Here is a 44983-nt window from a genome sequence, read left to right on the forward strand (position 1 = left end):
GATCAACACCGCTTCTCGGTTGCCGACCGGGATGCCTACACCGGCGTGACCGCCTACTGGCAAGACAACAAGGAGGCGGAAAAGAAGCGAGTCGAAGTGAAGCGCAAGAAGAAGAGCAAGCCATCGCCGGAACGGCCATTGCCTCCGGGTGTCATGGTCAACAAGCAAGAGAACGAACTGCTGGTCGGTAGCAGCGAGAACGTCAAAGAGCTGCGGCATGTCTATGCCAGCCAGGCTAATGCCATGCGGGCAGCCCGGGCTGAATGGGAGAAGTTGCAACGCGGCGTGGCCGACTTCCAGATCACCCTGGCGATGGGGCGCCCTGAACTCTACCCGGAGCAACCCACCACCGTCAGAGGGTTCAAGCCCCAGATTGACGAGGCCGACTGGTTGCTTACCCAGGTAGTGCACGACCTAACCAACCAGGGCTACACCAACCGTCTGCAGCTCGAGGTGAAACTCGACGAGCTGCCAGAGTAACTGGCCAGATGCGAGAAGGGCCCCAATTGTGGGGCCCTTCTCATTCTGCCTGACGACGCGCTGAAACATGGCCAGGGAATGGCGCCGCATGAGGTGCGCCATCAGGCAGACGCGGCATCATACAAGAAGGTGCTATCAGCACCAAAAACAAGAGTGTGGCCTATGCCGCCAAAAATTCTGCCGCCACTTTGCCGCCACCAAACGCCAGAAAGACTTAAGGCCATCCGCTTGGATGGCCTTAAGTCATTGAATTCTAAATGGTGCCCGGGGTCGGACTCGAACCGACACGTATTGCTACGGCGGATTTTGAATCCGCTGCGTCTACCGATTTCGCCACCCGGGCAGCTGCGAGGGATTATACGAATGGCGCTTGGCCATGCAAGGTGTTTTTCTTGCCCCCACCGTTGTTTGCTCATTTATTCAACGCCTTGCCGATGCCAGGCCAGTTACATAGAATGCCCGCATCATATTAATGGAATAATCATCATGGCCAAGCGCAAGACCCCCTCCCCTCTCCAGCCTGCTCCCCGGCATCCGTCCGCCGGTCTGCTGCGCCGTCTCGGCGCCCTGCTCTATGACTATCTGGTGGTGATTGCCCTGCTGATCATCGCCGGCTTCATCGGCATGGGGGTGGCCCACCTGCTGCTGGCCACCGGCATGGCGCACGTTCCCGAGGGCAAGGATGCCGCCTGGCTGCTCACCAGCCCCCTCTACAGCGCCTGGCTGGCCTTCGTCATCTGCGGTTTCTACACCTGGTTCTGGGTCCGCGCCGGCCAGACCATCGGCATGCGGGCCTGGCGCCTGCGCATCCAGAACCTGGACGGCAGCAACATTCGCGTCACCCAGGCCCTGATCCGGCTCGCTACCTCGGCCTTTGGCCTGGGCAACCTGCTGTGTGTGTTCAATCGCGCCCGCCCCCGCGCCTTCCAGGACATCTGGGCCGAGTGCGAGGTGGTGGTGCTCGGCAAGACGGAAAACCTGGAGCAGCTCAATCGCTGATCCCAAGACGGCAACGAAAAAGGGCACCCCGAGGTGCCCTTTTTGTTGACCAGAACTGACGGCTTGCAGCCCAGAACCTTGACGGAAACGGTGCATCGAGAGCAATGGCCGCCTTTTGTCAGCAACCCGCCGTCCTTCAGGTCGCTACTGCTTGCGGCTCAGGATATAGAAGGAGATGCCGCCAAACAGCAGGCTGGGTGCGATGGCCGCGAGGATGGGCGGGACCGCATAGACCAGGCTGACCGGGCCGAACACCCTGTCGCTCACATAGACCGCGAAGCCGGTCATGATCCCCATCAGCATCCGCGCCCCCATGCTCACCGAACGCAGCGGGCCGAAGATGAAGGAGGAGGCGAGCAGTATCATGGCCACCACGGAGAGCGGTGAGAGCAGCTTGCGCCACATCTCCAGCTTGTAGCGTCCGGCATCCTGCTTGTTGGCATCCAGATAACCGATGTAGTCCCGCAGCCCCGAGATGGGCAGGTTCTCGGGATCGATGCTGACCACCCCGAGCTGCTTGGGGGTCAGCTCGGATTGCCAGGCCATCTGGGCATGCTCTTCGTCCTGGATCCGGGTGGGATCGTCAAACCGGGTGATGTGCACCTGTTTCAGCAGCCAGTGGTGATCCTCGAACACCCCCTCCTTCGCCTGCACCACGTCGATCAGGTTGCGGGACGGAGTGAAACGGTAGAGGGTGATACCGGTCAGGGCGCCATCGTTGCGCACCCCGTTGATGTTGACGAAGTTGTTGCCATCTCGTGCCCATACCCCGTAGGCCGAGACCGTAAGCCGCCCTTCCGACATGGCACCCGCCTTGATGTCATCCGCCATCCGCTTGGCGGCCGGTGCGACGTACTCGCCCATCAGCCCCACCAGCAGCATCAGGGGAATGGCGGTCTTGAGCGCCGCCATGACGATGCTGATCTTGGAGCGTCCCGCCGCCTGCATCACCACCAGCTCGGAGCTGGTCGCGAGCTGGCCCAGACCGATGAGGCCACCGAGCAGGGCCGCCAGGGGGAAGAAGAGCACCGCCTCCTTGGGCATGGAGAGCAGCACGTAGTAGAGGGCGTTGAGCATGTCGTAGTTGCCTTCCCCGACCGCCTTCAACTGCTCCACGTACTTGATGAGCGCGGCGAGCCCGACCAGGGTCAGCTCGCACAGCAGGATCGACATGAAGATGACCCTGCCTATGTATCTATCGAGAATGCCGAACATCAGCAGAGACTCCCAGGTTGCAGCATCACGCTGACTTTCTCTTGAACAATTGCCCTTTGACCCCGTTCCACCAGCTGGTGCCCTGCAGGTTGAGAGGCAACCCTATCAGCAGCAGATAGACCAGGGGCACCAGGAACATCCCGGGCCAGTGGGGCAGACGCCCGCTGTCGATGGCCGACCGGGCGGCGCTGAGCAGCAGGAAATAGGAGAGATAGAGCAGGATGGCCGGCAGCAGCTTGGCGTAACGCCCCTGACGGGGATTGACCCGCGCCATCGGCACCACCAGGAAGGTGAGCACCAGGATGGAGAGGGGCAGCGACAGGCGCCACTGCAATTCGGCCATCAGCTGGTTGTCCTGGGTGCCGAGCAATGCCAGGGTCGGCTTGGCCGCCGCCTTGCGGTTGGATCGCTCCATCTCCTGCTGGCGGATCACCAGGCTGTATTCACGAAACTCCGAGACCTGGAACTGCTTGCCGGTGAAATGCCCCTCGTAGCGCGAGCCATCCTTCAGGGTCAACCACTGCAAGCCGTTGCTGTCGGCGGTCACCTGCCCCTCGTTGGCCACCACCACTGACGGGGGTGAGCCCCCCTCGGCCCGTTGCAGCACGAAGATTTTCTGCAACTCCGACCCCTTGTCGTTCAGATCCTGGATGTAGGCCACCAGGCGCCCCTTGTCGAGCTCCATGAAGCGACCGGCCTGCAGGAAAGAGATACCGGGATCGGCCTTGAACTCGTCGATCACCTGGTACTCCCGCTCCTTGGCCTGGGGGGCGACCCAGCCGGTGTTGAACGCCGCGACGGCGGCGGTCAGCAGGGCCAGCACCAGGGCGCTGCCCATGATGAAACGGTGACTGAAACCCACCGCGTGCATCACCGTCATTTCGCTTTCCGCGTACAAACGGCCGTGAGCAAACAGAATGGCTAAAAACAGACTGATAGGCAGCATCAACAACGCCATATTCGGCAGGTTGAGCAGCAGGAGGGTGGATACCAGGCGCGTCGGCACCTCACCATCGGCGGCATCGCCAATGATCTGGATAAATTGCTGGCTGACGAAGATAAGCAGCAGCACGAACAGCACCGCAAGCTGGGTTTTCAGGGTCTCCCTGAACAAATATCGGAAAACGATCACAGTCATTCCCAAGTAAACTTGTGTTTTTAGTCGAATGCCTGAAAAATAGGGCCCTATATTGGATTTTTACCAGTTTGAACTGCGGAGCCTGTGACTGTTCGCTCCGCCTCTGATACCCCAACAAGCACCGCATTATTCAATAAATGGTGCCTTTTGTCTTTAGGATGTAGGAGATTCCATGGAGTTCAGTGTAAAGAGTGGCAGTCCTGAGAAGCAACGCAGTGCCTGCGTCGTGGTCGGCGTTTTTGAGCCCCGCCGCCTCTCTCCGGTTGCCGAACAGCTGGACAAGATCAGCGACGGCTACCTCAGCTCGCTGCTGCGCCGTGGCGACCTGGAAGGGAAACCGGGCCAGATGCTGCTGCTGCATCAAGTACCGGGCGTGCTCAGCGAGCGCGTACTGCTGGTCGGGTGCGGCAAGGAGCGCGAACTCGACGAGCGCCAGTACAAGCAGATCATCAACAAGACCATCACCACCCTGAACGAAACCGGCTCCATGGAAGCGGTCTGCTTCCTGACCGAGCTGCACGTCAAGGGTCGGGATACCTACTGGAAGGTGCGTCAGGCGGTGGAAACCACCAAGGCGGGCCTCTACAGCTTCGATCAGTTCAAGACCAACAAGGCCGAACCGCGCCGTCCGTTGCGCAAGCTGGTCTTCAACGTGCCGACGCGTCGGGAACTGACCATAGGCGAGCGCGCCATCAACCACGGCCTGGCCGTGGCGAAAGGGGTGCGCATCTGCCGCGACGTGGCGAACATGCCGCCCAACGTCTGCAATCCCGCCTACCTCGCCTCCCAGGCCCGCCGTCTGGCGGATGCCTATGACAACATCACCACCAGGGTGGTGGGGGAGCAGGAGATGGCCGAGCTCGGCATGAACTCCTACCTCGCAGTGGCCCGCGGCTCCGAGAACGAAGCCATGATGGCCATCATCGAGTACAAGGGCAACGCCGACGCCAAGCCCATCGTGCTGGTGGGCAAGGGGCTGACCTTCGACTCCGGCGGCATCTCCATCAAGCCGGCAGACGGCATGGACGAGATGAAGTACGACATGGGTGGCGCCGCCTCCGTGCTCGGCACCATGCACGCCCTGGCCCAGTTGCAGCTGCCCATCAACGTCATCGGTGTGCTGGCGGGCTGCGAGAACATGCCGGGGGGCAACGCCTACCGCCCCGGTGACATCCTCACTACCATGTCCGGCCAGACCGTCGAGGTGCTCAACACCGACGCCGAAGGCCGCCTGGTGCTGTGCGATGCCCTCACCTATGTGGACCGCTACGATCCCGAGACCGTGATCGACGTGGCGACCCTGACCGGTGCCTGCATCATCGCCCTTGGCCACCATACCTCTGGCCTCTTGGCGAACCACAACCCCCTGGCCCACGAGCTGCTCAACGCCTCCGAACAGGCCGGCGATCGCGCCTGGCGTCTGCCCCTGTTCGACGAGTATCAGGAGCAGCTGGAAAGCCCGTTCGCGGACATGGCCAACATCGGTGGCCGTCCGGCCGGTACCATCACCGCCGCCGCCTTCCTGTCGCGCTTCACCAAGAAGTACAACTGGGCCCACCTGGATATCGCAGGGACCGCCTGGAAGAGCGGCAAGGAGAAGGGCTCCACCGGCCGTCCTGTGCCCCTGCTGACCCAGTTCCTGCTCAACCGGGCCGGCGTGGCGGACGTCGAAGACAAGGAGTGATCCCCTTCCCCATCGACTCGAAGAGCGATGCGAGAAGGCGTTACCCTGTATCACAAGGAAGAGGCCTGCCTCTTCCTTGTTTCATTGAGAGAATCCGGGAAGTCCGTGCCAGACGCGGCTCCCGAAGACGGCCAATCGCTGTCCGTCACAGCCAAACGGGACCGACCTGATGAGCCAAGTGACCTTTTACCTGATGAGCCAGCCCGATGATGCGGATGCCTCCGCCGTCGAGCGCCTCGCCTGCCAGCTTGCGGCCGATGGCTGGAGCGCAGGCCATCTCTATCTGCTGTGCGAGGACGAGGCCCAGTCCCTGCGTCTGGACGAGCTGTTGTGGCAGTTGCCGCCCGATCGCTTCGTACCGCACCAGTTGCAGGGGGAGAGCGGTCAGGCCCCGGTGGAGATAGGCAATCAGCCGCCACGGCGGCGCTATGCCTGCCTCATCAACCTGGCCCGGCAGACACCTTTGTTTGCAGGACACTTCGCTCAAGTGGTAGATTTTGTCCCCACTGACGAAACGCAAAAGCAGCAAGCCCGCGAGCGCTACAAGCACTATCGCCAGGCGGGCCATACCCTCGAGATGAGGGATCAGCCCGTCCTTGCCGCACCGGATCCGGCGCAGCCCTGACTGTGCCACCCTCGATCCACGACGAATCAACACCAGACTCCATCCATCCAGAATACGGCGAGACCATGGAAAAGACTTTTAATCACAACGCCATCGAACAGGCGCTCTATCAGCACTGGGAAGCCCAGGGTTACTTCAAGCCCCACGGCGACACCAGCAAAGACTCCTTCTGCATCATGATCCCGCCGCCGAACGTCACCGGCAGCCTGCACATGGGTCACGCCTTCCAGCAGACCCTGATGGACACCCTGATCCGCTACAACCGCATGCAGGGCAAGAACACCCTGTGGCAGGCGGGTACCGACCACGCCGGTATCGCCACCCAGATGGTGGTTGAGCGCAAGATCGCCGCCGAAGAGGGCAAGACCCGCCACGATTACGGCCGGGAAGCCTTCATCGACAAGATCTGGCAGTGGAAGGAAGAGTCCGGTGGCACCATCACCCGTCAGATGCGCCGTCTGGGTGACTCCGTGGATTGGGAGCGCGAGCGCTTCACCATGGATGAGGGTCTTTCCGCCGCCGTACAGGAAGTGTTCGTCCGTCTCTACGAAGATGGCTTGATGTACCGCGGCAAGCGTCTGGTGAACTGGGATCCCAAGCTCAACACCGCCATCTCCGATCTGGAAGTGGAAAACCGCGAGATAAAGGGCCACATGTGGCACCTGCGCTACCCGCTGGCCAACGGTGCCAAGACTGCTGAAGGCCAGGATCACCTGATCGTCGCCACCACCCGTCCGGAAACCATGCTGGGTGATACCGCCGTTGCGGTAAACCCGGAAGACCCGCGCTACAAGGCGCTGATCGGTCAGCACATTCTGCTGCCACTGGTGAATCGTCTGATCCCCATCGTCGCCGACGAGCACGCCGACATGGAGAAGGGCACCGGCTGCGTGAAGATCACCCCGGCCCACGACTTCAACGACAACGAAGTGGGCAAGCGCCACAACCTGCCGATGATCAACATCTTCACCCTGGACGCCCACGTGCGTGCCGAGGCCGAAGTGGTCGACAGCAACGGCAACCCCAGCACCGCCTATGACGCCGCCCTGCCGACCGAGTTCGCCGGGATGGAGCGCTTCGCCGCCCGCAAGGCCATCGTCGCCAAGCTGGACGAGCTGGGCCTCTTGGCCGAGATCAAGGATCACGTGCTGCAGCAGCCTTACGGCGATCGCGGTGGCGTCCCCATCGAGCCGATGCTGACCGACCAGTGGTACGTGCGCGTGGCACCGATGGCCAAGACCGCCATCGAGGCGGTGGAAGATGGCCGCATCCAGTTCGTGCCGAAACAGTACGAAAACATGTACTTCTCCTGGATGCGCGACATTCAGGACTGGTGCGTCTCCCGTCAGCTGTGGTGGGGTCACCGCATCCCGGCCTGGTATGACGATGCCGGCAACGTCTACGTAGGCCGCAACGAAGAGGAAGTGCGTGCCAAGCACAGCATCCCGGCCGTGACCGTGCTGCGTCAGGACGAAGACGTGCTCGACACCTGGTTCAGCTCCGCCCTGTGGACCTTCTCCACCCTGGGCTGGCCGAACAACACCGAGGCGCTCAAGACCTTCCACCCGACCGACGTGCTGATGAGCGGCTTCGACATCATCTTCTTCTGGATTGCCCGGATGATCATGATGACCATGCACTTCATCAAGGACGAAAACGGCCAGCCGCAAGTCCCGTTCAAGACCGTCTATATCACCGGCCTCATCCGTGACGAAGAGGGCCAGAAGATGTCCAAGTCCAAGGGCAACGTGCTGGACCCGCTCGACATGATCGACGGCATCTCGCTGGAAGATCTGCTGGAGAAGCGCACCGGCAACATGATGCAGCCGCAGATGGCCGAGAAGATCGGCAAGCGTACCGCCAAGCAGTTCCCGGAAGGGATCGATGCCCACGGTACCGACGCCCTGCGCTTCACCCTGGCGGCGCTGGCCTCTACCGGTCGTGACATCAACTGGGACATGAAGCGCCTGGATGGCTACAACAACTTCTGCAACAAGCTGTGGAACGCCTCCCGCTATGTGCTGATGAACACCGAAGATCAGGATTGCGGTTTTGCCGGTGGCGAAATGCAGTTCAGTCTGGCGGATCGCTGGATCCAGTCCCAGCTGCAAGTGGCCATCCGTGACTTCCGTACCGCCCTCGATACCTACCGCTTCGACATCGCGGCTGGCGTGCTGTACGAATTTATCTGGAACCAGTTCTGTGACTGGTATCTGGAGCTGACCAAGCCGGTGCTGACCAAGGGTTCCGAGGCCGAGCAGCGCGCTGCCCGCCACACCCTGGTGACTGTGCTCGAAACTCTGCTGCGTCTGGCGCACCCGATCATCCCGTTCATCACCGAGACCATCTGGAAATCGGTCGCTCCGCTGGCTGGCGTACACGCCGATACCATCATGATTCAGGCCTTCCCGGAGTTCGACGCCGCCAAGGTGGACGAAGCCGCGATGGCGGATCAGGAGTGGGTGAAGGAGTTCATCGTCAGCATCCGCAACATCCGCGCCGAGATGAACGTGGCCCCGAGCGTGCCCCTCAACGTGCTGCTCCAGTGCGATGCCAAGGATGCCCAGCGCGCCCAGGGCAACGAGGCCTTCCTCAAGTCGCTGGCCCGTCTGGAATCCATTCGCGTGCTTGGCGCAGGTGAAACCGCCCCGCTGTCGGTCAAGAAGCTGATCGGTGCCACCGAGCTGATGATCCCCATGGCCGGTCTCATCGACAAGGAAGCCGAACTAGCCCGTCTGGCCAAAGAGGTGGCCCGTCTGGTGGGCGAGTGCGGCCGCATCGAAGGCAAGCTCGGCAACGAAGCCTTCGTCGCCAAGGCGCCGGAAGCGGTCATCATCAAGGAGCGCGAGAAGCTGGAAGATTACCGTCTCCAGCTGACCAAGCTGGAAGCCCAGCAGGCCGAGATCGCCGCGCTCTAAGCCACAGCGCAACATGACAAGCCCCCGTTTATCGGGGGCTTTTTCATGTCAGGGGTTCAGTTCTCACTCTCCTGCCCCGCGGTTTTATCCCTCCCGCCGGGGCGATATTCAAAAATTCACGAGCCAAATCACCTCCTTTCACAAGCGCAGAGCCCGCAAATTCATTACACTGCCAGCGGTCTTTTCTATCGGGAGTGCTGCTGCAGTATGGAAATATTGATCCTGTTTGGATTGATTTTGCTCAATGGCGTCTTCGCCATGTCGGAAATCGCCATCGTGACGGCACGCAAGGCACGTCTCGCCAAAATGGCGAGCGAAGGGAGCCGCTCCGCCTCCATCGCCCTCAAGCTCGGGGAAGATCCGACCCATTTCCTCTCCGCCGTGCAGATCGGCATCACCAGCATCGGTCTGCTCAACGGTATCTATGGCGAGTCCCTGCTGGCCCAGCCCTTCGCCCTCTGGCTGCAGGAGTGGGGGCTCTCCCCCAAGAGCAGCAGCCTGCTCGCCACCGTCATCGTGGTCGTGCTGGTCACCTATCTCTCCATCGTGGTAGGGGAGCTCGTGCCCAAACGCCTCGGACAGCTCAGCGCCGAGCGCATCGCCTGTCTGGTAGCCCGCCCCATGCTCTGGCTGGCGACCCTGACCCGTCCCTTCGTCTGGTTGCTCTCCGCCTCCACCAACGCCAGCCTGCGGCTGCTGCGGGTCGATCAGCGCAGCAGCAACAACGTCACTCAGGAGGAGATCCACGCCATGCTGGTGGAGGGCTCCGAAGCAGGGGTGATCGAGGACCATGAGCACACTATGTTGCGCAACGTGTTCCGCCTCGACGAACGCAGCCTGGCCTCCCTGATGGTGCCGCGCAGCGACATCCGCTATCTGGACCTGTCACTGCCGCTGGAAGTGAACCTCCAACGTCTGGTGGAGTATCGCCACAGCTTCTTCCCTGTCTGTGACGGCAGCCTGTCGGATCTCGTCGGCATCCTCAACGTCAGCAAGGTGCTGCACGCCTACATCAAGGGAGAGCCCATCGATCTGGCGGCGCTGACCCAGGACGGCAGCCTGCTGCCGGAGACCCTCAACGGCCTGGAGCTGCTCAACCACTTCCGTACCCACTCCGAGCACATGGTGCTGGTGGTGGACGAATATGGCGAGCTGCAGGGGCTGGTCACCCAGCAGGATCTGCTGGAAACCCTTGCCGGCGACTTCCAGCAGGAAGATGGGGAGGACAACTGGGCCTTCCAGCGCGCCGACGGCAGCTGGCTGCTCGACGGCCTCATTCCACTGCCAGAATTGAAGGACTGTCTGGAGCTGGTTCGTCTGCCGGAAGAAGAAAAACATCACTATCACACCCTTGGAGGGCTTATCATGCTGCTCCTTGGCCGCCTTCCCCAGACCGGAGACCTGGTCACCCTGGAACAGTGGCAACTGGAAATCGTGGATATGGACGGCCTGCGCATCGACAAGGTACTTGCCATGCCCTTGACCGACCAACCCAGCTAACCTGCGGAGTTTGCATGTATGGAGCAGTTTTACCACCTGGCTCACGCCTTTATGCATCAGGATCTGGCGACACTCTCTGATCCCAAGATGGTCTTCATGGTCTATGTCGTCCTGCTGACCTTCCTGGTGCTCGAGAATGGCTTTATCCCCACCGCCTTCCTGCCAGGGGATACCCTGCTGATCCTGACCGGCGTGCTGATCTATCAGGGGGTGTTGCCGATGGCGGTGGTCCCGCTGCTGATCATGGCGACCTTCGTCGGTACCTGGCTTGGCTACATGCAGGGGCGTTTCCTCGGCCACACCCGGATGTATCACAGGCTGATGTCCCACCTCGATGACAAGCACAAGGAGAAGGTGCACTACCTGCTCAACAAGTACGGCATCATCACCCTGATCACCGCCCGCTACATCGCCTTTGTGCGTACCGCCTACCCCTATATCGTCGGCGCCAACGAGATCCCCCAGGGGCGCTTCCTGGTGGTCAACCTGATCAGCTCCATCATGTGGATCTGCCCCCTGGTCGGGCTGGGTTACTACCTGAGCCACACCAAGCTGGCCGCGCAGTATGAGTCCCAATTTCTCAGCGTCATTCTCTACCTGCCGGTCGTGCTGCTGGTGGGCGGCCTCATCGCTCTGGTCTGGCGCTGGTGGAGCAGACGCAAGCCCGACGTCTCCAGAGAGTGAGGCAAGCCACAGGGTCGCCCACAGGCGGCCCTTTTTTATGGAAAATAGTGGCGAATTCCCCCTGCTCGCTCTTGTAAAGCAGGGGCAAAAATGAGTGAATCTAGCGCCTTTTTTCGCTGTGGATGGAGTTGGTTGTATGGGGTGTTGGATTCGCGCAATCGCGCTGGTAGGTGGATTGATGGGACTGCTGGGTTCGCAGACAGCCCTGGCGACTCCCGACCCGGCCAAGCTGCAGCTCAAATCGGGCAGTGCCCTGGTGATGGACGTCAACACCGGCAAGACCCTGTATCAGAAAAACCCCACCCGGGTGCGCCCCATCGCCTCCCTCACCAAGCTGATGACGGCGCTGGTGGTGCTGGATGCCCGCCAGAACCTCAATCAGACCCTGACCATCGATCAGAACGACAGGGACAACATCAAGCACACCTATTCACGGGTGCGCATGGGCACCCAGGTCAGCCGCCGCGACGCCCTGCATCTGGCGCTGATGTCCTCCGAGAACCGCATGGCCTCGGCGCTTGCCCGCCACTACCCGGGGGGTCGCCAGGCCTTCATCCGCGCCATGAACAACAAGGCCAGACAGCTCGGCATGCGCAACACCCGCTACTATGACTCCACCGGTCTCTCCACCCGCAACGTCTCCACCGCCCAGGATCTGGCCAAGCTCCTCTCTGCGGCCTATCGACAGCCGCTGATCCGTGAATTCACCCAGGACACCAGCAGGGAGATGCGCTTTCGCAAGCCGGCCTACAGCCTGATGTTCAACAATACCAACCCCCTGGTGAAGAACCCGGACTGGGATGTACGCCTCTCCAAGACAGGCTATACCGACGAAGCGGGCCGCTGCCTGCTGATGCGTGCCAAACCGGATCGTCAGGAGCTCGCCATCGTACTGCTCAACTCGGTGGGCAAACGCACCCCTGTCGGGGATGCCAACCGCATCCGCAAGTGGCTGAAAAGCTGATTATCTCAACGAAGACATAAAAGGATGCCGCGGCATCCTTTTTTATTGCCCGCCAAACGCCACAGCAGACCGCCAGAGGCCGCCAGCCCCGCACAGCATAGATGCGCATGGTTTGGGCACCCAGGTCGCCACAGGCACGGCCACGGGATGCGTCAGCAGCCTGCCAGGCAAGATACGTCGAGAGTGGTGACCCGGGGGCACGTGCAGCAAGGGGGAACCGTCCCCCATGGGAGCGTCAGGGAGAAGGACACGAGAGAGACAACCCCATGATGGGGAGGAGGATATCGCCCATAAAAAAACAGCCCCGACTGACGTCGAGGCTGTCTGTATGGTGCGCCCGAGAGGATTCGAACCTCTGACCACCTGGTTCGTAGCCAGGTACTCTATCCAGCTGAGCTACGGGCGCTCACAACTTGTTGCACTGCTTGAAATATGGTGCGCCCGAGAGGATTCGAACCTCTGACCACCTGGTTCGTAGCCAGGTACTCTATCCAGCTGAGCTACGGGCGCTCATAAATTGTTGCACTGCTTTAAACATGGTGCGCCCGAGAGGATTCGAACCTCTGACCACCTGGTTCGTAGCCAGGTACTCTATCCAGCTGAGCTACGGGCGCTCATAAATCATTGTATTGCTTGAAATGGTGCGCCCGAGAGGATTCGAACCTCTGACCACCTGGTTCGTAGCCAGGTACTCTATCCAGCTGAGCTACGGGCGCCCTTTTTTCAAACGATAAAAAAAGCTTACTCAACAGTAAGCCTTCTTTAGTGCCGACTTGCTGATGGTCAACACATGACTCCAAGAGTCAAATATGGTGCGCCCGAGAGGATTCGAACCTCTGACCACCTGGTTCGTAGCCAGGTACTCTATCCAGCTGAGCTACGGGCGCAAAATGGCGGAGAAGGGGGGATTCGAACCCCCGATGCGGGTATAAGCCGCATACTCCCTTAGCAGGGGAGCGCCTTCAGCCTCTCGGCCACCTCTCCGTTTGCGGGGCTGATAATACTTCACAGGGATTTTTAGTCAAACACTTTTTTGGAGAAAACAGAGCGTTCGCTCAGCATTTGGCCAAAGAGTGGAATATTCAAGCAATATCGACACTTACCCAGTAGTTACGCGCTCTGCAGGCCGATTTGCAGGCCCCTGAAAAACAAAAGGCGACATCCGGGATGTCGCCTTCAGGCAGCCATGAAATGGCTTAGAAATTCGGTTGGCCCGGGACTTTCTCGGCCTGTATCCGCATGTAGATCTCTTCGCGGTGTACGGAAACCTCTTTCGGTGCATTCACACCGATACGAACCTGGTTCCCTTTTACGCCCAGTACGGTAACGGTTACTTCGTCACCAATCATCAGGGTTTCCCCTACACGACGAGTCAAAATAAGCATTCGCTTGCTCCTGTATCCTGTTTTGTATTTATATCGATATGCGCCATTATCTTACAAAGATACCGATATGGTAAATGGTTGAAACTAAATCAATCAGGGATTGTTTCCCAAGGGCTGCTCATGAGGCTCTTGATCCAACCCGAACGCCGAGTGCAACGAACGCACGGCCAGCTCCAGGTACTTCTCGTCAATCACCACGGATATCTTGATTTCAGAGGTGGAGATCAGCTGCATGTTGATCCCTTCCTCACCCAATACCTTGAACATGGTGCGCGCTACACCAGGATGATTCCACATGCCGACCCCGACGATGGAGACCTTGGCGATCTCTCCGTTGCCCTGCACGCAGGCGGCCCCCAGCTCGCTGGCGGTCTCCTCCAGCAAGGCGCGGGCCCGGCGATAATCATCGCGATTCACCGTGAAGGTGAAATCGGCGGTGCCATCCCCCATGGTGTTCTGCACTATCATGTCGACATCTATGTTGGCGTCGCTGATCGGATTCAGGATCTGCGCGGCCACGGTCGGCCTGTCCGGCACACCCAGAATGGTCAGGCTGGCCTCGTTGCGATTGAACGCAATGCCGGATACCAGGGGTGCTTCCATCCTCTCACCTCCATATGTGATTAAGGTTCCCTCTCCGTCGACGAAACTCGACAGCACCCTTAGCGGCACGCGGTACTTGCCCGCGAACTCGACCGAACGGATCTGCAACACCTTGGCTCCGAGACTCGCCATCTCGAGCATCTCCTCGAAGGTGATGGTATCGAGGCGACGCGCCTTGGGCTCGATGCGCGGATCCGTGGTATACACCCCGTCCACATCGGTAAAGATCTGGCACTCATCGGCCTTGATGGCCGCAGCCACGGCCACCGCGGTGGTATCCGAACCCCCTCGACCCAGGGTCGTGATGGCATTGTGCTCATCGCGCCCCTGGAAACCGGCAATCACCACCACCTTGCCGGCACCGAGTGCGGCTTCCACCTGCTCGGTGTCGATACGGGTGATGCGCGCCTTGCCATAGGCGGAGTCGGTGTGGATGCGGACCTGATCACCGGTCATCGAGACTGCGGGGCAACCGCGCTTGTTGAGCGCAATCGCCAGCAGTGCAATGGTGACCTGCTCACCGGTGGAGATCAGCACATCCATCTCGCGCCGGTTGGCATCCTGGTCCAGATGCTGGGCCATGCCCAGCAACCGGTTGGTTTCGCCCGACATGGCGGAGACCACCACCACCACGTCATGTCCCTGGGCACGGGTCAGTTGAACCCGCTCAGCAACTGCCTCGATCCGCTCCAGCGTGCCGACCGAGGTGCCACCGTACTTCTGTACATAGAGTGCCACAGATCACCTCGCCCGCTTACAGGCGCTCTTCCAGCCAGGAGTGAACGGATTGCAGCGCCGCCGGCACCGCCTCAGGCTGGGTACCACCCGCCTGTGCCATGTCGGGACGACCACCGCCCTTGCCACCCACCTGCTGGGCCACCAGATTGACCAGCTCACCAGCTTTGACCTTGCCGGTCAGGTCATTGGTCACGCCCGCGATCAAGTTGACCTTGCCATCACTGCTGGTTGCCAGCAGCACGACACCGGATTTCATCTGATTCTTCAGCTCGTCCAGCATGCCGCGCAGGGATTTGGGGTCGACCCCTTCCAGGGCGGCAACCAGCACCTTCTGGCCATTGATGTCGATGACCTGGCTCAGCAGGTCGTTACCCGCCTGCGCCGCCAGCTTGGCCTTGAGCTGTTCCAGCTCGCGCTCCATCATCTTGGCCTTGTCCAGTACCTGGCGCACCTTGTCGGCGATGGAGAACTGATCGCCCTTCACCAGCGCGGCGGCCTCTTCGATCTGTTCACCCAGTTGGTGCATCAGATCGATGGCGCTCTTGCCGGTGACCGCTTCGATACGACGCACGCCAGCCGCGATGCCGCTCTCGGCAATGATCTTGAAGAAGCCGATGTCACCGGTGCGCTTGGCGTGAGTACCGCCGCACAGCTCGGTGGAGTAGTCACCCATGCGTACCACGCGCACATCGTCTTCATATTTCTCGCCAAACAGCGCCATGGCACCGGCTGACTTGGCCTCTTCCAGCCCCATCAGCTGGGTCGCCACCTCGTGGTTGGCACGGATCTGGGCGTTGACGAGCTCCTCGATCCGGCGAATGGTCGCCATGGTCAGCCCTTCGAAGTGGGAGAAGTCGAAGCGCATGCGCTCGGCGCCCACCAGGGATCCTTTCTGGGTCACGTGCTCACCCAGCGCCTGGCGCAAGGCCGCGTGCAACAGGTGAGTCACGGAGTGGTTAAGGGCGATGGCCTGACGACGGTCGCCATCGACCACGGCCTCGACCTCGGCTCCCTTCTCCAGGGTACCCAGTTCCAGATAGCCCTTGTGGATGATCGCCTTGCCCGCTTTCTGGGTGTCGGTGACGGCGAAGATGCCGTCATCCACCTTGAGGATGCCGCTGTCACCCACCTGACCGCCGGACTCCGCATAGAAGGGGGTCTCCGCCAGCACGATCACTGCCTCTTCACCGGCGATGAGGCCATTGACCTCGACACCATCCTTGTAGATACCGACCACCTGGGTGTTCTGGCTCAGTTGCTTGTAACCGGTAAAGGGGGTCTCGAAATCGAGCTTCAGCACGTCGTTGTAGTTCACACCGAAACTGGAAGCCTCTTTCGCACGGGCGCGCTGCTTCTCCATCTCAGCCTTGAAGCCCTCTTCGTCGATGCCGATCTCGCGCTCGCGCACCACGTCGGCGGTCAGGTCGGCCGGGAAGCCGTATGTGTCATAGAGCTTGAACACCACTTCACCCGGGATCACCTTGGCATCACCGAGGTTGGCCAGGGCGTCTTCCAGCAGCAGCAGACCTCTGTCCAGCGTGCGGACGAACTGCTCCTCCTCGATGCGCAACACTCGCTCGACCAGCGGCAGCTGGGCGATCAGTTCCGCCGCCACATCCTTCATCTGTACGGCCAGCTCGGCAGCCAGCTTATAGAAGAAGACGTCGGTAGCACCCAGCTTGCGGCCGTGACGCACGGCGCGGCGGATGATGCGGCGCAGCACGTAGCCGCGACCTTCATTGGAGGGCATGACACCGTCAGCCACCAGGAAGGCGCAGGAACGGATGTGGTCCGCAATGACGCGCAGGGACTGGTTGCTCAGATCCGTGGTGCCGACAATCTCGGCCGCCTTCTTGATCAACGCCTGGAAGATGTCGATCTCATAGTTGGAGTGCACCCCCTGCATGATGGCGGAGATACGCTCCAGACCCATGCCGGTATCCACGGACGGACGGGGCAGCGGCTCCATGGTGCCGTCAGCCTGACGGTTGAACTGCATGAAGACCACGTTCCAGATCTCGATGAAGCGGTCGCCATCCTCTTCCGGTGAACCGGGAGGGCCACCCCAGATGTGATCGCCGTGGTCGTAGAAGATCTCGGTGCAGGGACCGCATGGGCCGGTATCGCCCATGGCCCAGAAGTTGTCGGATGCATAAGGAGCACCCTTGTTGTCACCGATGCGCACGATGCGATCGGCCGGCACGCCGACCTCTTTTTCCCAGATGTCGAAGGCTTCGTCATCAGTCGCGTAGACGGTCACCAGCAGGCGCTCTTTGGGCAGCTTGAGGGTACCGGTCAGGAATTCCCATGCAAACCGGATGGCGTCCTGTTTGAAGTAGTCACCGAAGCTGAAGTTGCCCAGCATCTCGAAGAAGGTATGGTGACGGGCGGTATAGCCGACGTTTTCCAGGTCATTGTGCTTGCCGCCAGCCCGCACGCAACGCTGGGCCGTGGTGGCACGGTGATAGGCACGCTTGTCGGCGCCAAGGAACACGTCCTTGAACTGGTTCATCCCTGCGTTGGTGAACAGCAGGGTCGGATCGTTGTGCGGTACCAGCGAGCTGGAAGAGACAACTTGGTGTCCCTGGGTGCGGAAATACTCGAGAAACGCAGCGCGAATCTCTGACGTGGACATGTACATGGAAAATCCTGCTTGATTCGAATACGGACTTTTAACCGCATTAATGTAAGTTTTCTGCAGGGTAAAGTAAAACGTGGGGACCCTTGGCGGGTGAAATAGCCCCCAAGGGGCCAGCGTTTGGCAGCAGCACCCGCAAGCACGTCGCAACAGGGGGGCTTCGGGATGCCTCGCTTGACCACAGGGCCACCATTGACAGACCCGGCGAAGGGCTGATATTCCCCACCAGCCGCACCGCACACCAAGGGAAATCCTGCCCATAGGTCCAACCTCGGCGCGCCACTATTGCTCACCTTGCATGGCTGAGAGGGCGTAACGGGCTTGCTCCTGGGTAAAACCACGCCCCATCAGATATTTGAGCCACTTCATGCGCAGTTTGAAGTCGGCAAAGTCGGTCGCCTTTGCCCGACGCGACAACAACGCAAGCGCCAGTTCGAACCAGTCGAGCTCGGGTTGATCCAGGGCCGCCTCGATCTGGGTGTCATCCAGCCCCTTGCGACGCAGGTCGAAGCGGATCCTGAGCGGACCATGGCCTTTGGCCGCACCGGCCCGCACCGCCATGGCACCGTAACGATCGTCATTGACCCAGCCATAGCCACGGCAATGGTCGAGTACAACGGCGACCACCTCCTCCTCGAATCCCTTCTGACGCAGGCGTCTGGCCAGCTCGGACTCCGCACTTTCGCGGCGGGCAAGACTACGCATGGCAAAAGCGCGGGCGGCGACGACCAGCTCTTCAAAGGTCAATTCGACGGGCTCGCCCGGCTCGTTCACTGATTCATCCACCATAAACAACAAGGCCGGGTATCAACCCGGCCTTTCCTCATTCCTTATTCGAACTCTTGTTCGTTTTCGGCTTCAAACTCGGCGTATTCGGCAGCCGTGGCCTTCTCCTCCACCGGCGCGGCGCCGGAGAGCAGCAGCTCGCGCAGCTTCACTTCCACCTCGGCAGCCAGTGCCTTGTTTTCGGAGAAGAGCTTCATCACGTTGGCTTTGCCCTGGCCGATCTTCTCGCCGTTGTAGCTGTACCAGGCCCCCGCCTTGTCGATCAGCTTGTGCTTGACGCCCAGGTCCACCAGCTCGCCCTCCTTGGAGATGCCGGCACCATAGAAGATCTGGAATTCAGCCTGCTTGAAAGGTGGCGCCACCTTGTTCTTGACGACCTTGACGCGGGTCTCGTTACCGACCACTTCGTCACCTTCCTTGATGGCGCCGGTACGACGGATGTCCAGGCGCACAGAGGCGTAGAACTTCAGAGCGTTACCACCGGTAGTGGTCTCCGGGCTGCCGAACATGACACCGATCTTCATCCGAATCTGGTTGATGAAGATGCACAGGCAGTTGGCGTTCTTGATGTTGGCGGTCAATTTACGCAGCGCCTGGGACATCAGTCGGGCCTGCAGGCCGACGTGGGAGTCACCCATTTCGCCTTCGATTTCCGCTTTCGGGGTCAGGGCCGCCACGGAATCGACGATGATGACGTCGACGGCATTGGAGCGCACCAGCATGTCGCAAATCTCCAGTGCCTGTTCACCGGTATCCGGCTGGGAGATGAGCAGGTCGTCGACGTTGACGCCCAGCTTGGCGGCATAGATAGGATCCAGTGCGTGCTCCGCATCGACGAAGGCACAGGTCTTGCCCTTCTTCTGGGCTTCGGCGATCACCTGCAGGGTCAGCGTAGTTTTACCGGACGATTCCGGACCGTAGATCTCGACGATACGACCGCACGGCAGACCACCGATCCCCAGCGCCACGTCCAGAGAGAGAGAGCCGGTGGAGATGGCTTCGATATCCATGGTCTTGCTGTCGCCCAGACGCATGATGGAGCCTTTGCCAAACTGCTTTTCGATCTGGCCCAGCGCAGCCGCCAGTGCCTTCTGTTTGTTCTGATCCATGCCAATCTCCGCTGGGAATCGTGAGTAAGAAGTGAAGTTGGGCTAAGTATACTGTTTATGCATACAGTATCAAGCCCAATTTATTTGAGCAGTGCCAGGAGTCCGGACAAGGCCTGTCTGACCGCCTGCTGGCGCACCTGATGGCGATCCCCATCGAAACGGGCGAGCAGGGAGTGGTGACGACCGGTACGATCTGCCCAGGCAAACCAGACAGTGCCGACCGGTTTCTCCTCGCTGCCACCACCAGGCCCGGCGATACCGCTGATGGCCACGCAGATACCCGCATCGGAGCGAGCCAGGCAGCCCCGGGTCATCTCCAGCACCACGGGTTCGCTGACGGCACCGTGGCGCAACAGGCTGTCAATGCTGACGCCGAGCATCTGCTGTTTGGCTTCGTTGGTGTAGGTCACGAAACCGCGATCGAACCAGGCCGAGCTGCCGGCAGTATCCGTGATGGCAGTGGCAACCCCGCCACCGGTGCAGGATTCCGCCGTGGCGGCCAGCCAGCCTCTGGCCAGCAATGCCTCGCCCAGTTCCCGGGATAAGCGGGAGATCTCTGCTTCAAGTCCCATCATCGCGTCCTCTTCCGGCCTCTTCCAGGCGAAATATGGCGCTCATTATGCAGTTGCCCCGCTCCTCGGGCAACCGACCCCGGGGCCACTGCGTCAGCAAGTTGTCGCCGCTTAAGCTCCAGTACATGGCTGCTCGTTATCATGTTCCAACACCGCCATGCATGCGGTTTCCATCCCATCAGACCAAGGAGAAAGCCGGATGAAGCATCCGTTCAACGTCGCCATGACAGCCCTCGCAATGTGTATCGCCACCCATGCCTTTGCCACCGAGGGCACCGCCGAGCTGCAGAGCGAGACCACCCTGGCCCAGGAGCTGAACCTCTCCAGCGCCCAGGTGGAGCAGATCAAGGGGCTGCGCGAGCAGGCCACCAGGGAGCTGAGCTCAATCAAGCTCGACGCAATCGGCCAGGACGTCATCGTCAACATGATCAAGTCCGGCAAATGGGATGAAGTGGCGGCGAGGAAGCAGTTGCAGACCATCAGCGACGTACAGGCCGAGGCCCGCTACCATCGCGCCCACTACCTCTTCGAGGTGAGCCGGGTGCTGACGCCCGAGCAGAAAGCCAAGCTGCACGAGATGCTGAGTGGCGGCGAGGCCATGTACTGAGGGCGACACTCTCCCCGTCTCTCCCATCCCCGCATCCGTGCGGGGATGCTATTTCTCCTCCCCCATGCCTCTTTTCGGCCAGGCTCCCCCCAGGCCACTCTGGTCAGCATCATCCGGATGCACAGATCCGCGACGGGATGCCGGCTTTGCCCCCAAGACGGAGATTCCTCCTCACCATCTTGCCTCGAGCATGTAGAATGGCCCCCAGATTCAGACCCATGACGGCAGACGTTTGCCCGCAAGAGCACCTTCTGGAATAGCACATGACAGCACAATACCAAGCGCCAGGCGCCAACTTGAGCGCCCACACCCCCATGATGCAGCAGTATCTGACCCTCAAGGCCGAGAACCCGGAGATCCTGCTGTTTTATCGCATGGGCGACTTCTACGAGCTCTTCTACGACGACGCCCGCAAGGCCTCCCAGCTGCTCGACATCTCCCTGACCAAGCGCGGCCAGTCGGCCGGCAGCCCCATCCCGATGGCCGGGGTGCCCTATCACGCCATCGAGGGGTATCTCGCCAAGCTGGTACAGCTCGGCGAATCGGCCGCCATCTGCGAGCAGGTGGGGGATCCCGCCACCAGCAAGGGACCGGTAGAGCGCAAGGTCATTCGCATCATCACCCCGGGCACCGTCTCCGACGAGGCGCTGCTCAGCGAGCGGCAGGACAACCTGATCGCCGCCGTCTACCACGATGGCCGCCGCTTCGGCTATGGCACCATGGATATCGGATCCGGCCGCTTCTTCATCAACCAGTTCGAGAAGGAAGAGACCCTGCTGGCTGAGCTGCAGCGCACCAATCCGGCCGAGCTGCTCTATCCCGAATCGTTCGCCTTCCTGCACCATATCGAGGGTCGCCGCGGCCTGCGTCGCCGCCCGGAGTGGGAGTTCGAGCTCGGCACCGCCCGCAAGCTCTTGTGCCAGCAGTTCGGCACCCAGGATCTGGTGGGCTTTGGGGTCGAGCAGAGCGAGACCGCCCTGTGCGCTGCCGGTTGCCTGATGCAGTACGTGAAAGACACCCAGCGCACCGCCCTGCCCCACATTCGCAGCGTGCGCCTGGAGCAGCCCGATCATGCGGTCATCATGGATGCCGCCACCCGCCGCAATCTGGAGCTGACCCAGAATCTGGCCGGCGGTCACGACAATACCCTCTCCGCCGTGCTCGATTGCACCGCCACGCCGATGGGCAGCCGGCTGCTCAAGCGCTGGATCCACCAGCCGATCCGCGATCGGGTGATCCTCAAAGGTCGCCAGAGCACCATCAAGGAGCTCATCGAGCAGAACCTCTATGACGAGCTGGGGAGCCTGCTGCGCCAGGTCGGCGATGTGGAGCGGGTGCTGGCGCGCCTCGCCCTGCGCAGTGCCCGCCCGCGCGATCTGACCCGGCTGCGGCAGGCTTTTGCTCAGCTGCCCGAGTTGCAGCGTCTGCTGGCGGAGAGCGAGCACGAGGCGGTGCAGCAGCTGCGCGAGCGGGCAAGTACCTTCCCCGAGCTGTTCGACCTGCTGGAGCGTGCCGTGATGGAGGTGCCGCCGGTGCTCATCCGCGATGGCGGCGTCATCCGTGAAGGGTTCAACACTGATCTGGACGAGCTGCGGGATCTGGCCAATGGCGCCACCGCCAGCCTGGCCCGCATCGAGGAGCGGGAGAAGGCGCTCACCGGCATCAACACCCTCAAGGTGGGCTACAACAAGGTGCACGGCTTCTACATCGAGGTGAGCCGCGCCAACAGCCACCTGGTGCCGGCCCACTACATCCGCCGCCAGACGCTGAAAAACAACGAGCGCTACATCATCGATGAGCTGAAGAAGTACGAGGACAAAGTGCTCACCGCCCAGGCCCAGGCCCTGGCGCTGGAAAAGCGTCTCTACGAAGAGCTGCTCGACGCCCTGCTGCCGCACCTCGGCGATCTGCAGGAGTCTGCTGCCGCACTGGCGGAGCTGGACGTGCTGGCCAACCTGGCCGAGCGGGCAGAGACCCTCGACTACCGCTGCCCGACGCTTATCGATGAGGATCAGATCCTGATCGAAGCGGGCCGCCATCCGGTGGTGGAGCAGGTGATGACCGACCCCTTTATCGCCAACCCCATCCGGCTGGAGCGGGAGCGGCGGATGCTGATCATCACCGGCCCCAACATGGGCGGTAAATCCACTTACATGCGCCAGACAGCGCTGATCGTGCTGCTGGCCCATATCGGCGCATTCGTGCCCGCCGACAGCGCCCGCATCGGCCCCATCGACCGCATCTTCACCCGCATCGGGGCGTCGGATGATCTCGCCTCCGGCCGCTCCACCTTTATGGTGGAGATGACCGAAACCGCCAATATCCTCAACAACGCCACCGCCCGCAGTCTGGTGCTGATGGACGAGATTGGCCGCGGCACCAGCACCTACGACGGCCTCTCCCTGGCCTGGGCCTGCGCCGAGCAGCTGGCAAGCAAGATTGGCGCCTACACCCTGTTCGCCACCCACTACTTCGAGCTGACCCGCCTGCCCGAGCTGATGAGCGGGCTGGCCAACGTCCACCTGGATGCGGTGGAGCACGGCGACACCATCGCCTTCATGCACGCTGTGCAGGAAGGTGCGGCCAGCCGCTCCTACGGCCTGCAGGTAGCGGCGCTGGCCGGGGTGCCGAAATCGGTGATCCACCAGGCCCGCCACAAGCTGCACGAGCTGGAGAGTGCCACTCCGGTGGCCGCCGGCGAAAGCCGTCCGGCTCCGGTCACTCTCGCCCCGCAACCCCATCCTGTGGTGGAGGAGCTGGCAGCAGTACGCCCGGACGAGCTGACCCCGCGACAGGCCCTTGACCTGCTCTATCGACTCAAGCAGATGCTGTAGCTAACGACCGCCGAACAGGCATGAAAAAGGGGAACCGCGAGGTTCCCCTTTCGTTTGACCGAACCTGTCATCAGCCCGGACCGATGCGATCCATCAGGCTCAGATTGACCGACCCCGGATGGCGCTTGAGCTTCTGCCTGTATTCGAACTGGTGCTGGCTCTCCTGTTTGAGCCCCTGCATCAGGGAGTAGCACATGGCCAGCATGATGACCGAGAAGGGCAGCGCGGCGATGATGCTGGCGGCCTGCAGGGCGGCAAGCCCGCCGGAGACCAGCAGAATGGCCGCGACCAGCCCCTGCCCCAGTCCCCAGATGGCACGGTGCAGCACGGGGGGATCCTGGTCGCCGATGGAGAGCAGCGTCGTAATCACGAGCGTGCCCGAGTCGCTGGAGGTGATGAAGTAGGTGCAGATAAGCAGGGTCAGCACCCCCTTGGCAATCCAGCCGAAGGTCTCCCAGTGCAGCAGTTCCACCGTCTTGTAGAGCGCCATGGTGACATCCTGATTGACCGCTTCCACCACGCCGCCGCCACCGAACAGCTCCAGGTTCATGGCAGTCCCGCCGAACACGGTGAGCCAGAACATGCCGAGCAGGGAGGGCACCAGCAGAACACCGAGCACGAATTCACGAATCGTGCGGCCCTTGGAGATGCGGGCGATGAACATGCCGACAAAGGGTGCCCACGCGATCCACCAGCCCCAGTAAAATGCGGTCCAGCTAGACTGCCAGGCCGAGGTACCGTTGGCTTCGGTATTGGTCCAGAAGCTCAGCTTGACGATGTTCTGCAGGTAATCACCGATGTTCTGCACATAGGCGTTGAGGATGTAGGTGGTCGGCCCCAGCACCAGGAAGAGGCCCAGCACGAACACGCTCAACCAGATATTGAGTTCGGAGAGGATCTTCACCCCGCGCCCGACGCCGGAGATGGCCGACAGGGTGGCAATCAGGCTGATGCCACCGATGAGCCAGAGCTGGTTCGCTTGTGACACGCCCATGCCGAACATCTGGTTGAGGCCGGTGTTCATCTGGGAGACGCCCAGCCCAAGGGAGGTCGCCACCCCGAACACGGTACCGAACACCGCCAGCACGTCGGCGGCATGGCCCCAGAAGCCGTAGATGCGATCGCCAAGAATGGGGTAGAGCACGGAGCGGATGGCCAGCGGCAACTTGCGCCGGTAGCTGAAGAAGGCCAGCGACAGGCCGACGATCACATAGATGGCCCAGGGGTGCAGACCCCAGTGGAAGAAGGTGAGGCGCATGGCGATCTGGGCCGCTTCCGGCGTCATACCTTCGGTGATGAAGGGGTTGCCCTGCAGGTGATACATGGGCTCGGCGATACTCCAGAACACCAGGCCTATGCCCATGCCTGCGCTGAACAGCATGGAAAACCAGGCAAAGTAGCCAAACTCCGGTACCTGGTCGTCGTCGCCCAGCCGGATGCTGCCAAAGCGGCTGAACATCAGGTAGACGGCGAAGAACAGGAACAGGGCGACCACCAGGATGTAATACCACTTGAAGCCAGCAATGATGGTGTCCTTGGCCCCGGTAAACCAGGTGCCTGCGGTATCCGGATCAAAGACGCCGAACAGCAGGAAGAGGGTCACGACGGTCAGGGCCGTCATGGCCATGGTGGGATTGAGGCCTTTCAAAAGCCCTTTGGTTGCTCGCATCGGGCCTCCTTAGTCGTTGTTGAAAAAGTCTTCACCCACGTGATCGCCGGCACCGCCGATGGCGCGATAGGCCAGACGACCTGCCACCTGCTCACGGTGATCCACCAGGGTCACCGACGGCTGGCCGTTCACTGCGTGGCGTTTGCCGAGGAAGATAGCCATGGGCACCCCCAGATTGGAGACACCGCTGGTGATCCAGAGGCGGTTGAAGTCATAGGAGCCACCGATGAACTCCAGCTGTGCCAGCCCATTGTCCAGACCCGCCAGATAAAAGTTCATGGCACTCTCGTCGGGGAAGAGGTGAACCAGCACATAGGCATAGCGCAGCTCATTGACCAACTCCTTTAGACTGAAAGAACCTGTGTTGCTGCAAGAGAGCGGCAGCTCACCATCGTAGTGGTGTACCTTGAGGTTGTTGGGGTCCTCGTCATAGGCAGGTTGATAACGCACAAATGCTGCGGTGTCCGGCAGTTCATAGCGAACTCTGACCACACGCAGGTCGGCAACCAGGGACTTGATATCCAGGTCGTCATGCATGATTTCACTCCTCAAATATCGGGTTGGAATGGGGCAATTGTCCGATAACCTAACACAATATTCATTAGAGCTAAAACCATTACATCAAAAACCATATTGACCTTGTTATGGATTAGGCGGAGAATTTCGCGCCTCTCCACAGCCCTGCGATGACCCAGACCCCATGGAAAAACATGATGAAGTGCTGATCGCCCTGCGCCAGATCATCCGTGCCATCGACATGCACTCCAAGCGCTTGATCAAGGAGGCCGGCCTGACCTCGCCTCAACTCCTGCTGCTCAAGGGCATCGACGAGCTTGGCCAGATCTCCATGCGCCAGTTGGCGGATCACACCAACATGAGCCAGGCCACCGCCACCACCATCATGGACCGGCTGGAGAGCCGCCAGCTGGTACAGCGCATTCGCAGCGAAACCGACAAACGCAAGGTGCATGCAACGCTCACTGACGCGGGACGCGCCCTGCTTGCCCAGGCTCCGACCCCCTTGCAGGAGAGTTTCATTCAACGTTTTCAGGCGCTGGAGAACTGGGAGCAAGGGTTGTTGCTCTCATCCCTGCAACGCATCTCCGCCATGATGAATGCCGACGGCATCGATGCCGCCCCCGTGCTGAGTGTCAGCCCCCTGACCGAAGAGCGGGCCTGAAATCCTGAAGTCCGTTTACATGTTTTCAGTTAACTTCTGGCACTCAGAACCCGATGTACCGCATCGGGGATTCTGCATTGCGAGGCCTAATGCGATCATTCTAGGTTATAACTACCCACCACCTTATGCACCATCTTCCTCGTCTACACCAGGTCCTACGGGCTTTGCTACAGCAACTCTCCTTTCAGTATCCCGTTCACCCGCTCTGCCAGCGCATTCTGATAACAGTCATACCCATCAGTCATCGAGTACTGTACTCCGTACCGTTCATACAGCGTCTGATTCAAGCCTGAGCAATACTGCACCCTGCCGTCCGAGTGATGGATAAACTCCCCGCTGCCACGCCGTTGCTTCAGTGCTCTGCGCCATCACAACCAACTCAGCATGCATCCCTTCGTGCACGTGATGCCCCGCTATCTTACGCGAGAAGGCATCCGTCACCAGGCTCAGGTAGAGTGGCCCGCTCTTTGCCGGCAGGTAAGTGATGTCGGCAACCAAGACCTGCCCTGGCGCCACCGCAGTGATTTTCACCGGGCCGGGTTTGAGCAAGTTGGGATGGCGATAGAAACGCTGAAAACTGTGGAGCGTCTTGTGATAGGCCCGTTTGGGCTGCACCAACAGACGGTGCTCGGCCAATATCCTAAACAGTCTGTCCCACCAGACCGTCAGCCCAGCATCGTCTTGGCCCTGCAGCAGATAATGCTACTTGTGGATGCCCACCCGTAGTGAACTTTGCGCACAAAGCTCACTACCTGCTGCCCTTGTGCATGACGCAGGTCGGCGACCCGATTGCGATTGTAGTCAGCCTAACGGTTTATTCCGAGGAACCAGCAAGCACTGAAGATGGTCAGCTTTTCGACATACCGCTGCGAGAGAGCTTACCAGGTCGTTTTTTACGATTGAGGCGCCTTCAAAGAACTGAGCCTCCAGGCTCATCAGCGCCAGCTACTCGAGCTCCTTGATACGCTGTTCAGACATTTGGTTGCCGGGATCAGGCATGATGTGATCCTGCCAGCTCTAATCGATGCTCCCTGGCTCCAACCCTGCAGACCATGCTTATGCAACCATACCAGAATGGTCGAATTGCCCTGAATGCCATATTGGAATTGTGTCTACTGGTAGGTGAGTTCACCTTTTTCAATCTGCTCGACCAGGGACAATTTAAACCTCAGTGAGTAATCGCGCTGTGTGCGTTTCACACCTTGTCCCATCGAGATCTCCATCTATTCGGGGAAGAAGGTATAAGCCATATTCAGGACGGGGACAATGGGAAAAGAAAAAGCCCAGCATTGCTGCTGGGCTTTTTAATTGGCTCCTCCTGCTGGGCTCGAACCAGCGACCTGCGGATTAACAGTCCGTCGCTCTACCGACTGAGCTAAGGAGGAATTATTCGTGGTGCCCAGAGACGGAATCGAACCGCCGACACGGGGATTTTCAATCCCCTGCTCTACCGACTGAGCTATCTGGGCAAATGGTGCCGGCTACCGGAATCGAACTGGTGACCTACTGATTACAAGTCAGTTGCTCTACCTACTGAGCTAAGCCGGCACACTTCAAACCATTGTGCATGAACACGTTTTTATTTCATGGCACCAAAATATGGTGCCCAGAGACGGAATCGAACCGCCGACACGGGGATTTTCAATCCCCTGCTCTACCGACTGAGCTATCTGGGCGTGGGCGCTATTAAACGGATTTTAGGGCAGGTGGTCAACGGGAAATTTCACTTTTCGTCTCGTTCGTCTCTTTTTTGCGCAGCATCATCCATTTTCATCACTTCTGTTGGCGGGACCGCTCCCCGGCGCCCCCAGAGGCGGGACTCCTCCCCCTTGAGCAGGCGGGTAATGTTCTCGTGATGACGGATCAGGATGAGACAGGAGAGCAGAGAGACCGGCAACGTGTATTCCGGTTTGAGCAGATAGGTAAAGAGCGGGGTCAGCAACACGGTCACGATGGACGCCAGTGACGAATAGCCGCTCACCAGCAGCACCAGCAGCCAGGTGGTGATGACGGCGCCGCCCATGGCAAAGCCGATGGGCAGCATGGTACCGAGGGCGGTGGCGACGCCCTTGCCGCCACGGAAGTGGAAGAAGAGGGGGTACATGTGGCCCAGACAGGCGGCCACCCCGATAAAGCCGAGGTAGACGGGCTTGATCTGCAGATACCAGGCGAGGTAGACGGGGGCCATCCCCTTGAGCACGTCGAGAAGCAGTACGATCAGCGCCGCCATCCGGCCGCCGAGGCGCAACACATTGGTCGCCCCCGGGTTGTGGGAACCATGGTCACGGGGATCCGGCAGACCCGTGATGCGGGAAACCAGCACGGCACTGGACAGCGAGCCGCCCAGATAGGCCAGAATAATCATCAAAATCGTCAGGGCCGTCATCTTGGTCGTTTTTACCACGATATGAATGGGGTATGATGCGGGCCACATTCCCAGGCCCGGGCTTGCCCGAAAGCGTGTCGCCCAAACCGGCCGCCAGCGGCAATCTGCTTGCCGGGCCTGCATCCCTGCGCTGTTTTCACAGCCCATCAAGAGTAAAGAAGAAGTACTGTCATGGACAAGGTGTTTATTCGCGGACTCGAGGTTTTGACCACCATAGGGGTATATGAGTGGGAGAAGGGCATTCGCCAGAAGCTCTGTTTCGACCTCGAGATGGGGTTTGACAATCGCCCAGCCGCCGCAACCGACGATATCAATCTGGCGCTGGATTACGCCACCCTCTCTCGCAAGATCTGTGATCACGCCCAGGGCAAGATAGTGGAGCTGGTCGAGACCATGGCCGAGCAGGTCGCCGCCCTGGTGCTGGAAGACGAGCGGGTACAGTGGGTCAAGGTGACCCTGACCAAACCGGGTGCCGTGCCCAATGCGGCAGGCGTCGGGGTCGAGATCCTGCGCCATCGCACGCCGGCTGCGAGCGCCAACTGATGACCCGCATCTATATCAGTCTGGGATCCAACATCGATCGGGAACGCCATATCCGCGCCGGCCTCGATGCCCTGCACGCCGAATTCGGCGAGTTGCAGGTCTCCCGGGTATTCGAGAGCGAGGCAGTGGGCTTCAACGGCCGCCCCTTCTACAACCTGGTGGTGGGTGCCGATACCGAGCTGCCCCTGTCGACCCTGTGCCAGCGGCTGCGCGCCATGGAGTTCGCTCACGGCCGCGAGCCGGATGCCAAGAAGTTCGCCCCCCGCACCCTGGATCTCGATCTGCTGCTCTACGGCGAGCTGGTCTGCGAGACGCCGCTGGTGCTGCCGCGCGGCGAGATCCTCACCAACGCCTTCGTGCTCTGGCCGCTGGCGGAGCTGGCTCCCACATTCCGCCACCCCATCGATGGTCGCACCATCGGTGAGCTGTGGGCAGGTTACGACAAAGCCTCCCAGCGCCTTGACCCCATTCCCTTCCACTGGAAAGCGGGCGAATTGCAGCATCACTGAACAACAAGGGCACCCTCGGGTGCCCTTGTTGATGACTCCGCTGATGACGGATAAGAAACGGTGATTGGGCCTGCGCCGGTGCAAGTGGCAGGATGACCGCCATCACAGGAGAACCCCATGCCACTCGATGCCATTCACGACTTCAACCGTCAGTTGCTCACCGACCTGCCCCACCAGCGCTTCGAGCACGAACCCATCCTCGATTACGCCACCGACGAGCGGGTCAAGGCTCGCCTCGGCTGGCAGGCCGAGTTCAGCAAGACCCTTTTCCTCAAATTCAAGGATGGTCGCTTCGCCCTGCTGCTGACCCACAGGGACGGCCGGCTCGACAGCAAGGCGGTCAAGGCGGCGCTCGGTGCCAAACCCTCCATCTGCACCGCCGACGAGATGCAGACCGAGATTGGCTGCCTGCCGGGAGCCGTCTGCCCCTTCCTGCCACGCGCCGACATCCCCCTGCTGGTGGATCCCGTGCTCATGAATCACCATGCCTTTACCTGGACGCCGGGCCACCCCGAGCAGACTTTCCTGCTGGAGACCACCCACCTGGCCGGACTGCTGGCCCGATTGCCCTGCGACGTGAGCTACCTGCCCGCCCCCTGAGCCTGGGACTCAGCGCTTTTCCCGCGCCAGCTGGGCGAAGATCAGCGCCGCCAGCATGGACATCAGGCCGATGCACAGATAGGTAAGGTGGAACCCCTCCAGCCAGCGGCCACTCTCCTCGGGCTGGCCGATGGAGAAGAGTCCCAGCAGGCTGGCGGCGATGGCCACCCCCAGGCTCATGGAGAGCTGCATCACCACCGACAGCAGACCGTTGCCGCTGCTGGCGTGCTCGCTGCTGAGATCCTGCAGGGTCAGGGTGTTCATGGCGGAAAATTGCAGGGAGTTGATGGCGCCAAAGACCGCCAGCCACACCAGCAGTACGCCGTGGGGCACCTGGTTGTCGATGAAATAGAAGCTCGCGATCATGGCCCCGAGCGCCAGGGTGTTGCCGATCAGGATGCGGCGATAACCGATGCGCGGAATGAGCTTGTTCACCAGCGTCTTGGTCAGCATGGCGCCGATCACCGTGGGGATCATGGTCATCCCCGCCTTGCTCGGGGAGAAGCCGAGCCCCAGTTGCAGGAAGAGCGGGGTGAGAAACGGCATGGCGCCGCTGCCGAGGCGGGCAAACAGATTGCCCCAGATACCGATGGCGAAGGTGGACGTCTTGAACAGCGCCAGACTGAACAGGGGCTGCTCCGCCGTGGCGGCATAGAGCCAGTAGCTCGCCATGGCGGCCAGACCGAACAATACCGCAAACAGGGCCCAGCCGGTTGAGATGCTGTGCTCCCCCAGGCCTTGCAGACCGACGGATACCAGCACCATGCCGACACTGAACAGCACAAACCCCTGCCAGTCAAACCTGGCGGTGTGCTGGCGAAGGTCGGGCATGAAGTGCCAGCTCGCCACGAAGCCGAGCAAGCCCACCGGCAGGTTGATGAGGAAGACCCAGTGCCAGCTCGCCACCTCCACCAGCCAGCCCCCCAGGGCCGGGCCGATGAGGGGGCCGAGCAGACCGGGGATGGTGACGAACGACATCACCCTCAGCAGCTCATGCTTGCTGTAGACCCGCAGCACCGCCAGACGCCCGATGGGCATCAGCAAGGCCCCCCCGACCCCTTGCAACACCCGGGCGATCACCAGCATGGGCAGGGTGTTGGCGATGGCACAGGCCAGGGAACCCAGGGTAAACAGCAGGATGGCGACCAGATAGACCCGGCGGGTGCCGAATCTGTCCGCCAACCAGCCGGAGGCGGGAATGAGCAGGGCCACCGTCAGCATGTAGGCGATGATGACGGACTGCATCTGCAGCGGACTCTCGCCCAGGGCCTCGGCCATGCTGGGCAGGGCAGTGTTGAGGATGGTGCCATCCAGGGTCTGCATGAAAAAACCGACCGCCGTCAGCCAGGGCAGCCATTTGCGCTGGGCGGGCGTCACCATCGGGGAGCTGTCAGGCATGGTTCTGTCTCTCCTCATCACATAAGAAAAGACCCGCACGAGCGCGGGTCATATCAGCATATCAGGCATCCGGCTGGCCGAGCATGGCCTTGAGGTGCTCTTCCAGGCTGGGTTCGGGAGCCTTGAGGGTCGAGAGGAACAACTGCTCTATGCCTACCCTGTCCTGGCTCTTCACGATGAACACCAGCCGGGACTGGGCCTTGCCTTCGGGCCACTCCCCCAGCGCCTGCAACGGATAGAGCTGGCCGTGCACGCCGTGGATCACCACGGGCTGGCTCTCCCCCTCCAGTTGCAATATCCCCTTGAGACGCAGCAGGGCATCGCCGTATTGCGCCTGCACCGCATCGATGGCGGCCAGCAGGCGGGAAGGCTTGAGCGGCTCGCCGATGCGCAGGGAGAAACTTTCGATATTGCCGTGCTCGAAGCGGGTGGGCGCGGCCGTCCCCACCTTGGCGGCAAACGGCGTCATCTTCGGCTGCATGGGCGAAGCCAGCCCCTGTTTCGGGGATTCGGTACGCAGCCAGGCCAGCAACTGGCGCACGTCGCGCCCCGCCGCCTCGTTGTAGGCGCCGAGCTTCTCCAGCACCGCGGGCGAGAGCACCCCATTGCTGACCCGCTGGATGGGGGCTGCCGGATTGAGGGCCGCCAGTTGGGCTTCCACCCTCGCAAGGGTCTCTTCATCCACCAGATCGCCCTTGCTCACCACCAGCAGATCCGCCAGCGCCACCTGTTTGACCGCCTCATATTGAGCGGCCAGCTGCTGCTCGATATGACCGGCATCCACCACGGTGACGGTGCCGTCGAAGCGGTAGCGCTGGGCGATAAAGCCCTCTTCCCTCAACGTGAACAGCACGGGGGCCGGATCGGCCAGACCAGTGGTTTCGATGATCAGCCGTTTGAAGGGTTTGATTTTGCGCTGGATGGCCTTCATGAAAAGCCCCTGCAGCGCCTCCACCAGGGAGCCCTGCACCGAGCAGCAGATGCAGCCGGAATCGAGCAGCACCACCTGCTCGTCCACCTGCTGTACCAGATGGTGATCCAGCCCCACGGAGCCGAACTCGTTGATGAGCACGGCGCACTCCCCGAGCTCGGGCTGCTTGACCCAGTGGTTGAGCAAGGTGGTCTTGCCGCTGCCGAGAAAACCGGTCAGCAGGGTCACGGGGATGCGGGTGTCTTGCATGTCTGTCATCGGGTTGCCCCCCCTCTGATCGGCAGGAGGATGAGTAAGCGAGTGTCTTGCATATCGGTCATGTCAGATCCTTACCGGTTGGCGAACAGGTCGCCGAGCCAGCGGTTTTCGAAACGGCCATGGGGGTCAAGCTCCCGCTTCAGGGCCAGGAAGTCGTGCCAGCGCGGCAACAGGGCCGGGAAGTCGTAGAGGTCCATCGCCAGGTGCTTGCCGAAATGGGGAATACCGCCGAGGGGCACCAGCAGTTGCTGCAACTCGCGCATCTGCTCCATGGAGCCCCCGACGAAGGTCCCGTCTGCCGCCAGATAGACCAGAAAACCTATCCAGCACACCGACTTGTCATGGGCGGCACTGAGCCAGGCCACGGAGGGACCGGTGCAGCGCAGGATGAAGGGGTAGTGCAGCACGCCGGGGTTCGCCTCCTGCCATGCCTGCAGGATTGCAAGGGCCTCCCCCATGCGTTCGAGGGGCACGGCCACCTCGCAGTTGATCTGGGGCGCCGGGATCCCCTTGCAGAGGATCTGGTAGACGTTGCCCACCAGATCCGAGGCGTCCTTGAAGCGGCGTACCGTCTCGAAGTGCTCGCCTGCCCTGGCCTCGTCCTTGGTGTCTCTGGCCATCTTCTGCAGGGTCGCGTCTATGGTGGTATTGAGGGCGGCGTTCATGGCGCTGTCGGCGTCCCCCTCCAGCAGCAGCGGCTCGCTGCCCCCGGCCCGGTAGCGGGCCACCTCGTCATCGGAGGCGGGATCCACCAGCCAGATGTGGCTCTCGCCGGTCCAGGCGAACCACCAGCTCTTCACGAAGGCGTGCTCCCGGTTGAGGCGCTCGTTGTGTTCCAGCAGGAAGGGGTAGTCGGTGGTGAACTTGGTGCAGCGCATGATGCGGTTGGGCACGGTGTTGAGGGTCACATCCAGCAGGATGCCGAGCATCCCCATGCCCATCACGAAGGCGCCGAAGCGCGGATCGGTGCGATCCACACGGATGATGTCGCCGCTCGCCAGCATCACGGTCAGGGCAGCCACCGCATCGCACAGGGCGGACTGGTGCAGTCCCTGCCCATGGGTACCGGTGCTGAGCGCACCGCCCAGGGTCTGGATGCCGATGACGCCGGGGGACGCCGGCAGCATGCGATCCATGGCGATGAGGTCGGCATAGACGGTATCAAGCGGCGTCCCCGCCAGGTAGGTCACCGTATCGGCAGTCTTGTCCAGCTGGCCGCGCAGGTGGTGCAGGTCCACCAGCAGCGCCTGGCTGCCTTCGGCGTAAACGCTGTGGATGGGTTCGAAAGAGAGGCCGGAGCCGATGAGCCGCAGCTTGCGCTCGGGGTATTCCCGCAGCAGTTGCTGCAGCTCGTCACGGGTCGTCGGGCGCCACACCTGATCAAGGGCGCCGAGGGGGTTGGTTCTGGACCAGTTGAACAGCACCTCCCGATTGCCAATCGCCTTGATGCTGTGAAATGCCTGGAACCTGACCGTCATACCGCGCCTCATCTGACTTCAAAATGAGCGCCAATTCTACCGAAAAGTGGCTGCCAAGGCATGAAAAACAAGACCCTACAGTCGGGGGTGGATAGGAGGAGCCCCCCTCCCCGCCTCAGCGCGTCTGCTGGGTCAATGCCAGCAACATGCCGAATCCCACCAGCAGGCCCCCGAACACCCGATCGATCCAGTGGCGTACCGCCAGCAGTCGGTCCCGCACCGCAGGGGTGGAGAAGAAGAGCGCCACCGCACCAAACCAGAGGGCGTGCGCCAGCGCGATGAAGGCGCCATAGCCGATCTGGACCGCCAGCGGCGTCTGCGGCTGCACCACCTGCATGAAGAGGCTGACGATGAAGATGGTGGTCTTGGGATTGAGCACATTGGTCAGAAATCCGGTGCGCAGCGCACCCAGGCTGGAGAGGGCAGGCTGGCAGATGCTCTCTTCATCGGCAGCCGGTTTGGCCCGCAGCATCTTGATGCCGAGGAAGATGAGATAGGCGGCCCCTGCCAGCTTGATGAGGTTGAACAGCCAGAGGGATTGCTGGATCAGCAGGCCCACCCCCAGCAGGGTGTAGGCCACGTGCACGCAGACCCCGGCCGCGATGCCGATCGCCGTCAGCACGCCGGTGCGGCGCGAGAGCAGCAGGCTGTTACGCGACACCATGGCAAAGTCGGGCCCGGGGCTGATGACGGCAAAGAGAGTAATGGCGACAACGGCTAACAGTTCGGTCATGAAAATAGTCCTGATTAGAGGGGATATCGGCTATTTTATTTGCCAACAACACCAATAACGAACGATGATTTCTGACATGAATGGTGAAAAAAACTCACAAAAAGACCTCTCGCTTCCCTCCCTCACCGCCCTGCGCTGTTTCGAGGTGGCTGCCCGCACCGAGCATTTCGGCCGCGCCGCCGACGAACTGCACCTCACCCATGGCGCCATCAGCCGGGCGGTACGACTGCTCGAGGAGGATCTGGGGGTCATGCTGTTCGAGCGGCGCCAGCGCCGGGTCTTTCTGACCGACGCGGGTGAACGGTTCTATCAGGCGGTCAGAGAGGGGCTGGGCAGCATCCGCCAGACAGCGCAGGCCCTGCGCCAGCAGAGCCGCCCTCAATCACTGGTGCTCTCCTGCGAACCCACCCTCCTGATGCGCTGGCTGATCCCGCGCTGGCCCGCCTTCCAGGCCCTGCACCCGGAGCTGGACGTACACCTGATGGCGGGCGGCGGCGCCCTCAGCTTTGGCAGCGGCATCGATCTCGCCATCCGGCGCAACGACTTTCACTGGCCTGCCGAGCTCTACAACCAGTTGCTGTTCGAGGAGCGGACCGGCCCTGTTTGCCCGCCGGGCAAGGTGGCGCACTTTTTTGAATCCAGGGGGGATGTGCAGGCCCTCAGGCCAACGGCCCCCCGTCTGCACACCAAGACCCGTCCGGGCGCCTGGTTGGAGTGGCAGCAGCACGCAGGCATGTCCGCCGACGAGGAGGTGCCGGGTCAGACCTTCGAGCACTTCTATTTCAGCCTGCAGGCGGCAGTCGCCGGGCTGGGAGTCGCCATCGGCCCCTACCGCCAGGTGTGCGACGATATCGAGGCCGGCCTGCTGGTGGCACCGCTCGGCTTCGTCCCCGACGGCACCGGCTATCACCTGCTCGCCCCCGCCCCTCCCGAACCCGGCAGCCCCCACGACATCCTGGTGAACTGGCTGCACAGCCTGGTGGGCGCGGCCTAGCCCTGGGCGGTGCGCCCGGCGGCGACCTGTATCTCTCCCGCCGTCAGCTCCCGGCAGAACTGGCGTATCGGCATGGGGCGGGCAAACAGGTATCCCTGCAGATACTGGACCCCCTTGCCTCTCAGATAGGCGGCCTGCTGCTCCGTCTCTACCCCTTCGGCCACCAGGGACAACCCCAGCCGTCCCCCAAGGTCGATGACGTTGTCCACGATGTGCTCGGAGAGGGACTCCGTCCCGATACGGCCGATAAAGGAGCGGTCGATCTTGAGATAGTCCACGTGGAATTGCTGCAGATAGATGAGGCTGGAGTGGCCGGTGCCAAAGTCATCGATGGCGAGCTGCACCCCCATCTCGTCGAGCTGGCGAAACAGGGAGAGGGTCTGCGGGCTGGTCACCAGCAGCTCCCGCTCCGTGAGCTCCAGCACCAGCACCACCCGTCCCGGAACGAAATGGCCGAGGAAGTCGCGGCACTCCGCCACCAGGGAGAGGTCCCGGCAGTGGATGGCACTGATGTTGAAGCTGATGTGAAATGCCTCGGGCAACTGCTCCTGTACCGGGTGGAGTGTCTTGGCCACCGTCTTCATCAGGTTGACCGTCATGGGCACGATCAGGCCAGACTCTTCCGCCTGGGGGATGAAGAGATCGGGGCGGATCAGCCCCTCGGTGGCATGTTGCCAGCGCATCAGTACCTCGGCTCCCACCATCTTGCCGCCCTTGCTGGCGATCAGCGGTTGCAGATAGGGGACAAACTCCCTGGCTCGCAGCCCGCGTCTCAGCTCGTCCGTCAGGGCCCCCGGCCGCCCAAGCAGCCACCACACCAGCAGTGAGAGCACCAGCGAACTGGCTCCCAGCCAGATCAGCTGCAGATGGCGAGCCTCCCACAGGGCACGCCAGTAGATCGGCATGGCATAACCGGCGTGGATGGTGAAGGGGTAACGCTGGGAGGCGAGTATCAGGGCAAACTTGCTGTGCAGTTTCGGCGGATCGCTTTGGAAGTGGCCGGACTCATCGAGCCAGGCGGACCCCACCTGCAAGAACAGCTCGCTGGGATCGCTGCTCAGGGTGAGCATGAAACTGAGCTGGCTGCTGTCAATGGCGCTCAGTGCCGCATCACGCCCCCGCTCCTGACGCACCACCAGCAAGGGGTGATTCTTGCGCACCAGGTTACCGCTCATCAGCAGCAACTTGCGATCCGTGTAGCGGGAGCCGTCATCCACTTCCCTGGCAGGCCCGAACAGCGAGGTGCAGTTGATGATCCCCTGTCGCACCAGATTGATGGAGCGCAGGAACGGCTCCAGCGCCACCCGCTTGCGCAGCAGCAACAGGTTGTCGCTGCAGGAGCGACCGGCCAGCGGCAATACCTCGAGGTTGGCCCGCTCGGCCTGATCCAGCATGCGCTCCAGCAAGGTTCTGGCCTTGCTGGCTGACGCACTGGCATCGTTTTTCAGCTCCTGCTCGTAGCTGTCATGCACCATCCACCCTCCCACCACCAGGGGCAGGGCCAACACCAGCAGGGCACAACCAAGGCGCCACTTCATGCGGGCCAGATCAATCCGGAACAGAAACATAGCAACCACGCCGCAATGCGCGGGCCCGCTTCGCAGGTACCGCGGTATAAAAATGCCCACCAGGAAGCGGTGGGGCCATCATGGCCAGACAACGAAAGCGCAACGCGCGTACCAGGCAAATCGACGACGCCGTTGCTGGGCATGGCGGGTCATTATCGCGCAGCCCCCTGAAATGGAAAATGCCGCGTCGAGACGCGGCATTGTTATTTTCAGTGGTCAGACCGGCGAGTCTCAGACCGCTTGCTGCAGGATCACCGCATCGGCCTTCTTGGTGTAGGAGGCGATCTCGTTGAAGTTCAGGTAGCGGTAGGTGTCGGCCGCAGTGGCGTCCAGGGTCTTGGCGTACTGCAGATACTCTTCCACGGTCGGGATCTTGCCGATGATGGCGGCAACCGCGGCCAGCTCCGCAGAAGCCAGATAGACGTTGGCACCCTTGCCCAGACGGTTCGGGAAGTTGCGGGTGGAGGTGGAGACCACGGAGGCCCCTTCCGCCACGCGCGCCTGGTTGCCCATACAGAGGGAACAGCCGGGTATTTCGATGCGAGCACCGACGCGACCAAAGATGCCGTAGTAGCCCTCTTCGGTCAGCTGATCCTTGTCCATCTTGGTGGGGGGGGCGATCCACATGCGGGTCGGCAGCTCGCCCTGATACTTCTCGAGCAGTTTGCCAGCGGCGCGGAAGTGGCCGATGTTGGTCATGCAGGAACCGATGAACACCTCGTCAATCTTGTCACCTGCCACGTCGCTCAGCAGACGGGCGTCGTCCGGATCGTTCGGCGCACACAGGATCGGCTCCTTGATGGTGGCCAGATCGATCTCGATGATTTCGGCGTACTCGGCATCCTTGTCCGCTTCCATCAGTACCGGGTTGGCCAGCCACTCTTCCATCCCCTTGATGCGGCGGGTGATGGTGCGCACGTCGCCGTAGCCTTCAGAGAGCATCCACTTCAGCATCACGATGTTGGACTTCAGATACTCGATGATCGGCTCTTTATCCAGCTTGATGGTGCAACCGGCGGCGGAACGCTCGGCGCTGGCGTCCGCCAGCTCGAATGCCTGCTCCACCTTCAGGGTTGGCAGACCTTCGATCTCGAGGATACGGCCGGAGAAGATGTTCTTCTTGCCCGCTTTCTCGACGGTCAGCAGCCCTTTCTGGATGGCGGCATAGGGGATGGCATGGACCAGGTCACGCAGGGTGATACCCGGTTGCAGCTCGCCCTTGAAGCGCACCAGCACGGATTCCGGCATGTCCAGCGGCATCACGCCGGTGGCGGCGGCGAAGGCCACCAGACCGGAGCCCGCCGGGAAGGAAATCCCGATGGGGAAACGGGTGTGGGAGTCACCACCGGTACCCACGGTATCCGGCAGCAGCATGCGGTTCAGCCAGGAGTGGATGACGCCGTCACCCGGACGCAAGCTCACACCGCCGCGGTTCATGATGAAGTCCGGCAGGGTGTGGTGAGTCTGTACGTCGATGGGCTTGGGGTAGGCCGCGGTGTGGCAGAAGGACTGCATGGTCAGATCGGCGGAGAAACCGAGGCAGGCGAGATCTTTGAGCTCGTCGCGGGTCATGGGGCCCGTGGTGTCCTGGGAGCCGACCGTGGTCATCTTGGGTTCGCAGTAGGTGCCCGGGCGAATGCCCTTCACGCCGCACGCCTTGCCCACCATCTTCTGAGCCAGGGTGAAGCCCTTGCCGGTGTCGGCAACAGGCTGCGGACGACGGAACACGGTGGAGAACGGCAGACCCAGCGCTTCGCGGGCCTTGTCGGTCAGGCCGCGGCCGATGATCAGCGGAATGCGGCCACCGGCGCGCACTTCATCGATCAGCACCTCGGTCTTCAGTTCGAACCGGGCCAGCACCTCGTCGGTGCCGTGGCGGGTGATCTTGCCCTCATAGGGGAAGATGTCGATGACATCGCCCATTTCCAGCTTGGAGACGTCCACTTCGATGGGCAGGGCGCCGGCATCTTCCATGGTGTTGAAGAAGATGGGGGCAATCTTGCCACCGAGGCAGACGCCGCCGGCACGCTTGTTCGGCACGAACGGAATGTCGTCGCCCATGAACCAGAGCACGGAGTTGGTGGCGGATTTACGGGAAGAGCCGGTACCGACCACGTCACCCACGTAAGCCAGCGGGAAGCCCTGCTCTTTCAGGGAATCAATGGTCTTGATGGGGCCGATGACGCCATCCTTGTCCGGGGTGATGCCGGGACGGGCGTTCTTCAGCATCGCCAGGGCGTGCAGCGGAATGTCCGGGCGGGACCAGGCGTCCGGCGCCGGCGACAGATCGTCGGTGTTGGTTTCGCCGGTCACCTTGAACACGGTGACGGTGATCTTCTCGGCCAGGGCCGGGCGGTTCAGGAACCACTCGGCGTCAGCCCAGGATTGCAGCACCTGCTTGGCGTGGGCATTGCCCGCCTTGGCCTTCTCTTCCACGTCGTGGAAGGAGTCGAACATCAGCAGGGTGTGAGAGAGGCCCTTGGCGGCAAGAGGAGCCAGGGTCGCATCGTCCAGCAGGTCGATCAGCGGCTGAATGTTGTAACCACCCTGCATGGTACCGAGCAGCTCGACGGCTTCGGCGGCAGTCAGGATGGGGGAATGGGCCTCGCCCTTGGCGACGGCGGTGAGGAAGCCGGCTTTCACATAGGCCGCTTCATCAACACCCGGGGGAATGCGGGAGGACAACAGTTCTTTCAGAAAGTCCTGTTCGCCGGCGGGCGGATTCTTGATCAGCTCAACCAGGGCGGCGACCTGCTCTGCGTCCAGAGGTTTGGCGACCACGCCTTCGGCGGCACGTTCTGCGACGTGTTTACGGTATGTTTCAAGCACGACTAATTCCTCTTTGGTCTTTTTTTTGGGGTTCGCCCAAGCTCGCGGCGATCGTCCTTGCGGGACACCCGTAGGGTGCCCCCCACTATATAAGTTTTAACGACTAATTAAAATCCAAACCCTGTGCAGTTATTCATCAAACCAGCATAACCATATAAACCCATTAGGTTTTTTTAGAGTGACAAACCGCCCACCCAAGGTGAGTTAACAAAAAGGCAGCATTTCGCCCTTATTGGAACGTAGTGCCCAATTGCAGATAGAACATGTCGTGTCCCCCCTCCGCCACGCCATAGCCGAGGAAGATGGGACCGAGGAAACTCTCCACCCCCATATAGAGGGAACCCGAGGTATAGGAGGATTCGATGCTGATGTCCTCTCCCTTGTCCCAGACCCCCCCTTGCTCGAGGGAGCCCCCGAGGAACAGGGGCGCCTTGAAGGCACCGAAGTCATTGTCCGCCACCCGGTAGATGTAGCGCAGCCCGCCGAACAGGCTGTAGCGACCGCTCAACTGGTAATGCTGGAAGCCGGACATGCGGAACAGCCCGCCCAGATCCTGCACGAACAGCGGTACCGTCTCCTGGGAACTTGAGCCGCCCCCTTCCAGCATCAGGTTGAGGCTGTGCCTGTCCCAGGACCAGGGCTTGATCATCACCAGCCGGTAATTCACCCCCTCGGCCTGCTCGGAGGGCGCGTCCGCGGGATCGAGATCGACGTAGGAGTAGCCCCCCTTGATGTCCCAGTAGACCCCCTGATAGGGGAAGTAGCGGCTGTCGAGGGTGTCGTGCTCGAAGCGGATGTAGGGGCCCCAGGCGGAGGCATCGGCATCCGCGTTGGTGAGGTTCTGGATCTCCACGCTGCCGATCTTGCCCTCCAGTCCAAGGGAGAAGCGACTCCAGGGCTGGCGATTCCAGCCGACGGCAAGATCCACGCTGGTGAAGCTGTACTCGGAGTCCAGATAGCTGACCCCGGACGAGGACCTGCTCTCTTCCGGGAAGAAGACGCGTCGCTGGGTCTTGTCGTAGGCCAGGCTCGTCTCTCCGAAGTAGGTCTGGGAGGGCTCCAGCGGGGTGTAGAAGTCGGTCTTGAGGTGCTTGGCGGTCCCGAGGGACGCCTCGGTCAGCCACTCGCCTCCCCAGTCGTTGACGTTGGTCAGGGTGTAGGACATGCCGACGTTGTAGTTGGAGCTGCTCTCGAAGTCATCAGAGAAACCGAGCTGGAAGTTGAGATAACCCGGCCCCCAGTTCTTCTCGCTGGCGTCCACCACCAGCACGTTCTCCCCGTCCCGCTCCTCCACCTCGTAGGTGATGCGATCGAACGACTCCAGGGCGTAGAGGCGACGGATCCCCGCCTCCAGGCTCTCGTAGGTCTGCACCTTGTCCGGACGCACGTTCAGCATGGCCCGCACCGTGTCGTCGGAGAGGCGCGACTTGTTGATGATCTCCACCTTGTCGATGTAGTAGGCGGGCTGGCCGCTGCGCTCGGCGCGCCGGCTCAGCTTGCCGTTGCGATAGTCGGCGTAGGCGGCGGGCGAGAGAGAGAGCGCATCGAGCCGGGCCGCTGCACTGTTGGCGACCGCCTCCCCGATCTTGATCCCCTCCGGCATCAGGGCGAAGTCGGCGATCCCCATGTTGCCGAACTCGGGGGTCAGCAGGATGTCCCTGGGGCCCAGCAGCGCCTTCTGCTTTTCGGTCCCCACCTGGGTCATGTAGGTGGTGAGCTGATCGATCATGGCCAATCCCGACTTGAGGGACTCCCGGGTACGCAGCTTGGCGCTGATGTCCACCGCGATCACCACGTCGGCCCCCATGGCCTTGGCCACGTCCACCGGCATGTTGTTGACCGTGCCACCATCGGCCAGGATGCGGCCGTCCCACTCCACCGGCTTGAGGGCACCGGGAATGGACATGGAGGCCTGCATTGCCTTGGCGAGGCTGCCGTGATCCAGCACGAAGGGGGTCACCGTCTCCATGTCGGTCGCCACCGCGCGATAGGGGATAGGCAGGTTGTCGAAGCTCTTTTGCGCCGGCAGGTTGGAGGTGGCGTGGCGCAGCAGGCTGGCCATGGACTGTCCCTGGAAGAAGCCGTCCGGCAGCTGGGTCTGGTCACCGTTGACCCCGATGTCGGTGCGCAGCTGGTACTTCTCGGTCTGCTGCTTCTTGCGCAGGGAGAGCTCGTCGCGCCCCACCTTGTCCTGATAGCCCTTGTTCCAGTCGATGGCCAGCGTCGTGCGCTCCACCTCCTCGGCGCTGAGCCCCATGGCATACATGCCCGCCACATAGGAGCCCATGCTGGTCCCGACGATGATGTCCACCGGGATGTGCTTTGCCTCCAGCACCTTGAGCACCCCGATATGGGCCGACCCCTTGGCACCGCCGCCGCTCAGTACCAGGGCGATCCTCGGACGATCCATCTTGGTTGCCCCCGGGTTTCTGGCCGAAGGCGCGGGATCATTGGCTCCGGCCGCCGCCATGAACGGCAGGGTCGCCAGCAGGAGCACGAGCAGGTGGGTCCATCCCCGATGAAAGATGCGCATATGAGAGTCCATAAATCCGGTGCGAGTCGAGCGGGCAGGCCGCCAGTCAGGTGCAGCCTACTATAAGTGCAAGCACTTTAACCGCAAGCCGGGGTGCTGGCGAGGGGTCGCCCCGCTTGCGACGATGTCTCGGCAAAATCGGGCGCCAATCCAGCCCAATCCGGGTGTGAGCGCAAACGTTAATCGACAATAAAGGCCCCCGCCGCCTCAAGAGCGCACCAAATCAGCCGCTATTATGAGTTCAACCCTGGTTCACACTTCCGAGTCACCCTTATGTTCGCAAGCCTGACACTGAAACAGAAAATTCTGGCCACCGTCATCCTCGCCGTGGCCCTCTCCTGCCTGCTGGTGGGCTATTTCAGCCAGCGTTCTGCCCAGCAGCTGATCGAGAACCGCATGTTCGAGCAGGAGCTGCCCAACCTGACCCAGCGCATCGGCAAGGAGATCGAGAAGGATCTCACCTCGGTCGCCAATGCCGCCAGACAGCTTGCCAACGACCGCTTCGTGCTGGACTGGGTCGAGCGCGGCATGCCCAAGGAGCAGGAGTCCATCCTCATCAACCAGCTCAAGGACATGACGAGCCAGTATGGTCTGGTCACCGCCTCCTTCGCCGATCGTCAGAGTGCCGCCTACTACAACCAGGACGGTTTTCTGCGCATCCTGAACCACGAGCAGGACAACTGGTTCTATGACTACACCAAGAGCCGCCAGGATCTGATGCTCAGCATCTTTCGGGAGAGCAACGGCGAGGTGAAACTGTTCGTCAACTTCCAGCAACTCGACGGACGCGGCCTCGCCGGCCTCGCCAAATCCCTCGACAGCATGGTCAGCATGCTCGCCAACTTCCGTATCGGCGACAGCGGCTTCGTCTTCATGACAGACGGCAGCGGCAAGGTGAAGCTGCACCCCGACGCCGCCCGCATCGATCGGGACAACCTGACCCAGCTGGCCAGCGGCAGCAGCACCAACCTGCTCAACAAGCAGCCCTTTGCCGCCACCCATGCCGAGGTCGACGGCCAGCCCGTGATCCTGGCCAGCAGCTACATCCCCCTGCTCGACTGGTATCTGGTGGCCCAGGTGCCGGAGGCCGAAATTTATGCCGAACTGGACAGAGCGCGCCTGCACATGGTGCTGGTCAGCCTGGCCATCGCCGTCGGCATGGGGCTGCTCGGCGTTCTCCTGGCGGGCTCCGTGAGCCGCCCCCTCAACGAACTGGCCCGCCTGTTCCGCGAACTCGGCAGCGGTGATGGCGACCTCACCCATCGCCTCAAGGTCGATGGCCGTGACGAACTGGCCCAGGTGGCGACCGGCTTCAACAACTTTGTCGCCAAGATCCACGGCTCCATCGAACAGGTGGCGAGCAACTCCCGCCAGCTCGCCGCCACCGCCAACGAGGTGGCAGCCAAAGCCCAGCTCACCCAGCACAACTGCACCGCCCAGCGGGATCGCACCGTCCAGGTCGCCACCGCCATCCACGAGATGGGAGCCACCGTCAGCGAGATCGCCGGCAATGCGTCTCTCGCCGCCGACGTCGCCAAGCAGGCCAACGAGCAGGCCGATGCGGGGGCCCAGGTCGTCGCCCAGGCCCGTCACGGCATCGTCGGCCTCTCCGGTGAAATCGAACAGGTCGCCGGGGTCATCGAGTCCCTGGCGAGCCAGACCGACTCCATCGGCAGCATCCTCGACACCATCCGCAGCATCTCGGAGCAGACCAACCTGCTGGCCCTCAACGCCGCCATCGAGGCCGCCCGCGCCGGCGAGCAGGGCCGTGGCTTCGCCGTGGTGGCCGACGAGGTGCGCAACCTCGCCAGCCGCTCCGCCGCCTCCACCGCCGAGATCCAGGGCATGATCAACAGCCTCCAGGAGCAGAGCGCCCGCGCCGTCAGCGCCATGGC

35 protein-coding genes, 11 tRNA genes and 1 pseudogene are annotated in these 44983 nt (G+C 61.6%); 16 read left to right on the plus strand and 31 right to left on the minus strand.

The window, feature by feature from the left end:
• Nucleotides 1-480, plus strand: a 480-nt coding sequence (locus AB5Y70_RS14815; RefSeq protein ID WP_368176073.1) for a contractile injection system protein, VgrG/Pvc8 family, incomplete at its 5' end; no start/stop codon positions are given.
• Nucleotides 481-738: 258 nt separating this feature from the next.
• Here the strand turns inward: AB5Y70_RS14815 and AB5Y70_RS14820 are convergent.
• A tRNA-Leu gene (locus AB5Y70_RS14820) sits at nt 739-823 on the minus strand.
• A gap of 143 nt (nt 824-966) precedes the next feature.
• On the opposite strand from AB5Y70_RS14820, the gene AB5Y70_RS14825 reads away from it, so the two are divergent.
• Nucleotides 967-1479, plus strand: coding sequence for an RDD family protein (locus AB5Y70_RS14825; RefSeq protein WP_010672963.1), 513 nt, complete (start codon nt 967-969; stop codon nt 1477-1479).
• Between the two features lie 144 nt (nt 1480-1623).
• Here AB5Y70_RS14825 and lptG read toward each other — a convergent pair whose 3' ends face one another.
• Nucleotides 1624-2694 (minus strand): LPS export ABC transporter permease LptG, encoded by a 1071-nt coding sequence (gene lptG, locus AB5Y70_RS14830; protein WP_010672962.1) that lies wholly within the window; start codon nt 2692-2694, stop codon nt 1624-1626.
• 25 nt (nt 2695-2719) lie between these two features.
• Entirely contained in the window at nt 2720-3832 is a 1113-nt protein-coding gene (gene lptF, locus AB5Y70_RS14835; RefSeq protein WP_029313726.1) for an LPS export ABC transporter permease LptF, read from the minus strand.
• A 172-nt stretch (nt 3833-4004) separates the two neighbouring features.
• Here lptF and pepA point away from each other — a divergent pair, with 172 nt between their 5' ends.
• The 6 genes from pepA to pbpG all read left to right on the plus strand — a co-directional run bounded on the left by pepA (nt 4005) and on the right by pbpG (nt 12207).
• The gene (gene pepA, locus AB5Y70_RS14840) at nt 4005-5516 is read left to right on the plus strand and encodes a leucyl aminopeptidase (RefSeq protein ID WP_010672960.1); all 1512 of its coding nucleotides are present in this window, start codon (nt 4005-4007) and stop codon (nt 5514-5516) included.
• Nucleotides 5517-5685: 169 nt separating this feature from the next.
• Nucleotides 5686-6141 carry a DNA polymerase III subunit chi gene (locus AB5Y70_RS14845; protein WP_049636517.1) on the plus strand — a complete coding sequence of 152 codons (456 nt, stop codon included), beginning with the start codon at nt 5686-5688 and terminating at the stop codon, nt 6139-6141.
• A gap of 65 nt (nt 6142-6206) precedes the next feature.
• Nucleotides 6207-9059, plus strand: coding sequence for a valine--tRNA ligase (locus AB5Y70_RS14850; protein ID WP_049636518.1), 2853 nt, complete (start codon nt 6207-6209; stop codon nt 9057-9059).
• Nucleotides 9060-9266: 207 nt separating this feature from the next.
• Entirely contained in the window at nt 9267-10559 is a 1293-nt protein-coding gene (locus AB5Y70_RS14855; protein WP_049636519.1) for a hemolysin family protein, read from the plus strand.
• 18 nt (nt 10560-10577) lie between these two features.
• Nucleotides 10578-11243 (plus strand): DedA family protein, encoded by a 666-nt coding sequence (locus AB5Y70_RS14860; RefSeq protein WP_049636520.1) that lies wholly within the window; start codon nt 10578-10580, stop codon nt 11241-11243.
• Nucleotides 11244-11379: 136 nt separating this feature from the next.
• Nucleotides 11380-12207, plus strand: a complete 828-nt coding sequence (gene pbpG, locus AB5Y70_RS14865) for a D-alanyl-D-alanine endopeptidase (protein WP_041214408.1) — start codon at nt 11380-11382, stop codon at nt 12205-12207.
• 329 nt (nt 12208-12536) lie between these two features.
• On the opposite strand, the gene AB5Y70_RS14870 is transcribed toward pbpG, so the two are convergent.
• The 12 genes from AB5Y70_RS14870 to pncC form a co-directional block, all read right to left on the minus strand.
• Nucleotides 12537-12613: transfer RNA gene (locus AB5Y70_RS14870), tRNA-Arg, on the minus strand.
• A gap of 27 nt (nt 12614-12640) precedes the next feature.
• A tRNA-Arg gene (locus AB5Y70_RS14875) sits at nt 12641-12717 on the minus strand.
• Nucleotides 12718-12744: 27 nt separating this feature from the next.
• Nucleotides 12745-12821, minus strand: a tRNA-Arg gene (locus AB5Y70_RS14880).
• A gap of 25 nt (nt 12822-12846) precedes the next feature.
• Nucleotides 12847-12923 (minus strand) — tRNA-Arg (locus AB5Y70_RS14885).
• 94 nt (nt 12924-13017) lie between these two features.
• Nucleotides 13018-13094, minus strand: a tRNA-Arg gene (locus tag AB5Y70_RS14890).
• Between the two features lie 4 nt (nt 13095-13098).
• A tRNA-Ser gene (locus tag AB5Y70_RS14895) sits at nt 13099-13191 on the minus strand.
• Nucleotides 13192-13403: 212 nt separating this feature from the next.
• Complete coding sequence (gene csrA, locus AB5Y70_RS14900; protein ID WP_005315760.1) at nt 13404-13592, minus strand: carbon storage regulator CsrA; 189 nt, start codon at nt 13590-13592, stop codon at nt 13404-13406.
• 93 nt (nt 13593-13685) lie between these two features.
• On the minus strand, nt 13686-14933 hold the full coding sequence (locus AB5Y70_RS14905) for an aspartate kinase (RefSeq protein ID WP_049636521.1): 1248 nt from the start codon (nt 14931-14933) through the stop codon (nt 13686-13688).
• Between the two features lie 16 nt (nt 14934-14949).
• Complete coding sequence (alaS, locus tag AB5Y70_RS14910; RefSeq protein WP_041212325.1) at nt 14950-17574, minus strand: alanine--tRNA ligase; 2625 nt, start codon at nt 17572-17574, stop codon at nt 14950-14952.
• Nucleotides 17575-17853: 279 nt separating this feature from the next.
• Entirely contained in the window at nt 17854-18360 is a 507-nt protein-coding gene (locus tag AB5Y70_RS14915; RefSeq protein ID WP_049636522.1) for a regulatory protein RecX, read from the minus strand.
• A 41-nt stretch (nt 18361-18401) separates the two neighbouring features.
• Nucleotides 18402-19466 (minus strand): recombinase RecA, encoded by a 1065-nt coding sequence (gene recA, locus AB5Y70_RS14920; RefSeq protein WP_043154135.1) that lies wholly within the window; start codon nt 19464-19466, stop codon nt 18402-18404.
• Between the two features lie 80 nt (nt 19467-19546).
• Nucleotides 19547-20038 carry a nicotinamide-nucleotide amidase gene (gene pncC, locus AB5Y70_RS14925; RefSeq protein ID WP_029313644.1) on the minus strand — a complete coding sequence of 164 codons (492 nt, stop codon included), beginning with the start codon at nt 20036-20038 and terminating at the stop codon, nt 19547-19549.
• A 199-nt stretch (nt 20039-20237) separates the two neighbouring features.
• Here pncC and AB5Y70_RS14930 point away from each other — a divergent pair, with 199 nt between their 5' ends.
• Together AB5Y70_RS14930 and mutS are read left to right on the plus strand one after the other, a co-directional pair.
• Nucleotides 20238-20645: a Spy/CpxP family protein refolding chaperone gene (locus tag AB5Y70_RS14930; protein WP_043154133.1), complete on the plus strand. Its 408-nt coding sequence runs from the start codon at nt 20238-20240 to the stop codon at nt 20643-20645.
• A 263-nt stretch (nt 20646-20908) separates the two neighbouring features.
• Nucleotides 20909-23479, plus strand: a complete 2571-nt coding sequence (mutS, locus tag AB5Y70_RS14935; RefSeq protein WP_049636523.1) for a DNA mismatch repair protein MutS — start codon at nt 20909-20911, stop codon at nt 23477-23479.
• A gap of 70 nt (nt 23480-23549) precedes the next feature.
• Here mutS and AB5Y70_RS14940 read toward each other — a convergent pair whose 3' ends face one another.
• Nucleotides 23550-25148 carry a BCCT family transporter gene (locus AB5Y70_RS14940; RefSeq protein ID WP_049636524.1) on the minus strand — a complete coding sequence of 533 codons (1599 nt, stop codon included), beginning with the start codon at nt 25146-25148 and terminating at the stop codon, nt 23550-23552.
• Between the two features lie 9 nt (nt 25149-25157).
• Nucleotides 25158-25685, minus strand: a complete 528-nt coding sequence (locus tag AB5Y70_RS14945) for a hypothetical protein (RefSeq protein WP_010672814.1) — start codon at nt 25683-25685, stop codon at nt 25158-25160.
• A 163-nt stretch (nt 25686-25848) separates the two neighbouring features.
• Here AB5Y70_RS14945 and AB5Y70_RS14950 point away from each other — a divergent pair, with 163 nt between their 5' ends.
• A complete protein-coding gene (locus AB5Y70_RS14950) occupies nt 25849-26328 on the plus strand; it encodes a MarR family winged helix-turn-helix transcriptional regulator (RefSeq protein ID WP_010672813.1) in 480 nt (159 codons plus the stop codon).
• Nucleotides 26329-26595: 267 nt separating this feature from the next.
• Here AB5Y70_RS14950 and AB5Y70_RS14955 read toward each other — a convergent pair whose 3' ends face one another.
• The 7 genes and pseudogenes from AB5Y70_RS14955 to plsY all read right to left on the minus strand — a co-directional run bounded on the left by AB5Y70_RS14955 (nt 26596) and on the right by plsY (nt 28714).
• A complete protein-coding gene (locus tag AB5Y70_RS14955; protein ID WP_223937767.1) occupies nt 26596-26964 on the minus strand; it encodes a hypothetical protein in 369 nt (122 codons plus the stop codon).
• Nucleotides 26965-27359: 395 nt separating this feature from the next.
• Nucleotides 27360-27539: pseudogene (locus tag AB5Y70_RS14960) on the minus strand (IS3 family transposase); the annotation flags it as partial.
• Nucleotides 27540-27637: 98 nt separating this feature from the next.
• A tRNA-Asn gene (locus AB5Y70_RS14965) sits at nt 27638-27713 on the minus strand.
• A gap of 8 nt (nt 27714-27721) precedes the next feature.
• Nucleotides 27722-27797 (minus strand) — tRNA-Phe (locus tag AB5Y70_RS14970).
• 3 nt (nt 27798-27800) lie between these two features.
• A tRNA-Thr gene (locus AB5Y70_RS14975) sits at nt 27801-27876 on the minus strand.
• Nucleotides 27877-27928: 52 nt separating this feature from the next.
• Nucleotides 27929-28004 (minus strand) — tRNA-Phe (locus AB5Y70_RS14980).
• 47 nt (nt 28005-28051) lie between these two features.
• The gene (gene plsY / locus AB5Y70_RS14985; protein ID WP_053288103.1) at nt 28052-28714 is read right to left on the minus strand and encodes a glycerol-3-phosphate 1-O-acyltransferase PlsY; all 663 of its coding nucleotides are present in this window, start codon (nt 28712-28714) and stop codon (nt 28052-28054) included.
• Between the two features lie 171 nt (nt 28715-28885).
• Here plsY and folB point away from each other — a divergent pair, with 171 nt between their 5' ends.
• The 3 genes from folB to AB5Y70_RS15000 all read left to right on the plus strand — a co-directional run bounded on the left by folB (nt 28886) and on the right by AB5Y70_RS15000 (nt 30366).
• Nucleotides 28886-29257: a dihydroneopterin aldolase gene (folB, locus tag AB5Y70_RS14990; protein ID WP_010675798.1), complete on the plus strand. Its 372-nt coding sequence runs from the start codon at nt 28886-28888 to the stop codon at nt 29255-29257.
• Nucleotides 29257-29766 carry a 2-amino-4-hydroxy-6-hydroxymethyldihydropteridine diphosphokinase gene (gene folK, locus AB5Y70_RS14995; RefSeq protein WP_053288102.1) on the plus strand — a complete coding sequence of 170 codons (510 nt, stop codon included), beginning with the start codon at nt 29257-29259 and terminating at the stop codon, nt 29764-29766. The genes folB and folK overlap by 1 nt, the downstream gene beginning before the upstream one ends.
• A gap of 117 nt (nt 29767-29883) precedes the next feature.
• Nucleotides 29884-30366: a YbaK/EbsC family protein gene (locus AB5Y70_RS15000; RefSeq protein ID WP_042864868.1), complete on the plus strand. Its 483-nt coding sequence runs from the start codon at nt 29884-29886 to the stop codon at nt 30364-30366.
• A 9-nt stretch (nt 30367-30375) separates the two neighbouring features.
• Here AB5Y70_RS15000 and mdtD read toward each other — a convergent pair whose 3' ends face one another.
• The 4 genes from mdtD to AB5Y70_RS15020 all read right to left on the minus strand — a co-directional run bounded on the left by mdtD (nt 30376) and on the right by AB5Y70_RS15020 (nt 35164).
• On the minus strand, nt 30376-31803 hold the full coding sequence (gene mdtD, locus AB5Y70_RS15005) for a multidrug transporter subunit MdtD (protein ID WP_223919390.1): 1428 nt from the start codon (nt 31801-31803) through the stop codon (nt 30376-30378).
• 22 nt (nt 31804-31825) lie between these two features.
• Complete coding sequence (locus AB5Y70_RS15010; protein WP_029314837.1) at nt 31826-32953, minus strand: GTP-binding protein; 1128 nt, start codon at nt 32951-32953, stop codon at nt 31826-31828.
• Between the two features lie 71 nt (nt 32954-33024).
• On the minus strand, nt 33025-34431 hold the full coding sequence (locus AB5Y70_RS15015) for a D-arabinono-1,4-lactone oxidase (protein WP_049636527.1): 1407 nt from the start codon (nt 34429-34431) through the stop codon (nt 33025-33027).
• 115 nt (nt 34432-34546) lie between these two features.
• Nucleotides 34547-35164 (minus strand): LysE family transporter, encoded by a 618-nt coding sequence (locus AB5Y70_RS15020; RefSeq protein WP_010675804.1) that lies wholly within the window; start codon nt 35162-35164, stop codon nt 34547-34549.
• 76 nt (nt 35165-35240) lie between these two features.
• Between AB5Y70_RS15020 and AB5Y70_RS15025 the strand changes: the two genes are divergently transcribed.
• Nucleotides 35241-36158, plus strand: coding sequence for a LysR family transcriptional regulator (locus AB5Y70_RS15025; RefSeq protein WP_045522142.1), 918 nt, complete (start codon nt 35241-35243; stop codon nt 36156-36158).
• On the opposite strand, the gene AB5Y70_RS15030 is transcribed toward AB5Y70_RS15025, so the two are convergent.
• The 3 genes from AB5Y70_RS15030 to AB5Y70_RS15040 all read right to left on the minus strand — a co-directional run bounded on the left by AB5Y70_RS15030 (nt 36155) and on the right by AB5Y70_RS15040 (nt 43088).
• Nucleotides 36155-37726 carry a cyclic diguanylate phosphodiesterase gene (locus AB5Y70_RS15030; protein ID WP_041211776.1) on the minus strand — a complete coding sequence of 524 codons (1572 nt, stop codon included), beginning with the start codon at nt 37724-37726 and terminating at the stop codon, nt 36155-36157. The two genes, AB5Y70_RS15025 and AB5Y70_RS15030, sit on opposite strands and share 4 nt — an antisense overlap.
• Before the next feature lie 231 nt (nt 37727-37957).
• Complete coding sequence (acnB, locus tag AB5Y70_RS15035; RefSeq protein WP_049636528.1) at nt 37958-40555, minus strand: bifunctional aconitate hydratase 2/2-methylisocitrate dehydratase; 2598 nt, start codon at nt 40553-40555, stop codon at nt 37958-37960.
• Between the two features lie 229 nt (nt 40556-40784).
• Entirely contained in the window at nt 40785-43088 is a 2304-nt protein-coding gene (locus AB5Y70_RS15040; protein WP_049636529.1) for a patatin-like phospholipase family protein, read from the minus strand.
• A 273-nt stretch (nt 43089-43361) separates the two neighbouring features.
• Here AB5Y70_RS15040 and AB5Y70_RS15045 point away from each other — a divergent pair.
• A partial coding sequence (locus AB5Y70_RS15045; RefSeq protein WP_368176074.1) for a methyl-accepting chemotaxis protein occupies nt 43362-44983 on the plus strand: 1622 nt, incomplete at its 3' end.

This window comes from Aeromonas sp. s1(2024) (genome assembly GCF_040908005.1).
Lineage (GTDB): Bacteria > Pseudomonadota > Gammaproteobacteria > Enterobacterales > Aeromonadaceae > Aeromonas > Aeromonas caviae.

Bases quoted from the DNA above. Each gene is read 5' to 3' on its own strand.
- AB5Y70_RS14825 (WP_010672963.1), top strand. From the start codon at position 967: ATGGCCAAGCGCAAGACCCCCTCCCCTCTCCAGCCTGCTCCCCGGCAT.
- lptG (WP_010672962.1), bottom strand. From the start codon at position 2,694: ATGTTCGGCATTCTCGATAGATACATAGGCAGGGTCATCTTCATGTCG.
- lptF (WP_029313726.1), bottom strand. From the start codon at position 3,832: ATGACTGTGATCGTTTTCCGATATTTGTTCAGGGAGACCCTGAAAACC.
- pepA (WP_010672960.1), top strand. From the start codon at position 4,005: ATGGAGTTCAGTGTAAAGAGTGGCAGTCCTGAGAAGCAACGCAGTGCC.
- AB5Y70_RS14845 (WP_049636517.1), top strand. From the start codon at position 5,686: ATGAGCCAAGTGACCTTTTACCTGATGAGCCAGCCCGATGATGCGGAT.
- AB5Y70_RS14850 (WP_049636518.1), top strand. From the start codon at position 6,207: ATGGAAAAGACTTTTAATCACAACGCCATCGAACAGGCGCTCTATCAG.
- AB5Y70_RS14855 (WP_049636519.1), top strand. From the start codon at position 9,267: ATGGAAATATTGATCCTGTTTGGATTGATTTTGCTCAATGGCGTCTTC.
- AB5Y70_RS14860 (WP_049636520.1), top strand. From the start codon at position 10,578: ATGGAGCAGTTTTACCACCTGGCTCACGCCTTTATGCATCAGGATCTG.
- pbpG (WP_041214408.1), top strand. From the start codon at position 11,380: ATGGGGTGTTGGATTCGCGCAATCGCGCTGGTAGGTGGATTGATGGGA.
- csrA (WP_005315760.1), bottom strand. From the start codon at position 13,592: ATGCTTATTTTGACTCGTCGTGTAGGGGAAACCCTGATGATTGGTGAC.
- alaS (WP_041212325.1), bottom strand. From the start codon at position 17,574: ATGTACATGTCCACGTCAGAGATTCGCGCTGCGTTTCTCGAGTATTTC.
- AB5Y70_RS14915 (WP_049636522.1), bottom strand. From the start codon at position 18,360: ATGGTGGATGAATCAGTGAACGAGCCGGGCGAGCCCGTCGAATTGACC.
- recA (WP_043154135.1), bottom strand. From the start codon at position 19,466: ATGGATCAGAACAAACAGAAGGCACTGGCGGCTGCGCTGGGCCAGATC.
- pncC (WP_029313644.1), bottom strand. From the start codon at position 20,038: ATGGGACTTGAAGCAGAGATCTCCCGCTTATCCCGGGAACTGGGCGAG.
- AB5Y70_RS14930 (WP_043154133.1), top strand. From the start codon at position 20,238: ATGAAGCATCCGTTCAACGTCGCCATGACAGCCCTCGCAATGTGTATC.
- mutS (WP_049636523.1), top strand. From the start codon at position 20,909: ATGACAGCACAATACCAAGCGCCAGGCGCCAACTTGAGCGCCCACACC.
- AB5Y70_RS14940 (WP_049636524.1), bottom strand. From the start codon at position 25,148: ATGCGAGCAACCAAAGGGCTTTTGAAAGGCCTCAATCCCACCATGGCC.
- AB5Y70_RS14945 (WP_010672814.1), bottom strand. From the start codon at position 25,685: ATGCATGACGACCTGGATATCAAGTCCCTGGTTGCCGACCTGCGTGTG.
- AB5Y70_RS14950 (WP_010672813.1), top strand. From the start codon at position 25,849: ATGGAAAAACATGATGAAGTGCTGATCGCCCTGCGCCAGATCATCCGT.
- plsY (WP_053288103.1), bottom strand. From the start codon at position 28,714: ATGACGGCCCTGACGATTTTGATGATTATTCTGGCCTATCTGGGCGGC.
- folB (WP_010675798.1), top strand. From the start codon at position 28,886: ATGGACAAGGTGTTTATTCGCGGACTCGAGGTTTTGACCACCATAGGG.
- folK (WP_053288102.1), top strand. From the start codon at position 29,257: ATGACCCGCATCTATATCAGTCTGGGATCCAACATCGATCGGGAACGC.
- AB5Y70_RS15000 (WP_042864868.1), top strand. From the start codon at position 29,884: ATGCCACTCGATGCCATTCACGACTTCAACCGTCAGTTGCTCACCGAC.
- AB5Y70_RS15010 (WP_029314837.1), bottom strand. From the start codon at position 32,953: ATGACAGACATGCAAGACACCCGCATCCCCGTGACCCTGCTGACCGGT.
- AB5Y70_RS15015 (WP_049636527.1), bottom strand. From the start codon at position 34,431: ATGACGGTCAGGTTCCAGGCATTTCACAGCATCAAGGCGATTGGCAAT.
- AB5Y70_RS15020 (WP_010675804.1), bottom strand. From the start codon at position 35,164: ATGACCGAACTGTTAGCCGTTGTCGCCATTACTCTCTTTGCCGTCATC.
- AB5Y70_RS15025 (WP_045522142.1), top strand. From the start codon at position 35,241: ATGAATGGTGAAAAAAACTCACAAAAAGACCTCTCGCTTCCCTCCCTC.
- AB5Y70_RS15030 (WP_041211776.1), bottom strand. From the start codon at position 37,726: ATGTTTCTGTTCCGGATTGATCTGGCCCGCATGAAGTGGCGCCTTGGT.
- AB5Y70_RS15040 (WP_049636529.1), bottom strand. From the start codon at position 43,088: ATGCGCATCTTTCATCGGGGATGGACCCACCTGCTCGTGCTCCTGCTG.